The following is a 57,671-nucleotide window of genomic DNA, read 5'->3' as shown; positions in this document are numbered from 1 at the left end:
GTGGGTGGTGATAATTACGGTAGTACCTTTTTGGCGAATTTCCCTGATCAGCTCCCATAAATTACGCCTGGCCTGGGGATCCAATCCGGTGGTAGGCTCATCCAGGAAAATGATCTTAGGCTCGTTAATCAACGTGGTGGCAATGGAAAAACGTTGTTTTTGACCACCACTCAGCTCTTTAAACTTGTTTTTTGCTTTGTCGCGCAGATTTACCCTGTCCAGTAATTCCAATGGATTAATGGTACGATTGTATAATCCTGCAAATAGTGTAATCAGTTCAGTGAGGTTCAAACCCGGATAATAACCAGAGGTTTGCAGCTGAACACCTATAATTTTCTTAATGTCGTTGGGAGAATGGTCCAGGTTAAAACCATCTACAGTTACCTGGCCTCCGGTTTTAGTGCGTAGCGTTTCTATTATTTCCAGCGTGGTGCTTTTGCCGGCTCCGTTGGGGCCCAGCAAACCAAAGATTTCACCTTCATATACGTCAAAACTAATTCCCTTTACTGCCTCAAAACTACCGTATTTTTTGGTCAGTTCTTTTACCGAAATAATAACTTGCTGCATAACAGCAGCAAGTTACTGTATCAGTCGTTATTTGCGAAGGAATATCTGCGTATAAAACACAGTTCCGTCTTTTGCTTTGGAAACACCAATACCGGTGAGATTGTAATCTCCTTCGATATTTTTCTTGTGCCCGGGACTGTGCAACCAGCCATCAACCACCTCATCGGCCGTCATTTCGCCATAGGCAACGTTTTCTGCTGCACCGCTGAAATTGCCGGGTACCTGATTTTTAATGTTTTTAAAGCGGGTTTCGAAACCATCGTGGCTAAAAGCCACCTTTTTCTGCGCCATGTTACGGCTGTGAATAGCCGCCTGGGTAGAAGCTGCATCCAGCATTTGCAAAGCGGGTTTGCCTATGCTTTTACGATGTTTGTTTACCAGCACCAGAATGTCGCTTGTCATTCCATCCAGACTCACCCCATCCCTGTTGTAATTGGCAACAGAAGAAGTGGTGGTTATTTTTTTTTGCTGACAGGCAGCAGATGTAGTAATTACCAGTGCCAGCACCAGTAATTGCATAAATCCAAGATACTTTTTCATAATAAGTTGCATTATAGCGGATTAAGCAATAATAGGCAATTTATATACCATCCTATGTTAGAGGTATGAAAAATCATTACCACGGCTTCAAAACCATCCTATTTAATAAACGTTTCCAGTTCTTCCACCATATGCTTGCTTCCGGCAAAATACGGGGTACGCTCGTGCAGTTTGGTGGGCACTATTTCCAATACACGCTTCTCGCCATCTGTAACCTTGCCACCTGCCACTTCTACTATAAAAGCAAATGGGTTACACTCATATAATAAACGCAGCTTGCCTTTAGGATTGCTGGTAGTGGCCGGGTACATAAATATGCCGCCTTTAATTAAACTGCGGTGTAAATCGGCCACCATGCTGCCTATATAGCGTTCGGTATAAGGACCTCCATTTTCTTTGTTCTTTTTCTGGCAATTGGTGATATAGTTTTGTACACCCTGGCTGTATTCATAAAAGTTGCCATGGTTTACAGAGTATATTTTACCATCTGCCGGACATTTGATATTGGGATGGCTTAAACAAAACTCTCCAATAGAAGGATCGAGCGTAAAGCCATTCACTCCTCTCCTGGTAGCATATACCAGCATGGTAGAAGAACCGTATATGATATAACCGGCAGCCACCTGGCGGTTACCTGCCTGTAAAAAGTCTTTCTCTTCACAAGGCTGGCCTACCTCACTAATACGCCTGTATACACTAAAAATGGTTCCGATAGATACGTTGATGTCAATGTTGCTGCTGCCATCCAGCGGATCAAACATTACCACATACTTACTGTTGTTGCTTTTTTCATCATTGAAAATAACAAAGTCGTCCTGCTCTTCGCTGGCAATGCCTGCACAACTGATACCGTGGCGTAACACGGCCATAAACTGATCATTGGCATATACATCCAGTTTTTTTACATCTTCGCCTTGTACATTTACCGAGCCGTAATCGCCCAATATATCTACCAGGCCCGCTTTATTTACTTCAACATTTACACGTTTTGCAGCCAGTCCAATATCACGCAGCAGGGTGCTTAATTCACCGGTAGCTTTAGGGAAGTTTCTTAATTCCTGGATTGTAAACTCATCCAACGTTAACACATTCCTGTTAATAACCATATGGTACACCGTTTAGTTTTTTTATTATATAAGCACAAGCAAATGTAGCAGCTGCCTGTATGCGTACAGTACTTAGTGTACATAGAACACATGACAAATGCTATCTTTATAATATGTCGCAATATACCGATCAGCTTGGGCGAACTGTCATGCAGCTACATGCCCCGCAGCGCATTGTTTCGCTGGTGCCTTCTCTTACCGAACTTTTATATACACTACAACTGGAACAGGAAGTAGTGGGTATTACCCGTTTTTGCATACACCCCTCGCACTGGCGACAGCAAAAGGCAAACATTGGTGGAACCAAACAGGTGCATGTTCAACAGGTGCAGGCACTGCAGCCGCATCTGGTAATTGCTTCCAAAGAAGAAAACATAAAAGAACAGGTGGAAGACATTTCGTCTTTTGCTGCTGTATGGGTTAGCGACATCAACAACTACCACCAGGCACTCGATGCCATACTAAGCATTGGAGAAATGTGTAACAAACAACAGGCCGCATTACAACTAGTTACACATATTCAACAACAATTTGCGGAAATATCTACCGTAGAACAACCTATGTCAGCAGCCTATCTCATATGGAAAGATCCATATATGACGGTAGGTGGCGATACTTTTATACATGATATGATGCAAAGATGCGGGCTGCAAAATATATTTTCCCATTGCACCCGCTACCCCACCACTACTGTAGAAGAACTGCAGCAAAGTAGTTGCCAGGTAGTTATTTTATCTTCCGAGCCCTACCCTTTCCGCGAGAAACATCTGGCTGATTTACAACAACAATTGCCCGGTAAAAAAATAATACTGGCCAATGGCGAAATGTTTAGCTGGTATGGCAGCCGTATGTTGCAGGCCCCTGCTTATTTTATCGGTTTATTGCAGCGTTTGCAGCAGGGTTAGTAGTATCTTTGCCGTTGCTATGATTTCTCCGCAAACGATACAACAAATTACAAGTCGCATTGATATTTTAGATGTAGTAGGCGAATTTGTAAAACTAAAAAAACGGGGAACAAGTTACCTGGGCCTTTGTCCTTTCCATGGCGAAAAAACGCCTTCTTTCACTGTTTCTGCCGCTAAAGAGATCTATAAATGTTTTGGCTGTGGTAAAAGCGGCAATTCCATCACCTTTTTGATGGAGCATGAAAAGTATAGCTATATAGAAGCTATGCGTTGGCTGGCTAACAGGTATAACATTGAAATTGAAGAAACACAGGTTAGTCCCGAGGTAAAACAACACCTGCTGGTGGCCGACAGCCTGTTTGTGATTAACAATTTTGCCCGCAACTTTTTTACTGAACAGCTTTGGCATTCCGATGAAGGGCAAAACATTGCCTTATCCTACCTGGAAGAACGCGGTTTTGTAAAAGAAGTCATGGAAAAGTTCCAGCTGGGCTATAGCCCCCAGTCTCGCACTGCATTTACCCAGCAGGCCAAAACACAGCAGTTTACTCCCGAGCTGTTACTGAAAACAGGCCTGGTGGTAAACCGCAATGAAGAATTGCTGGACAACTATCGTGGCCGTATCATTTTTCCTATCCATAATAACACCGGCAAAATTATTGGTTTTGGCGCCCGGGTGATAGGAAAAGCGGAGAAAGCTCCCAAATACATCAATACGCCTGAGAACGAGCTGTATATAAAAAGTAAGATTTTATACGGTTCGTATTTTGCCCGCCAGAGTATTGATAAAAACGACGAATGTTTACTGGTAGAAGGTTATACCGACGTAATCAGCCTGCACCAGGCAGGGATTGAAAACGTAGTAGCCAGTGGGGGTACTTCCCTTACGGTGGACCAGCTGCGCCTGATAAAAAAATACACCAACAACCTTACCATTATCTATGATGGTGATGCCGCAGGTGTAAAGGCCGCCTTACGCGGTTTGGATATGGCGCTGGAAGAAGGCCTGGATGTAAAGCTGGTATTGATTCCTGACAAGGAAGACCCCGATAGCTATGTGCGTAAAGTAGGTGCTGCCGAATTCAGAGAATTTATAGCTGCACATAAAAAAGACTTTATCCTGTTTCAGCTGGAGGTGATGCTGAAGGAAGCCGGCACGGATGTGAGTAAGCGAAGCAATGTGGTAAACCATGTTGCCGAAACGCTGAGCAAAATCAGCAAGGCAGAAGACTTTACCAAGCAACAGGAATATATTCGCCAGTGTTCGGGTATTCTGCGCATTGATGAAACGGGCTTGACAACCCTGGTAAATAAATACAAACGTGACCGGGTAGCTAAAGAGGAGAAGAAAAACAACTCTCACAACAGCAATAATAAAAACCACCAAAACGATCACGGCTTTAACACCAGTTCGTTCAACGACCAGGCTTTTAGCGGCAGTGGACAGCCCTGGGACGATCAGATGCCCCCCATGGATTTTGAAGATGGCAATATGGGCATGCCACTGGACGATTTTGGCAACCCAACTGACAACAGTGGCGGCGGCTTTAACGATACCAAGCTACTGGTTAGCCAGCACGAGCTTCAAGAGAAAAATCTGGTGAAGATATTGCTGGAATATGGCCTGCGCGAATGGGGCGAAGATGGTGCTAAAACCATTGCACAACATATTTTTGAAGAGCTGGAAGAGTTTGAATTTGATAATCCCCAGTATGAGCAATTGTTTGATATCTATCGTACACAATATACCCAGGGATTGGAACCCACCACTAAAACCATGCTGTATCATGAAGATGAAAGCGTTCGAAACATTGTGATCAATGCTTCTATGATGCCACATGAGTTAAGCCTGAGATGGGAAGAGAAGCTGGTGAATATTAAAATTATCAACGTTGATAAAAGCCAGGAAGAAGTAGCTACCAGCTTACACTACTTTAAAGTACATAAGATTAAAAAGATGCTGGAGCAAAACCAGCGTGATATGGAGTTTGCAAAAGATCTGGACGAGCAATTACGCTTAATAAAAATTCACTCGCACCTGAAAAAGCTGGAAATGGAGCTTACCGGCCCTGTTGGCACGGTTATCTTCAAATAAAATAAGCTGCTTTTACTGTTGCAGTATCAGCAGCTTATAATATTAAGAATCTACCACTATCCAATGTAAAACCAACAACAAAGAACCAAACCTTTTACTTATCAGTAGGGTTCTTTTTACCAGCCAGTAATTTTTCCAAAGTAGCTTCCACTCTACGCGCTTTTGTATCAGCACGCTTAGCTCCCGCTATCCAGGATACATACTCTTTCTGATTGGTAAATGATAAAGAGGTGAAAAAGTCTTTCGCCTCATCATGTTTCATAAACAAAGTTTCCAGTTCCAAAGGTGGTACCACCAGTCTTTTGTCAAAATCAATTCCGTCAATATCCGGATTTTTGATTTCAGAAAAGGCTCGCGTACGATTAGGAATAGTTTCCAGCTTTTTAAACCGTGTGGCTGTCCACACATGATCAAGAGCTACCTGACGAACCGACTCGTACTCATTTTCAGCTAAAATCTGCCAGCTGCAATCCCTGTTAAGGTCACTTGCAATTTTACTGGCTTGCTTTGGATACGCTATCCATAATTTACCCTCTTCCTGCATCGCTGGAAAAACATCCTTCAAAATAGAACACATCTGGTTTTGATTCACCACAAATACCAGTGCGAAGTCTATTCTTTTCGCTTTCAACAACGGAGTAACGTTTTTAGAGAAAGAGAGCTTGCTGAATTGTTTTTCGATGGCGGAAGGAATTCCCTGTATTAACAGGTTTTTTTCGTCTTTTAATTGTAACTTTTCAAACAAACTTTGCTGTGACATCCTCAAAAAAGTTTTTAAGGTAAACAAAAAAGAGAATGCAAAAGTATTAAAAAAACCTGCATAAAATGCAGGTTTTGTCGTTTTTATAAAAATGTTTGTTAGTTTTTAACAGGAGTATAGTATTTCAATGCTTCTGGCATCAGCTTTTTGATGTCTGCAATACGCTGTTCATCGCTCGGGTGCGTGCTTAATAACACGGATGTTTTTTGTCCGCCCTGTGCTGCCATCCTTTCCCAGAAACCTACAGCAACTTCCGGGTTATATCCTGCCATAGCGGCAAAAATTAAACCATAGTGGTCTGCTTCCGATTCCTGCTTGCGGCTGTTAGGTAATAAAACACCCACCTGGGCAGTAGGCGCATACACGGCATTAAATACGCTTAATGCCTTCTGGTTGCTACCTAAGGCAACCCCACCTACGCCTTGTAATCCCTGGGCCACCATTTGCTGGCTCATTCTTTCACGGCTATGGCCCGCTACAGCGTGTGTAATTTCATGGCCCAATACAACAGCCAGGGAAGCTTCATCGCGGGTAACCGGCAATAAACCGGTATACACTACTACCTTACCACCAGGCATGCACCACGCGTTCACTTCCTTGCTGTCTACCAGGTTAAACTCCCACTGATAGCTTTTTAAAGCATCGGCCTGGCCTTTATCGGCATAATATTTATTGATAGCAGCTGCAATACGGTTACCTACACGCTTTACCATTTCAGCATCTTTGCTGGTGGTGCCGGCAACTACTTTGTTTTCTGATAAAAACTGCTTGTACTCGGTAAGCGCAGTAGCCTGCAGGTCAGATTCAGATACTAATGATAACTGGCTTCTGCCCGTAATAGCATTGCGGGTACAGGCAACAGTTACAATAGCCACTATGGCAGAGGCGGTCAAAAGAAAGCGGGTCATAATAGATTGTTTATTCAAAGTGCAAAAGTTTCAATATTTATACCAATTTAACTGATAGCGTAAAATTGCCATTTCGTCGTATAAATAATACAACCGGTAGTTACTATCCGGCAAATCTAACAATACTTACCACAAACTACCAGCGTCTTTAAAACAAAAAAGCTACCAGATAAACTGATAGCTCTTTATAATAATGTTATTACAAGCTTACTTATTCCATATCATCGCCCTTTCTGCGCTGTTTACGGCGATCTCTGTATTTTAAAATAGGCACTTTACTTTCAGTACCTTTTAACAGGCGATTAATGTTCTTTTGATGGGTTAACACCACCATTAATGCTACCGCTACTGCAAACACACGATACAGTGGTTCTTTCTCATTAAAGATAAATAGTATAAATACAGCAAAAGAAACACTTGCCAGGATAGAGCTTAATGAAACAAAGCGTGTAAGAAATAAAACCAGCAAAAATACGCCTGTACAGCAAAGCGCTACTACAGGTTGGATAGCTACTGCCATTCCAAATAAAGTAGCCACACCTTTACCTCCTTTAAAATTAGCCCATATAGGAAAAATATGTCCTAACACAGATGCCAGGCCCAGACCCAGCATAAAGTTGGTACGCCATAATTCATGTTCCATTCCTGCGTACCGGGGTAAAAATATATATAGTGAGGTAGCTACTACCCCTTTTAACATGTCTACAATCATAACAAAGGTTCCCCACTTAGAGCCAAGAACCCTGTAGGTATTCGTTGCACCGGCGTTGCCACTACCATAGTCACGAATATCAATACCAAAAAAGCGCCTGCTAACCCACACAGAGGTTGGTATAGAGCCAATCAGGTAAGCCAACACAATTAATAACAATTCTTTCATTGGTTTTTTACGGTTGATTTCACAAATAAACTTATAGGGTCGAACAACAAATATAAGGGAATCCTATTTATTTAGACACCGCAATGCATATCCACTTCGATCTTTTCACCGTTCGCAGCGGTAACATGCCTGCCCCCTTTACACTGTCTATAATATCTGTTTCATCCTCTTCCAGCAGGCCACTCAACAATAAATGACCTCCCGGTTGCAATTGCACCGCCAAATCGCTCATATATGCTAACAGTATGTGTTTGTTGATGTTAGCTAGTATTATATCAAATAACTGTTCCGTACGCGGATGATCGTTTTGCGCTATGGTAATATTACTGCAATGGTTGGCCTGTACATTTTCCAGAGCATTTTCAATGCTCCAGCTATCATTATCTATACCCAGCACCGCAGCAGCTCCCATTTTTTCGGCTAGTATGGCCAGTATACCTGTACCCGTTCCAAAATCAAACACCTTTTTACCAGTAAAATCCAGTTGGGCCATCTGCTCTATCATCATATAGGTAGTGGCATGATGCCCTGTTCCAAAACTCATTTTAGGGGTAATCACTATTTCGTGCTGCACCTGGGTAATGGGTTCATGAAAAGACGCCCGGATAGCGGCAAAATCATTCACTACCACCGGCTCAAATTGCGATTCCCATACACTATTCCAGTTTTGCTCCTTAATAGTTGATACTGAATAGGTAAAATTGTTCTCCTTTGCTAAAGTTTCAATTGCCGCTGCTTCGTAATCTGCTTCTTCCATAAAAGCCTTCAACACATCTCCCTCCTCTTCAAAACCATAACATCCCGCTTCAAATAGTGCAGCAATGGCCAGCTCACGCTTTATCACATCATCCGTTCCATTTACTTCAATTTGTATATAATCAGCCATCTGTTGTGCAATTTGCCCGCAATATAAACTACCATACACACAACATTCGTATACAAACAACCTTAATTCTGTTGTAAATTTTATTTATAACAAAAAATCATCCCCCACCCTCCCGGCTTCTTTATGCATTCTCCCGCTTGCTCCTCAAACAATTGGCCTACTTTTAAGGTTAATACAATAAAAAAATACATGTTACTTAATATAACAGATGTGGTTAGCATAGGACTGGAAGTAGCCTACGCTATCAGCATTCTTTTTGGGCTGGTGATTATTTCACAAAACCGGTCGCCCTCTAAAACCCTTGCCTATCTGCTGCTGTTTTTTGCGCTACCAATAGCAGGCATCATCATTTACTTTGTTTTTGGGGAGAATTTCCGAAAAAAGAAGTTGTATAAAAAGAAGTTTATCCGCGATAAAGCATCTTTTGAAAGATATACCAGTTACCTGGCCCGTCTGTCGGAACATATTATCCGTACCCACGCCGAACAACTGAAAGGAAGCGAACAACTCATCAGGTTGGTGTTAAGTGACACCGGACTCCCGCTTTCCCTTAATAATGAGGTGCAGCTGCTGATTAATGGAGAAGAAAAATTCCAGGAAATGTTTCAGGAACTGGAAAAAGCGAAACATCATATTCATATAGAATATTACATTTTTGCTAATGGATTGATTATTAATAAATTAATTGACCTACTGGTAAAAAAATCACAGGAAGGCGTTAGCGTTAAAATAATTTACGATGACTTTGGTACGGACCTGAAAATGAGGCATTTCCGCAATTTAAAGAAGCACGGTATTGTTATGCTTCCTTTTTACAGAATACTCTTTCCCATTGTATCTAACCGGCACAACTACCGCGACCATAGAAAAATGATCATCATAGATGGAAGAGTAGCTTTTACAGGAGGAATTAATATTTCAGACAGATATGACAATACTATCACAATCAATGATTTATACTGGAGGGATACCCATTTAAAAATTACAGGTGATGCAGTAAAGCAATTGCAGTATCTGTTTTTTATTAACTGGGGTTTCTGCGCTGATGAAGATCTTCCGGTTACACAGGACTACTTTCCTGATATTCCCGAGCTGGGAACTAACCAAATGGTGCAACTAATACATAGTGGTCCGGATAGTAACCGAGCCAGTATTATGATGAGTTATTTCGCCGCTATTACCCTGGCTCGTGACTATGTATATATTACCACCCCTTATTTTATACCCAACGAAAGCCTGTTAACGGCCCTGAAAACAGCTGCTTTGGGCAAAGTAGATGTTCGCCTGCTGGTGCCTGGAGTTTCCGATTCCAGGATTGTAAATGCGGCCGCACAAAGCTATTATGAAGAGTTATTGGAGGCTGGGGTAAAAATATACCTGTATGAAAAAGGATTTATACACGCCAAAACAATGGTGGCTGATCACTGCCTTTCTATAGTAGGTTCGGCCAATATGGATATCCGCAGTTTTGACCTCAATTTTGAACTAAATGCAACTGTGTATGATGAAAAGATACACGACCAGCTAAAAGAAGCTTTTATAAAGGATATTGGAGATAGCCGGGAAATAATACTGACCGAATGGGCACAGCGCAGCAAAGTGAAAAAAATGGGCGAATCATGCTGCAGGTTGGTATCCGCTATATTATAAAAAAAGCTGGCGAAAAGCATTACGCTTTTGCCAGCCCTATACCTAATGTACAAGAAAAACAATGTTGCTATTGTAACTAGTCTTTAATATTCAGAGCAGCTTTCACTTCAGCATAGTTATTCCAGTTGATAGAAGTACGTGCTTTAGTACCACCTGGAATCAGGATATAACGGAATTGTCTTACCGCTTCACCAGCAGAGTTGGTAGTGCTGGACAAGCCTAAGTAGTTAGCCTGTAAGCCAATAGTACCTACATAAAACTCAGGAGTGATAATGAAGGTAGTTGAATCGTTATAATATAAGTTAGACGGACACGCCTGGATATATGGGCTTGATTTAGAACCAAAGTTCCAATAAACCCTGATATCACCTTTATCTAAAACATCCTGAGTTAATTTAGGAGCGTCAATTTCTCCATAGGCATCCGTAGCGCCAAATGTAACATCAGTCCAATCAGAATAATAAACATTAGCGATAGCAGAATCTCCTTTTTCACCTTGTGGACCAGCATCACCTTTTTTACAAGAAGTAGCGGTTAATGCACCGGCAATCATTACCAGACCAAAGGCTTTCATCAAAATTTGTTTCATGATTTTTGTTTTTATAGTTATAAATAATGCGAACGAGTTGAATAATTATTGAGCAAGCTGCCAGGAGATCCAGGTTTTGGAATCAGCATAGCTTACCAGGTCGTAAGTACCGGAACTTGTTTTTACAGCATACCAGCTGGTACCATAAAGTAGCGCCCTGGTATCTATCCATGGGCCAGAGGCAGGTAAAGTGCCAAATGTGCCCAGCTCAGAAAAGGTTACACGGCCAGATGTAGCGTTAAACGTAGGCTTCTGTGGAGCAGTTCCACCCAACGCAAGGCTTCTATCCGAATAATCCGCAGTCCTGTAAAAAGGCCCGCATAAATCATAGTTAGGCCTATTGGTAGTATTGTAACCAGGATAGTAAGCTAAATACCAGAAAATTGGGTAAGCAGTAGTTCCGGTAGAATTTACCAGTCCTAACGCATCATCCACCCCATTCATATGAAAGCCTTTGTCAGAATACCAGAAAGTAGCGGCGGTAACCCCTGCCTGGTACCAGTTGGCAGGAGCATTCAGATCTACATATGCCGGAGCCGCTGCGCCTGAAATGGTAACAGAAGTGGTTCCGTTTAATTTGGCATTAATGCTGGATGTAGCGCTATTCCAGGTAAGATTGGTAAAGCTGTTAATAACTGTAGCGCCATTGACAATTGGCGTTACCAGTTCAATGCCATTCGATGTAAAGTAATAATTGGTTGTAACAACATGTGCAGTACCATCAGCATCTTTCCACGCCACTATAAAACCTTTGCTGTCGGGGCTTGCTGTTAACTGATAAGTAACACCATCTATTTTTACAATCTTCCAGTATTGCAGAATATCACCATATTGCTCATCAAACGCAAAAGATGATTTCAGTCCACCGGCAGCATAGGCATCTGCTTCTGCTTTATTGGCACGTACCAGCACCGCAGTGTTGCCATGCTTTCTACCCACCAGGTGAATGGTATCTGCTGTAGAGTTATCATCGAAGTAAAATTCAAAATCTACGTTATAACCAGAACCTGTTGCTCCACCTGCAACGGAAGGATCAGGATCGGCCAGCACATGTATGTAGTTATAGGTATCAAACAACAGGCTCACCTGTTGTAAGGCCTTTAAGCGATAGCTGCTTTCTTTAGAAACAGTAGCAAACTCGTCCGTGAAATCGGAATACATTTTCACACGGTTGAAACTGTCAAAGTTAAAATAGAAGCTATAAGCTGTTCCCCTGCCACTATCGGTAATTACAGCAGCCTTCCAACCGTAAGTGGCTGTTTCCAGCTGCTTTTGATATTTATTCAGTACCTCATTTACACGCTGATCTGGCGACTCATCAAAAGCGCGGTCATTTTTCTTGCTACAGCTGGCCACCAAAGAACCTACCAGCAGTATATATAATAATTTCCTCATAAAGCTTAATCAATTTAAATAGACACTTCCAGTTTTAATAGATGTAAGATTCTACAGAAGCACGCACTCTTCTTTGCAGACTGTAAAAATCAATACCCCAAACACTTTTGAAATAGCTCACAACAATAGCTTCTTTCTGCTTTAACCTGCTTTTAGCCACATCAGGAGTAGTGCCACGGGAGCTTGTTTCTGTAATGCCATTTAATATCCTCTCAAAGCCATCCTTACCTTCAGTAAGCATTACGGAAGTCATTTCTACGAAATCTTCATTAGGGTCCTGCATACAATATGCTGTAATAAAACCATCTGTATTAGCTTCTTTATCTGTGTAGTTTACCCAGTTGGTAGTATACATACCCACATTAATTCTTTTGAATTCGGCAGGATATAATACTGTCTGGTGTAAAATATGCGCTGCTTCGTGGTGGGTAGTATGGAATGCCGTTTTGGTTTGTACAGAATCAGCTGGTACATACCCTGCATCTTTGCTGGTTTTGAATGTATTAATTTCCAGCAGGTTAATTTTTTTACCACCTTCTGCAATACCAAGCACTTTAGTACCATTAGCTACATTGTAAATAGCACTGCCATAAAGGGCAAAGAATTTAGGAGAATACTTTTTAAAGAAAGTAGAATCTGTTTCAGCGATATAGTTATCGGCCCAAACTCTTTTAATTGATTTCATTAATGATAAAACCACTTCTTCCTTCGGAGGCACAAAGTCTCTCAGAATATACTGATCAGATACCTCATGCGGATCCCATTTATATTTTACAGAAATATTAAAAGGAGTAGTCATGCTATCGTTTAACCAGGTATCAATAGGAGTAGGATACCAGGTATCGCCGCCTAAACCTGGAATATCTTCTACCGGGTCCATCTTTTCCTTTTTACAGGAAGCCAGTGAACCGGCAGCTAAGAGTAGTATAAATATTTTAGGTATTCTCATAACGAAAATTTATAATTGAGAGTTGAATATTATCTGGGGTTAAGTGCTAAACCGGACAATACTGCCGATTGTGGAATTTGAAATACTTTTTGCTTAGAATCAGCTGCCAATGTAAGAGTAGCCCCTGTACCGTAAATGGTATGCGTTACCGGCAAATTCTTTCTCAGAATGTCAAACCACCTTTGTCCCTCATGTATAAATTCAGCCCGCTTGTAATCCAGGATCAACTGGTTAAAAGCAGCTTGTACAGCTAAGCCATAATAAGAAGTTACATCATCTGTAGTTAATGTATGTATAGAGGCATCATAGTTATAAATCCGGGTGCTTAAATATGCATTCAGCAATTCCAGCGCACCTGTATAATTACTCTTAGACACCATGGCTTCTGCACGGCTAAACAATACTTCTTCTGCTGTAAATAAAGGAACCATTACATAAGGATCACCAATATCTGCATTTACCGAAAGCCTTACAAAATACTCATTCACCTTAGGCATGTACACTACGTTATCACCACCATATGCCTGGTACCCAAATGACCAGTCTCCCTGACTTAAAGCAGGAACACCTCCAAATATCAGGGTCTGGGAATGGCCTGGATCGAATGCATAACGTCCATATAAATAAGACCTGGCATACGAAGAATAGGTTTCACACAACAACAGGTTTGCAGGCTCAGTAGCCTTCTGATAGGTAGCCATCAGTTCCAGCCTTGTCATATTTTTATAAGTGGTATTCCACTGACGTAACTTAGGCGAGATATCACTGGAAGTAAAAATTTCGGCTGAATGCACTAATACAGAATCATATTGCTGTTTAAACAGGTAGTAACGTACTGCAAAAGCATGTGCCGCCACCCTGGTAAAATGATAAGCAGGTACACTGTATTTTTCATCGCGAATTAAAGGTAAACCAGCCTGCAGGTCTTTTTCCACCATGTCATATACATACTGCACTGTTTTACGCTCATATTGCTTCACCACCACATTCTCAGGTTCGGTAACATAAGGGATACCAGCATCGCTGGCTGCCGTGGTTTTGTTATAGAACTTAGAAAAGAAGTTTACCAGCATAAAGTGCGCATAAGCTCTTGCTACCAGCGCCTCTCCTTTTTGTGCGTTGTACTTTACAGAATCCGGTGTCTGGCTGATAGCTTGTAATGCTTCGTTGGCAGCCGCAACAGCCTTATAGCATGCCCCCCAATAGCCTTCCGGAGAATCGGGCTGATTGCTTCTTACATCGCGAAACATATATGGATCCTGAATTTCATATTCCGTGGTTCCACTTCCTCTGTCACCAACGTTATCCGAACTACATTCTGCAAATGCCCAGTAGTTGGTGTTAGGGTAAGCAGTAGCTACCAGCTGTGCTACTTTTTCAGGAGAGTTTAACTGAGCCCTGTTATCCGGGTCTTTATCCAGGTATTTATTACAACCTGCGGCTCCCATCGCCAGTCCCATTGTTATATATAAACCAATTTTTTTCATATCAGTAAAATGTATGCTCATCATAATAAATTAAAATCCAGCTTTAACAGATAAGGTTACTTGCTTTTGAATAGGCTGTGCCACACCACCGGAATTGAAAAACTCGGGGTCCTGACCTTCCAGCTTCTTATCTGCATAAAGTAACCATGGATTCATGGTGGCTACTGTGAATGATAACATTTTAAAAGGTGATTTCTCTAATGATTTAGGAGTCATATTATAAGCCAATGAAACACTCTTTAACCTTACAAAGTCTCCTTTAGCCACCCTTGCTGTAGAATAGTTATAGTTATTGTAAGCATAAGTACCCGCCATTTGTGCTGCCGTTACACGATCAATAATAGCCGGAACAGCACCAGGCACCGTGTTATCTCCTATTACCACATACCTGTCGTAAAACTCTTTAGGCAATGCGTCATAATCAGTATAACTATCTTTAAATGCAGGATATAACCTGATTTTGTTACCCGCCTGGTAAGTAATAAAGATGTTTAATGAGAATTGCTTATACGAGAATGTATTGTTGAAACCACCGGTAAATTTAGGATCTACCTGGCCACTATACACCAGGAAGGAATCAGCACCTACAGCTTGCAGGTATACGGCCTGGTTCTCTTTATTATTTTCATCTTTAAAAACAGGTGTACCGTTGGTTCTGATCATTTTCACATAATCAATAGAAAACAAACCGTTCACCGGGTAACCTTCCAGGTTACCACCTTCTGGTTTCACCAGGTCAAAGATTAAAGGATCGTTCTTGATTTTGGTAATCTTGGTGGTGTTGTAACCAAAAGTTACTGTTGAATTCCACTTCCAGTCTTTGCTTTTGTAAATGGTACCACCTAAAGTAACATCCACACCATTCGACTTCATATCAGCATAGTTGGCCAGTTTTACTGACTCACCACCTATGCCCGAAGTTTTAAAGCTACCAATCAGGTCAAAGCTCTTTCTAAACCAAGGCTCTACCGTAGCAGTAAATCTGCCTTTAAACATACTTACATCCACACCAAAGTTCAGCTGGTGGTTCTTTTCCCAGGTAAGATTTGAGTTTTCCAGGTAAGTTAGCCTTATTACAGATTCTCTTTCTGTAGTATAAGGCCTGTTGGTCAAACCACTCTTTAATACTACGTTAGAGTTTGTAGCAGGACCTAACGACGCCGTTAAGCCATAGCTGGCTCTTACTTTCAGGTAATCAATTACACCCTTGGTGTGTGCCATAAACGCTTCTTCATCTACGTTCCAGGCAGCACTCACCGTTCCGGTTGGCAACCAACGTGCAGTTTTTGATTTACCAAGCTGATTAGAACCATCATAACGTCCTACTACTGAAATGCTGTAACGCCTGTCGTACATGTAATCTGCGTTAGCATAAAAACCTACGAAACGATCGTATGTTTTAGCCATTTCATAGTAAGGAAAGTTAATTTCAATAGTTTGTTTCAGAATTCTGGGATCGGTAAATGGTACACCACCATTATCATACTGATAACCATAACCCGTGTTAGAATAGTTTTGTCTTTCGGCACCTCTTACCTGCTGACCAGCCAATGCACTAACACTATGTTTGTTATTGTAGTTTTTGCTAAATGAAATCGTGTTCCTGATATCAAAGCTTAACAACTGGTTTTCGGTACGGTTATAAAAACCACCATAAGGCAATACCACCTGTGGTAAAGATTCCGGATCATCCGGATCGGTATACAGGAATTTGTTACCAGCTGCAATAGTAGAGTTACCATTAGCCCTGTAAGCGTTAGCCATGTTGGCGTTTTCGGTAATCTCATGTTCACGGGTTGATCTTACATAACGCATAGAACCAATGAAATCATACTTCAGCGACTTAGTAAACTTGTACCCTAGTTCACCTTGTAATTTCAGGTCAATAACGTTAAGCTTTAGCCTGTTCTCTTCTAATTCAGTAAGGATATTAAAAGGAGCATAGTTTCTTCTGAAATATTCCCTGTTACCATTCTCATCGTACGCAGTTAATGCACGTGCAGTATTTAAAGAATAGCTGAATGGGTTAATATCAAAATCACGGTCAAAAGAACCAGATACCGGGTTAGAAGTTCTGCTTACAGTACCCGGCGCTCTTTGTTGTCTGTAAGAACCTGTGGTAAGGAAACCAGCAGTTAATTTATCAGACAGGTTATAGTTATTACGGAAGTTTAAAGTATACCGTTTTACTTTATCTGCTCTAGTCCAGCCATTATCATCATAGAAACTGGTAGAGAAAAACGATTGTGATTTCTCTGTACCGGTAGACAGACTTAAAGAATGCTCCATCTGGAACGACTGTTTGAACAAAATATCAAACCAATCGGTGTTAGCATTCGCGTATTTTAACAGGAAAGCCTTTCTTTCTGCTGCAGTATTCTTTAAAGCAAACTGGCCATTATCATCCAATTCATACATCAAATCGTACATTTTACCGTACACACCATAGTTAGATTGGCTAAGAATGCTGGGTCCTAATTTTCCTTTACGCTCTAACTCACCCCAAACGCTCATTTGCTGGGCAGAGTTCATGATGTTGAAGTTGCTGTAATCAGGCTTGAACTGAGAGGTAAAATTGCCGGTGTAGTTAACATTGGTTTTACCCGCTTTACCTTTTTTAGTAGTAATTACCACTACCCCGTTCATGGCTCTTGCACCGTATAACGCTGTAGCCGCCGCATCTTTTAAGATGTCGAAGGTTTCAATATCGTTTACGTTAATACCTGCAACCGAGCTACCTAACAAAGTGGTAGGATCACCACTGGATAACTGGTCGTTAGAAATGTTTACCAGGTCTTCCAACACCACACCATCTACCACCCACAAAGGTTTGTTTTCACCATTGATAGAAGTTGCACCACGAATACGCAGTTTAGGTGCACTACCAAATGTACCGGATACGTTTTGTACCGATACACCAGCTGCTCTACCTTCCAGCATACGGCTTACATCAATAATACCATCCATTTTCACGTCTTCTGCTTTCAGTTTCACAGTAGAACCGGTGAATTTTTTCTTGGAAACCGTATTGTAACCAGTAACCACCACATCTGTTAAGTCGGCAGAATCTTCTGTCAGTACAACAGCAATGCTGGTTTTGTTATCAGACACTTTTACCTCATACGATTTGTGGCCTGTCATGGTAACCACCACTACATCGCCAGCGTTCACGTCTTTTATTTCAAACTCACCATCTGCATTGGTGGCTACCTTTTTATTGGTACCCTTGATAGTAACCGTTGCGCCTGCCAATGGTTGTTTTTTCTCGTTTAACACAGTACCTTTCAACACAAAAGGCGGAGCAGCTGCTGCAACGGCAGCCTGATACACCTGCTTATTTTCTGTTGCTTCTTCTTTCTTCCCCTTTTTGTTGGCATCATAACGCACCACAATGCGCTCTTCTACCACTACATAAGATAAAGGAAAGGGTTCCAGCAGGGTGTTCAATAAATCGCCCACCTTTTGGTTTTTAGCATTGACACTTACTTTATTAGATGCCAGTGTTTGATTACCTGCATAGGTAAACGAAACATTAGCGGCATTCCCAATCTGGGCTAATGCGTCCTGGAGAGATGTATTTTTTAGCTGAATGCTAATTTTTTTGTCCAGTGCTGCCTGTGCATTGGAATAAGATGCATGCAGCGTAGCTACTGTGCTACAGATAATTGTGAAAATAATTGCAGATAGTTTCATGACCCTTACAATTGCGCCATTGAAAAATAGTGGTACCTTTTTTTGCATACCTTTATAAGGTTGTTTATTTAAGTGATAGGCAAACCGCTATGGTTTTCCAGGCCTGTACTGCTGTCTGCCTTTAATAGTAAAAACTTATCTAACAATGTGTCCTCACAATGCTGAGGACACTTTTTTTATCTTTACCTGCACTACGGGGGATTGTGAGCCAACTCTCTCATCTTAATAATATTGCGTTAGTTATATGCTTTTAATTACAACCTTCTCCTGAAATAAAGTAGCCTTTTACACCTTTGTTCTCCACCGTTCCATTTAAACTCAATGCTATCAGATGTAAAGCTTTTTCAACGTCGTCTTTTGCATTAAAATCTCCATAGAAAGTACAATTAAGCATTTCTTTGGAAATGGCAATAGGCGTATTATATGCCCGCTGTAAATCCCTTATGATATCAGAAACTTTTGCGCCTTTATAAATAAACCTGCCATCGCGTCTTTGCAGGTAGTCAGCTGCTTCCGGTGCTTCTTTGGTTTCCAGTGTTTTCAAAGTGCTGTCATAGCTCACTTTATGATTAGGACGTACCACCACCTGCTGCGCATTATCATTCTGTACATCCAGGCCACCTTCTTTTACCATCACCTTACCCGTTACTACTACTACTTCAGCACTCTTGCTGTCATACGCTTCTATATTAAAAGAGGTAGCCAGCACCTTGGTAGTAAGCAATGGGGTTTGAATAATAAAAGGGTGCTCCATATCTTTTGATACATCAAAAAAAGCCTCTCCTTTTAACGAAACCATACGCTCATCGCCTCTGAACTGCTCGGGGTAGCTAAAAAAACTACCGCCTTCCAGCCATACGTGTGAACTATCTGGTAACACTATATATTTCCTGCTGCCTTTCACCGTAGCAACAGATATCGTTTTCACAGGACTCAGGAAATTGTGTATGGTGTTTTTAAATACCAGCCCGCCTAAAACAAGCACACCTACAATACTGGCAGCTACCGTATATCTTCTTCTACGGTTGCTGCCCGCAATTGCAGGCAATTCGTCTGTTATTTCAGTTGTAGTATCTTCTTCGGTAGTGTCTTCTTTCTTTATGGCGGCGTTCAATCTATCCAGCAAGCGTAATTCCATTTCTTTCACATCACCCAACTCTTCTTCGTTCCATTCTTCCTTTCCCTGAAAACTCTGATAATAATTGGCAAGCGCTTCTACTTCTTCCGGAAGCGCACGCCCCGAAAGAAATTTATCTATTAGAAATATGAATATTTGTTTATCCACTTACCTGTTTTCTAGTAAGTGTAGAAAAAACACCCTAACCCCTAAAGATTAACAAAAAAAACATACAAATTTGATAATAAAGTCATTGATCCTCAATTCGCTAATAGGGTAACAACTATCAGGGCTATTGTGTTCAATGAAGCGCGCACTCTTTTTAAAGCGATGGTTAATTGATTTTCGACTGTTTTGGTAGAAATATTTAAACGGGAAGCTATCTCTTTATGTGTAAGTTGTTCTTCCCTGCTCAATTTATATACTTCGCGGCATTTATCGGGCAAAGCAGCTACTACACGTGCTACCTGCTTGCTCATCTCCTTTTCTGCCATTATAAATTCAGTGGTGTTGGCAGCCATGCGTTCTGCCGCTTCTTCAAACAATACACTTCTTACCTTGCCGGTACGTATTTGTCTGAATACATTATAGCGAACAGCTGTGTATAAATAAGCACGAAGGGAAATATTAATCTGTATGGTAGATCTTTTCTGCCAAAGCTGTAAAAACAAATCCTGCACAATGTCTTCGCAGGCAGCTTTGTCTTTTAAAACGTTGTAGGCGCACATAAACAAATCCTGCCAGTAAAGCAGATAAATTTCGTTCAACGCATGTTCATCACCGTTGGCTAAACGGTCAAGCAGCACATTATCATTCACTTTATGAATCATCATAGCAGAAAGTTTGGCACCTGTTGAAAAGTATAGATTAATTATTTTCTTAATTATACTTTATAGCAGGTTAAATGACCTTTATTTATTACCACACTTATATAAAGCAATGTAATAATAAAAAAAAGCTGCCTGAGAATGTAACTCAGACAGCTTTTTCTGCTAAAAATAGGTATTTACCACTAATTTATCACCTAGTTAGAAGTCTCTTCCGAAGCTTCATTTTCCTGTTCAGCTCTTGGCTTTTGTTCAGGCTTAGGCATCAAAACTTTGCGGCTTAATTTAAATTTGCCGGTTTTTTGATCCAGACCAATCAACTTCACTTTCACTACATCTCCTTCTTTCAGAACGCCTTCCAGACTATCTAAACGTTTCCAGGAAATTTCGCTAATGTGTAACAGGCCTTCTTTTTTAGGTAAAAACTCAACAAACGCGCCATAAGGCTGTATGGTTTTTACTTTGGCTTCGTATACTTCACCTACCTGTGGCACGGCTACAATACCCTTCACCCAATTCACGGCTTTTACTACACTTTCTTTATTGCTGGAGAAGATGCTTACTTCACCGAAGTTGCCTACCTCTTCAATATTGATAGTAGTGCCGGTTTCTTTTTGTATTTCCTGAATCACCTTACCGCCGGGTCCGATTACTGCGCCGATAAATTCTTTGTCAATAATCAGTTTCTCCATGCGTGGTGCATGTGGTTTCACCTCAGCACGTGCTGCAGGAATACATTCATACAAACCGTCCAGGATATGTAAACGGCCTTTTAACGCCTGGTTTAATGCTTCACGCATTACATCCATGCTTAAGCCATCCACTTTAATATCCATCTGCACACCGCAAATACCTTCGCGTGTACCGGTTACCTTAAAGTCCATATCACCCAGGTGATCTTCATCGCCCAGAATGTCAGTTAAAATAGCATATTTACCATCGCCACGGGTAATCAATCCCATTGCCACACCACTCACGTGTTTTGGAATAGGCACACCCGCATCCATCAGCGCCAGAGAACCGGCACAAACAGTAGCCATGGAGCTGGAACCATTACTTTCCAGAACGTCACTTACCACGCGAACGGTGTAGGCATAATCGTTACCAGGCATCATTTGTTTCAGGCTACGCATAGCCAGATTACCATGCCCTACCTCACGACGGCCAGGACCACGCATAGGCTTAATTTCACCGGTAGAGAACGGAGGGAAATTATAGTGCAGGATAAACTTGGAGTAGTCAGATTTAGCAGCGCTTTCTACCAGCAACTCGTCCAGTGGAGTACCCAGGGTAACTGTAGTCAGTGATTGGGTTTCGCCCCTGGTAAATAAAGCCGAACCGTGTGGCGTTGGTAATGGGTCTACTTCCATTGTCAACGGACGCACCTGATCTAACTGGCGGCCATCCAAACGGATACGGTCGTCCAGAATCATATCACGAACCAGTTCCCACTGTAAATCTTCGTAATATTTTTTAGCGTGTTTTTTGGTTTTATCATCCGCTTCTTCACCCAGGCTGGCAATTAACTCATCTTTCAGCACTTTAAAGGCATCACTGCGGTCGTGCTTGGAGCTTCCCGCACGGGCAATAGCCTTAATTCTTTCAGCTGTAAAAGCAGTTACTGCCGCTTTAATAGCTTCGTTCTGCTCAGGCTTGGTATAATCTCTTTTGGTAGTAACACCTACTTTGTTGCGTAATTCCTGTTGTGCTTTAATTTGAATACGGATAGCATCATGCGCTACCTGTAAAGCTTTTACCAGGTCTTCTTCGCTACACTCCTGGCTTTCGCCTTCCACCATCATCAGGTTCTTTTCAGTAGCCGCAATTATAAAGTCCATATCTGCTTTAGCCAGCTCAGCACGGGATGGGTTTACAACAAACTGTCCATCAATACGGCCAATCCTTACTTCAGAAATGATCTCTTTAATAGGAATATCGGAAACAGCTAATGCCGCTGAAGCTGCTAAACAGGCCAGCGCATCAGGTAAAATTTCAGCATCACTGGATACCAGGGTAATTAACACCTGAACATCACAGAAATAATCTTCAGGAAACAACGGACGCAGCGCACGGTCAACCAGGCGGCTGATCAGTATTTCAGAATCGCTCAGTCTGCCTTCTCTTTTGAAGAAAGACCCCGGGATACGACCTGCTGATGCAAATTTCTCCTGGTAGTCAACAGATAGCGGGAAAAATTCCTGACCTTCTTTGGGCTCTTTATTGGCCACTACGGTAGCTAATAAAATATTATTGCCCTGCTGTACGGTAACAGCACCATTAGCCTGACGTGCAAGCTTACCGGTTCCGATGGTCACTTCGCGACCACCACCCAGGTCAAAAGACACACTAAATGGTTGTGATAACATAAATCAATCAGATTTACGATGTGTGCTATGTGTACGGTGTAGTGTATAGGTACAAATCATGCATCCACATCTGGTTTTTGCAATCTTATTTCACACAAACTGGCATAGCTATACAAAAAAGTATTCCCAACCGTCTTAAGTCAGTTGGGAATAGCTTATAACATAGCTTGAAAAGTTTATTTTCTAAGACCCAGTTTCTCGATCAACGCGCGGTAACCTTGCAGGTTATGCTTTTGCATATAAACCAACAAACGTTTACGCTGACCAACCATTTTCATCAGGCCGCGCTGGGTAGAATGGTCATGTTTATTTGCCTGTAAGTGTTTGGATATGCTAGAAATACGCTCAGTTAAAAGGGCTACCTGACCTTCGATTGAACCTGTATTAGCGGCATTACCACCGTAAGTTGCAAAAATTGTTGCTTTTTTTTCTTTTGTTAAATAAGGCATCTCACTTTTTTTTAAAAAACATCCAAGGTTTTACTTCTTCTATTTGGAACGCGAAGGTAGTAAAATTTTTTATACCACAAGGTGTGTTTCGGGAAAACTTTTTCCCTAGGCAGGTACAGCACTGTCCAACACCCTGTTCCTCTCTGTTTTCAACATGCGGGAAGGATATCGGTTTATTACAATAAAATCATGGGTGGCCATTACAATAGCAGTTCCATAATCTTTACATATCTGAAACAGCAATTGCATAATTTCATCGCTGGTTTCGGGGTCAAGGTTACCCGTAGGTTCATCCGCCAGTATCAGTTTCGGCGAATTAAGCAAAGCCCGCGCAATATCTACACGTTGCTGCTCTCCCCCACTCATTTCAAAAGGCATTTTAAACCCTTTGCTTTTTAAACCTACCTTATCCAGCACATCATTGATCTTTTCTTCAATCAGTTTTTCATCGGTCCAGCCGGTAGCTTTTAACACAAAGCGCAGGTTTTGATGCACATTACGATCGGTCAGCAACTGAAAATCCTGGAATACCACCCCCAGGTTTCTGCGTAAAAAAGGTACTTTTTTCCAGTTCATCCCTTTTAAATCAAAGCCAGCCACATTAGCTGTGCCTTCTCTCAAAGGCAATTCGCCATACAATGTTTTCAACAAGCTGCTTTTGCCGGTGCCGGTTTTGCCTACCAGGTACACAAACTCTCCCCGGTTGATGTTGAAATTCACATCCTGCAATACCAGGTTACTGCCCTGGTATATATTCACATCACGAACGGATACGACTGTTTCAGACATAAAATATTGGTATCAAGAATTAATGGGTATAGTAAATAGGCTTCAAAGTTAATGCTCTGGCCCATTCCTCACTATTTTATATGTATCAAAAAGGTTGCCTGAACCATTTTAACTAAATTTTTAGTTTACAAACTAAAAAACTAGTCATACATTCGACTAAACTTTTAGTTATGAAAACGCTTACCAAAGCAGAAGAGCAGGTAATGCAGGTTTTGTGGAAACAGGAAAAAGGGTTTTTGAAAGATCTGGTAGATGCTATGCCCGAACCTAAACCTCATTCTAACACAGTAGCCACCCTGTTGAAAATATTGGTGGAAAAACAGTTTGTAAGCACTGAAACCATAGGCCGTATGCACCTTTATACCCCCCTGGTAACCAAAGAAGCTTATTCGCAAAGCAGTTTGTCAGGATTAGTGAAAGGTTATTTTGAAGGTAGCTACAGCAAAGCCGTTTCCTTCCTGATAGAAGACAACAAACTTACGGTGGAAGACCTGGAGCTACTGCTTACTCAACTCAAGCATAAGAATAACGATAACGATTAATGCCATTTATATGCAAGCACTGTTTACTTACCTGTTAAAAGTAATAGCCTGCTCGGGACTGTTGTTGGGCTACTACTGGCTGGCTTTACGTAATAAGCAATTTCATCAGTACAACCGGTTTTATTTACTGTTTTCAGTAATAGCCAGTATAAGTTTACCACTCATACAAATGGAATGGTTCGTACAAAGTAGCAATGCTACCGCAGTAAAATGGATGCAGATAATTTACATCGGCAACATTCCTGCTCCCCCGGCGCGTACTATTAACTGGTGGTTAGTTATCCAGGTAACGCTTGCCACAATCAGCCTGTTATTGCTACTGATACAAGCCATGCGTATCCGCCAGCTTTTTCGCCTGAAAAACAGGTTCCGGCATACACTGATACAACAAAAGTTTGTGCTCATTCACACCGACCTGCCTCAAGCCCCGTTTTCCTTTTTCAACTGGCTGTTCTGGCGCAACGATCTGGATATGGATAACAATACCGGGCGGAAAATATGGCGACATGAACTCACCCATATACAGGAAAAGCACACCTGGGATAAACTGCTGATGCAACTGGTGTTATGCTTTTACTGGATGAACCCGTTTTTCTGGATTTTACAGAAAGAGCTACACATGGTGCATGAATTTATAGCCGATGCCAAAGCCATACAGGATAAAGATGCCAGTGCTTTTGCAGCCATGCTGCTACAAGCTACCTATGCCAAATTCCCTTTTGCTCCGGCACAACCGTTTTTTTACTCACCTATAAAAAGAAGATTAACTATGTTCACCACATCCAAACAACCACGCTACAGCTACATGCGTCGCTTAATGGTTTTGCCCGTTACTGGAATTGTATTACTGCTGTTTGCTTTCCGGGTAAAAGCACAGGAACAAAACTCTGCTGTAAAAAAGGAGAAAAACGTTTCTATGGTATTGGAGTCTAAAACTATTACTATAGACGAAACAAATGCAACGACCGCCTTTTTGGCTGACAGGATACGTATAAAGCAAAAGCCTAAAGAAGGCTGGGGGAGTGATGCAGACTCTACCGCCTTTAAATTTTATGGAGAAGTATATGTTGTAAAAAGATCCAAAGAGCCTATTGATACTTCCGATAAAAGCTATATAAACCATATTATCAGCGATGCGGAAGGCAAAGTAACAGGCTATGCTTCTCATGATTCCGCAAGCGTATCAGCCAACAAAGTTCACGTTAAAACAAAAGCTGTAAGCACACCACCACTTTATATGATAGACGGAGAAGAAGTTGCCTGGGAAGCTGTTAATGCTTTAGCTCCTGAGGCCATACAATCTGTAGATGTGTTTAAAGGCACTGCGGCTACCGCTAAATACGGCAGCAAAGGCGCTAACGGTGTAGTAGAAATACATACCAAAGCGGCCCAAAAGCAATAATATATTACAGCAGAAAGAAAAAAGTGGATTAGTAACTAATCCACTTTTTATTTGCGTATAACTCAAGCGATTTTTTCTCCGCCGCTTCTACCCTGCCCACTACCTGGCCTTCAATGCCCAGTTTAGCGCCGGCAGCAATCATTTTATCAGCAGAAGCCGCATCCGTAAATATTTCCAGTCTGTGCCCCATGTTAAACACCTGGTACATCTCTTTATCATCTGCACCGGAATTTTCCTGGATCAGTTGAAATATAGGTGGCGGCGTAAATAAGTTGTCTTTTACAATTTTCACCGGCTGTGGCAGGTATTTCATGCACTTGGTTTGTCCACCACCGCTGCAATGAATAGCTCCGTCAATTACATCAAAGAATTCGTCCAGCAGTACTTTCATTAAAGGAGCATAAGTGCGGGTAGGACTCAACAACAGTTTACCCACAGACAGGCTTGTGCCATTGATAGATAAAGTATCTGTCATTTTGTTCTTACCAATATATACCACCTCGTTTTTCAGCGTAGGTTCAAATGTTTCCGGATATTGCTGTGCATATATTTTATCCAGCACATCGTGTCGGGCGCTGGTTAAGCCATTGCTGCCCAGGCCACTGTTATATTCCTGTTCGTACACCGCCTGTCCAAAGCTGGCAAAACCTACAATTACATTACCAGGTTTGATATTATCGTTGGTAATCAGCTTGTTTTTAGGCCAGCGGCTGGTCATAGTGCCGTTTACAGCTATTGTTCTTACCACATCCCCCACATCAGCAGTTTCACCGCCCAGGTAGTGAATGTTAACCCCATATTTCTTTAATTCATCAAAAAACTCCTGGGTACCATTAATTACGGCTTCCAGTATAGCGCCCGGAATGAGGGTTTTGTTTCTGTCAATGGTGCTGGAAAACAGGATATTATCGGCAATGCCTACACATAACAGGTCGTCCAGGTTCATAGCCACCGCATCCTGTGCAATGCCCTTCCATACCGATACGTCCCCGGTTTCTTTCCAATACAGGTAGGCCAGAATACTTTTAGTACCTGCCCCATCGGCATGCATTACGTTTACCCAGCTGTCATCTCCGCATAAGTAATCGGGGTAAATTTTACAAAAGGCGTTTTCATAAAGTCCTTTATCCAGTTTTTGGATGGCTGCATGTACCTCTTCTTTCTGTGCGGAAACTCCACGTTGCGCGTATAACGACATTGATTTGAAACAGGTTTAATTCTTAAAATTGTTGCAAAGGTAGTCAGAAACTCAGAAAACTGCGAAGCCGGGTTTCAGATGAAACAATTAGTTTTGTAAACTATTTTATGCAGGTACATAAGGATATTACAAATTTACCGGCTTTTAAAAATGCGGTAATTACAATAGGCACATTCGACGGCGTTCATACAGGGCACCAGCAAATTATTGCTCAGCTGAAAGAAGAAGCGGCTAAGGTAAACGGCGAAACTGTAATAATTACCTTTCATCCGCACCCACGCATTGTGGTTAAACATAATGCATCGGCTGTGCAATTATTAAATTCCCTCGACGAAAAAATAGCATTACTGGAAGCTCAGGGGGTTAACCACCTGGTAGTGGTGCCGTTTAATGAAGCGTTTTCCAACCTTTCGGCAAATGATTATGTGCACGATTTTCTGTTTGCCCGCTTTCACCCGCATACCGTTATTATAGGTTACGACCATCATTTTGGTAAAAACCGCCAGGGAGATTATCATTTAATGGAAAGCATAGGCAAAGAGCTGGGCTTTACAGTAAAAGAAATTCCCGAACAGGTGCTCAATGAAGTGGCCATCAGCTCTACCCGCATACGGGAAGCAATAGCCGGAAAAGACATTATTACCGCCAATGATTGCCTGGGCTACCCCTATTTTTTCGAAGGCCGGGTAATAGAAGGCAATCGTTTAGGCCGCACTATCGGCTACCCCACTGCCAATTTGAAAATAGAGAACGAAAGCAAACTCATTCCTGGTAATGGCGTATACGCGGTAACAGTAACGATTATACATCAGATTACCCACCGTAAATCGGAAGAGTATAAAGGAATGATGAACATTGGAGTTCGCCCTACTGTAAATGGCAGCCACAAAACCATTGAAGTGAATATTTTCGATTTCAATGAAGATATATACGGCCATGTATTACAGGTATCGGTTCATCACTACCTGCGCGGAGAGCAAAAGTTCAATGGATTGGATGCGTTAAAAGAGCAACTGGCCAAAGACAGGGAACAATCTGCCCAACTGCTCTCCTGACTTAATTCATCATCATTTTTACCAACAATTCTTTCAGCAAATCAGCATCACTGGTGCCTGCATCGTCAATACCAATGCTACGCAGATTATACGCATGCAATAACAACAATACCTTTTCGGTGCCCCTGAAATCGTAGTTACGTGAAGCCGTAAGATAGTCTTTAGCAAAGAAAGGGTTCACACCTAAGCCTGCCGCCACCGATCTTTCATCTTTAGAAGGCAATGCAAACACCATAAATACCTTACTGAAAAAATTATATAAGGCTGGTAGTATCATTTGAATAGGTGCCGCCTTGGGGTTGGCTTCAAAGTATTTAATGATACGGATGGCCTTGGGTAAATCTTTTTTCACCACTGCATCCTGTAACTCAAACACGTTAAACTCTTTGCTGATACCTACAAAAGTTTCAATATCTTCTTCGGTTATTTCTTTACGGCCATTGAGGTTTACAGCTATTTTTTCCACCTCATTCTGCAAACGGCTTAAATCGTTACCAATATGATCTACCAGTAATAATAAGGCCTTTTGTGTAATGCCCAGCTGATGCCGTTGCACCATCTGGTTTACCCAATCGGGCAACTGGTTATCATACATCTTTTTGGTAGTAAGCATCTCCCCCTTCTGCTTCAGCGCTTTAGCAAATTTGGTACGCGCATCCACCTTCTTCTCTTTATAACTTACTACAAATATGGTAGTGGGCTGCGGGTTATCAATATAAGCTTCCAGCTTTTCCACATCCCGCATTTGCTGGGCTTCTTTTAACAGCACCACCTGACGTTCGGCAAACATAGGATACCGCCTGCAGGCATTTACAATGGAAGCCCAATCGGCATCACGACCGTAAAATACTGTTAAATTAAACCCCGCTTCACTCTCATTCAATATATGATGCTCTGCATAGTTCACTACCTGGTCAATAAAATAAGGTTCATCGCCTTCCAACCAATAAACCGGTTTAAATTGCCCCTTTTTCCATTCTGAAATGATCTTTTCTGCAGACATAGAAAACAAAGATAGCACATGGCAGATTTTCCTTTCACCTTTTTGGCATGGTTTTGGAATTTTTGCGCTCAGAACTTAACAATTTTAATTTATTATTGGACCCAAAATTTCATCGTATATGAGTTACACAAACGAACCTACCCCAACTCCCACGCCACGCCCAACTCCAAAGTCAAACGACAGCAGAAAGTTGATATATGGTGCTCTTGTAGTATTATTATTAGGCACATGGGGCTACATTATCTGGGATAAAAGCGAATCAAAAAGCGAGTTAACACAATTACAAACACAGTTTACCAATGTGGACTCTGCCCGTAATTCTATTCAGTTGGAATATAACGACGCATTAGCCCGTATGGATTCACTGACAGGCGACAATGCACAACTGCAAGGCGCACTGGGTGAACGCAAACAAGAAATTGACAAGCTGAAAGGTGAAATCAGAAGCATTCTGAAAGAAAAGAATGGCGATTTGTCTAAAGCCAGAACTAAAATCAATGAGCTGAACGGCAAAATCAACGATCTGTTATCAGAAGTAGAAAGACTGAAAGGCGAGAACGATCAACTTACCGCTTCTAACCAGCAGTTAACTACAGAAAGAGACACTTTAAGCTCGCAAAAGCAGCAGATCCAGCAAAATCTTACCGCTACTCAGGCTGAGAAAGATCACCTGGCAGATGTAGGTTCTACCCTGCACGTGTCTAATATCAACATCACAGCTATTGACGTAAAAGGCAGCGGCAAAGAAAAAGCTACTACCACAGCAAAAAGAGCTGATCTGTTACGTATCTCTTTCGACCTGGATGAAAACAGGGTAGCTACCAGCGGTAACAAAGAACTGTATGTATGTATGACTAATCCTGAAGGCAAGCCAGTATCTATTCCTGCTTATGGCAGTGGCACCTTCACTACCCGTGAAGATGGCGACAGAGTGTATACCAACAAAGTAAACGTTCAATATCAGCAAGGCAAACGCACTCCTGTAAGCTTTGATTGGAAGCAGGATGGCAAATACGAAACTGGTAACTATAAAATTGAAATTTACCAGAACGGTTATAAGATTGGTGAAGGCATTAAAACGCTGAAAAAAGGCGGATTATTCAGCTAGTCAGCATTCCCCTTTTCAATATATATAATACCATGGAAGTCCCGCACAGTGTTGCGGGATTTCTTTTTATATTACACACATGATTCAATCGTGGCTTAACTGGAAAACAGGGCTGGTGCTAATGGCTACAGGCATTGTAATAGCCGTGTTCTTTTACTCGCAATACCTCTCGCAAAAGCTGGAAACAGAAGAAAGAAAGAAGGTGGACTCCTGGGTAGAAGCGCAGCAAACCATTCTCAACAGCAACGATGGTAATAACCTGGCGCTTGCTTCAAAAATATCCCAGGAAAACACAGACATACCTATTATCGAAACCAACGAAAAGGACAGCGTTACCGGTAATTATTTAAATATAGACAGTGCTGCTATTGCAGCTAACCACAATTACCTGCAGCAAACTCTGCAAAAGTTCCGGAAACAACATCAGCCTATTGTAGTAGTATTGAAAGAACATCCCTACCAGGCCAATAAATACTACTATGGCCGTAGCTTTCTGCAACAACAGATCCGGTATTACCCTATTGTATTCTTATTGATTGTGGCATTATTTATAGCGTTAGGACTTTTATTTATCCAAACCAGTTACCATAGCCGGCAAAACCAGCTGTGGGCTGGTATGGCCAAAGAAACCGCCCACCAGTTAGGCACTCCAGTAAGCAGCCTGCAGGGTTGGGTAGCTGTGTTGAAAGAAACAGAAGCCTATTTGCCTTTTGCTACTGAAATAGAAAAAGACGTAAACAGGTTACAACTGGTTACCGACCGCTTTGGTAAAATAGGCAGCACCCCACAACTGGAACAAAAAAACATCACGGAGCAAATTGCACATATGGTCGATTACATGAAAAAGCGTGCGGGCAATCATGTTTCCTTTCACTTTCACCACCCTTCCCATGATGTAGTTACTACTATTTCTCCACCATTGTTTGACTGGGTAATAGAAAACCTGCTAAAAAATTCCCTGGATGCTATGGAAGGCAAGGGTAGCATAGAAGTAACCCTTCAACAGCAGGATAAAAAAATAATGATAGATGTTACAGATACCGGCAAAGGCATTCCTGCCAAAAACATCAATAAGATATTCCAACCCGGCTTTACCACCCGTAAACGCGGCTGGGGATTAGGTCTTACTTTAACCCGTCGTATTATAGAACAATACCACAAAGGTATTATCTACGTAAAATGGAGTGAGCCAGGCAAAGGCACCACCTTCCGTATTGTACTGGGTTAAAGAAAAATTTATAGAATAATAGTAAACAAAAGCATTTTCCCCTACTTTTGTCGCCCTGTTAACCACGGGAATGCGGTGGTGGCGAAATTGGTAGACGCACTACCTTGAGGTGGTAGCGCCTTTTACCGGGCGTGACAGTTCGAATCTGTTCCACCGCACTAAACGGACAAAAAGTAGTATTACTCTTTTGTCCGTTTTTCTTTTCCGCCTGTTCCTGGTGCATTCCCTTTTTTACTGCAGATATTACCATCTTAGCTTTTGTATCTACCGCAATTGTTTCATATCTGCCCATAATATTTACCACTCTAACGGAAACAAAAGCACTTCATACCATCCATCGGTTGTTACTTTTTTACACGCCACTTGCACTTACGGAAAAAATATTCGTGCTGACGGAATGCCTGTCTGATCAGACGGAACCCTTGCATGGCCTTACGGAATTTCCGTCAGATCAAACGGTGGCCCGGTATGTATATACAGCACTTCGGTTTGATCAAACAAAGACTCCGTTTGCAAGAACATTTTTTCCGTATACAAAAACCAGTCTTCTGTTTGCCCAAACGGGATACCTGTATGGTCAAACAGAAGTGCTGCTCTGCCGTACTTACATCCTGTTTGTTCAAATACTTTTTCCGTATGGCCATGCAAGGGTTCCGTTTGCCCCTCCGCTTTTTCCGTCAGCCCCAACGGAAACTCCGTCAGCACGAATATTTTTTCCGTAAGTCTTGTTTTCCTCCTGATAAGCCCCACTTTTACTTCCATTATTAACAATAGACAAACACACTTTTTATATAGCCGGTAATCATTAATTCTGCTCTTTATTCTAATTTCATCTTCTTATAAAAACTGATATATGGGACTTTTTGACAAAATCAGGAACGAGTTTATTGACATTATTGAGTGGGTGGATAACACCAACGACACTATCGTATGGAAGTTTCCGCGCTACCAGAATGAAATTAAAATGAATGCAAAGCTTACTGTGCGCGAATCGCAGCTGGCTGTATTTATGAACGAAGGGGTGATTGCAGATGTTTTTAAACCCGGCATGTACACGCTTACCACCCAAAACCTGCCTATTCTTTCTACGCTGAAAGGATGGAAATATGGTTTTGATAGTCCCTACAAAGCGGATGTGTTTTTTGTAAGCACCCGGCAGTTTACCAACCAGAAATGGGGCACCCGCAATCCGGTAATGCTGCGCGATGCAGAGTTTGGCCCGGTACGTTTGCGTGCATTTGGCTCTTTTGCTTTTCGTGTGCAAAGCGCCGAAATCTTTTTAAAAGAGATTGCAGCCACCAACCCTGAATTTTCGGTAGATGGCATTAACGAGCAATTACGCAACCTGGCCATTACCCGTGGCATAGATGCTATTGCACAAGCTAAAATTCCGGTGCTGGACCTGGCCGCGAATTACGATGAAGTATCTGCACTGATTACCGATAAAATAAAACCTGAGTTTACCGAGCTGGGGCTTGAGTTAACCAAGTTTTTAATTGAAAACATTTCTTTACCTCCTGAGGTAGAAGCTGCATTGGATAAACGCAGCAGCATGGGCATTGTAGGTAACCTGGGTGCTTATGCACAGTTTCAGGCAGCCAATGCCATGGAGCAGGCAGCTACCAACCCTAACGGTGGTGGTTTAGCCGGTGCGGGACTGGGCGCAGGTGTAGGTATGGCTATAGGTGGGCAGTTAGGCAATGTATTCCAGCAAAACCAGTTTCAGGGTAATGATGGTCCGCCTCCTATTCCACAGGCTGTACCATTTTTTGCCGCCATCAATGGCCAGCAGGCAGGCCCATATACCATGGAACAATTAAACCAACTGATAGCAGCAGGTACTGTTAACCAGCAAACACAGTTCTGGAAAAAAGGCATGGCCAGCTGGGCACCTGCCAATACTATTCCCGAACTGGCAGCCTTATTCAACAACGTTCCACCACCTTTACCAGCTGTTTAAAATTTAATAGTACACATGCCACAGGCCGAACAACCTGCTACCCTCAATACCTCGCTGCAATGCGAGAGCTGTGGCGCCACATTACATTTTGCACCTGGCACCCACCAGCTGAAATGTACCTATTGCGGCGCCACCAACGATATTCCGTACGACACAGGCGCTTTGACTATAGTATCGTACGATTATGAAGCGTTTATTGAAAGCGTACGCAACAACAACAATGCGCACGTAGAACGAGTGGTCAGCTGTAAAAACTGCGGCGCCGCTACCACTTTGCCACCAGAGGTAAACTCTGAGAATTGTACCTTCTGCGCAAGTCCCCTGGTGCTCAATGAAGCAGCTAACCAGCAAATTGTTAGCCCACACTACGTGCTCCCCTTCCAGGTAACACAAACCGATGCTGTCAAGGCTTTTCGAACTTGGTTAACCAAACTATGGTTTGCCCCGAACGATCTGGCCAAAATGGCCACCAATGAGAGTAGTAAGTTTAAAGGAATGTACCTGCCACACTGGAGCTACGATGCGGACACAACTACCGACTACGATGGCGAGCGGGGCGATTATTACTATACCACAGAAACGTATACCGAAACTGTGAACGGAAAAACGGAAACACGCACCCGCCAGGTACGACACACCCGTTGGCATTATGTAAGCGGCACAGTATATAACCAGTTTACTGATATTATTGTAGCAGCAAGCCAGTCACTACCGCCCAAAGTATCTAACAGGCTGGAGCCCTGGCACATGAACCAGCTCGTTCGTTACAACGAACAATATGTGAGTGGTTTTCGCTCTGAGCTATACCAGGTTACCGCCGAAAATGGTTTAACAGAAGCCAAAAGAAGAATGGATGGTGTTATCAGAAACACCATAGAACATGATATTGGCGGTGATGAGCAACGCATAGGCAGTTACCAGGCATTGTACGAAAATCTGGCACTCAAATACCTGTTATTACCGGTATGGATCAGCGCTTATAAATACAACAATAAACTGTATCATTTTACTGTAAATGCCAGCACAGGCGAAGTAGTGGGCGAGCGCCCTTACAGTGCTGCCAAAATAGCGCTGGCAGTGTTAGCTGCTATAGGCATTATCATTTTCATAGCATATTGCTTCAGCAATAGTAGTAATTAAGCTTTGGCTTTAAATGTCCAGGTAATAGTAAATACAGCAACCTCCTCTCCTTTATCGTTTAACCCTACCGAGGTTACTATACAGGTTTGTGGTTGCTGTGTTGTTACCGCTTTATTCACCATCTCTGCAAGTAATTCACCATCCAGGCAGGTAAACACTGTATTTCCCGTCGCTTTTTTATGAAAGGCCGCTTTCATTTCCAGCACCAGCATAGAAACAGGTTGCTCCACTCCTTTTACCTGCAACATAGCCAGCATACCAGTGCTTAACTCTGCAGCCATGGCCAGGCAGGCAAAATAAGTGCTGCGAAAAGGGTTTTGCGAAAACCACTTATAAGGCACTTTTACACTACAGGTGTTATCATGCAACGAAATAACGCTTACCCCTGAAAAAAAGGCTGCAGGCAGCTTACTTAACAGGTATAGTGAAAATTTGAACCGGTTGGTGGCTAATTGTGCAAATTTCTTCTTAGCAGTTACAGCATTCGTCATGGCATTAACATTTTCAATTGGTGGCAAACACATTAAATATACATACAATTCCACTTACTAAGTACCTTTGTACTACCCTTGATTATGTTAAGAGATTAATTGAAGTTTTATGGAGGCAGGAATCAGTGCAGAAGAAAATCCAATCCAGTTACGTTTTACATTAGCATCCTTTGCAGCCCTCACTTTTATCGGCTATTTCACTATCGGTCTGGCGCTAGCGGTGTTACCCGTGTTCATTCACCAGCAATTAGGCTTTAATGCCATGATAGCGGGCGCAGTAATAAGCATACAATATGTAACCACCTTTCTCATGCGCGGATATGCCGGTAACCTGGTAGATAAAAAAGGGCCTAAACCTGCTGTAATGCTGGGCATGGCAGGCTTTACCGTAAGCGGCCTTGTGTTAATAGCAGCCATTATGGTAAAACACATTCCCACGTTAAGTTTGTCTTTACTGGTAATTACCCGGTTAGTAACAGGTTTTGGCGAAGGCCTTATTGGCGCCAGCCCTATTAACTGGGCCATTTTAACGGTAGGTGATAAACACACCAGCCGGGCTATTTCTTTTAATGGTATAGCCAGCTACGGTGCCCTGGCTATCGGTGCTTCACTGGGTGTTGCTATCAGCAACAGCCTTGGCATGACCAACATAGGTATCTTCATTTTTGTAACCGGCCTGGGGGGCTACTTTTACAGCAAAAGTAAAAAGCCATTACAGGGCAACACCGATGCTCCACGCGAAGCATTTTTGCAGGTGCTGAAAAAAGTGTCGGTCTATGGCATTTGCCTGGCGTTGGGTGGTGTGGGCTTTGGTACTATTTCTACTTTTATCACACTCTATTACGCTTATCTTAATTGGACCAATGCTGTGCTTTGCCTTTCTGTATTCAGCACGTTGTTTATCCTGGCCCGTGTGGTGTTTGGAAGTACCATAGACAAATACGGCGGTATGCGCATAGCCCTTGCCTGCCTTTCGCTGGAAACCGTGGGGCTATTACTGATATGGCTTGCCAGTACCCCTTTTGCCGCATTGGCGGGTGCAGGCATTACCGGTTTGGGCTTTTCGCTGGTGTTTCCAGCCCTGGGCGTAGAAGCAGTAAAAAGAGTTCCGCCTGCTAACAAAGGCGCAGCATTGGGCGGCTATGGTTTGTTTATTGATATATCGCTGGGTATTACCGGCCCTATGATTGGCGCTGTGGCCAGCCACTGGGGTATGCAATACATTTTTCCCTTTAGTATGGGAGTAGTATTTACAGGATTGCTGCTGGCTATATTCGTATATAACCAGCGGCACCGCAGTATAGTATAATCAACCCAATATGCTAAAAGGTCTGCTTCTTTTCTAATTCGGGCAAAGCCTCATCTATCCGTTTAGCCAGTTCCGGCAACTTAATAGTAGGTACCGCCGGAAACAAGTGATGTTCCAGGTGATAGAACATACTAAAAATAAACATCTTCCATAAAACAGGAATGAATGTTCCAAAATAAACTTGGAACATTCATTCCACTACACTTACCTTTACGGAACAAACATTCCAAATAACAATACAACAAAACAAAATGAACACACTTAACAACAAAGTTGCCGTAGTTACAGGAGGTACCAGCGGTATTGGTTTAGCCACTGCAAAAGAGTTTTTAGTGCAAGGTGCACAGGTAGTAATTACCGGCCGTAGCAAACAGTCAGTAGAAGCAATAGCTGCAGAAATTGGTGCCACCGGCATCGCCACCGATCAAAGTAACCCGGGCGATATAGACAATCTGGCAACCCAACTACAAAAAAGCTTTGGTAAAGTAGATATCCTGTTCTTGAATGCAGGCGTGGCCGAATTCAGTTCTGTTGCCACTGCCACAGAAGAGCATTTTGACAAAGTGGTAAATGCCAATGTAAAAGGCGTATACTTTACCGTACAAAAATTGTTGCCACTGCTTAGCGATGGCGGTTCTGTCATCTTCAACACTTCTGTAAATGCTTCTATAGGTATGCCCGATTCCAGTGTATACTCTTTAAGCAAAGGCGCTATTTTATCATTTAACAGGGTGCTGGCAACAGAATTGGCTCCACGCAAAATACGTGTGAACGCTGTATCACCCGGTCCCGTTGCTACTCCTTTATACAACAAGCTGGGTTTAACGCAGGAACAAGTGAGCGGCTTTAGTGAAGCACTTGGTCAGAAATTATTATTACAACGTTTTGGACAGGCCGAAGAAATAGCCAAAACTGTACGATTCCTGGCTTCTGATGACGCTGCTTTTATCACCGGTACAGAGTTGATAGCAGATGGTGGCTTAACTGTATTACATTGATTTTTTTTGCCACAATACGGAACATTCATTCCAAATTAAATATCTTTGTGGCAGCAACTGAAATAAAAGGTTATGGCAAGATCAAAGGCGTTTGACGAAAATGAAGTGCTGGATAAAGCAGTAAACCTCTTCTGGTCCAAAGGATACAACGGAACTTCTGCCCAGGACCTGGTAGATAGCCTGGGTTTAAGCCGGTCCAGCTTATACGATACGTTCAGCGATAAAAGAACACTGTTTATAAAAGCCTTACAGCACTATCGCACTAAAATGGGCGGCGCCGCATTGCAAATGATTAAACAATCGGATAATCCGGCGCAAACCATTAAGGAGCTTTTTAAAATGGTGATCAACGATAGTTGTAATCCCGAAATTCCTAAAGGCTGTTTTATCATCAATAGCATGGTAGAACTAGCCCCTTCCGACCCGGAAGTAGCGGCCATTGTAAATGGCAATGCACAGGACATGGAAGACGCATTTTACCAGGCTGTAAAAAAAGGACAGGAATCGGGACAGTTTTCTACCAAAAGTAATCCCAGAGCAGTGGCACGCCTGCTGTTCAATACCCTGTCGGGTATGCGCGTAGCTGCCAGATCGGGCATGGACAAAAAAAGCCTGGATGATATTGTGAAAAGCCAACTGACATTGTTAAGTTAATACAAAAGGCTCCGGTGTTACCGGAGCCTTTGTTGCTTCTCTCCTTTCGCCGGAATTACCCGGATCAAGTTATAAGGGTATACTCTCAGGCACTCTCACAAACCACCCCTTCTACGAAAAGCTTTATACCTGAATACTAAAAAGAATCGTGCCGCATATTTTCTATCCTATCCATGGTGTTATAGCTGTAGAAATATGCCGCCAACCCATCCATTTTGTAGAGCAGAAACTACTGTTAACACACTGGCATAAAAACAATGCAACAACCGATTGCATTATCCGGTTTCCTGAGTATATTTATACCTGTTCGTTGCTTGTATATGAAATAGTCTGCCAGTCTTTGGGCCTTTTCTCTCTTACCTAACCTGTCATATAACATATATCGCTTTGTAAATAAAGCTGATAGATGTTTCCTGCTATAAGCAACACCATTCATCATTAATAATTTTTTGCTATTATGAAAAAACGATTACACGGCATTGGTGTATTAGCTATGCTATTTTCTCTTTTCAACAGTACACAATTACAGGCACAACTGGCTTTTCCCGGCGCATTGGGCTTTGGCGCCAACGCTACAGGCGGCCGTGCAGGCAGTGTTTACCATGTTACCACACTGGCCGATGCAGGCACCGGCTCTTTCCGAGATGCAGTTAGCCAGTCTAACCGTATTGTAGTGTTTGATGTAAGTGGATATGTAACATTGGCTTCGGCTGTTTCTGTAAAAAGCAATATCACCATTGCCGGACAAACGGCTCCCGGCGGTGGCATTGGCTTTAAAGGAGGTAAAATATCTTTTGGCAGCTCCACCAATATCATCTGCCGGTATGTACGCTTTCGCCCTGGCAGTGAAACTGCTGCCAACACAGATGTGGCACTTAGCCTGTATCGCTCTACCAATGTAATACTGGACCATTGTTCGTTTGAGTTTGCTCCCTGGAATAATATTGATGGGGTAAGTGACGACTGGCAAAATTACCCCGTTACCAACATCACTCTCCAGCACTGTCTTATTGCCAATCCTACTTACCAGCAGTTTGGTGCGCATACAGAAGGCGTGAACGGTACCTGGGCATGGTTTTATAACATCTTTGCCAACTCGCACAACCGCAACCCGCTGGCTAAAATCAATACCATATTCGTAAACAATGTATTGTATAACTGTTCTGCCGGTTACACCACGCACACCAGCACCAAGTTTAAGCACGACATAGTAAACAACTATTTCATTCATGGCCCTGCCAGCACCGGCACCGATAACACCTGGTACCAGGTAGATAAGAACCAGAGTATTTATTACAGCGGCAACCTGAAAGACAGTGATTTAAATGGCGCTTTGAACGGGGCCGCCACCACGCCTTACTGGTATCAGGGCCCCGGTACCATACTCACCTCTCCCTGGTCGCCACTGACCACTTCGGTTACCCCGTTTAATACGCAAACCGCTTTTCGCCTTACCACTTCCTGGTCCGGCGCTTTTCCGCGTGATGAAGTAGATAACCTGGTAGTAAGCCAGATAAACACGCTGGGTAGCGGTACTACAGGCACAGGTGCTGGCACCCGCGGGCCCGATGGAGCATTATACACCAGCCAGACACAAACAGGATTGGGCAATAATGGCTATGGCACCATTGCCACCGGCACTACTTTAACTGACACCGATGGAGATGGCATACCCGACTTCTGGGAAACCGCTACCGGCTCTAACATCAACAGTAATGATGCCATGACTGTAGGGGCAGACGGTTATACCCTGATTGAAAAATATATCAACTGGCTGGCCGACCCACATATGAATACGGTGACCAACACGTATGCCGACCTGGATTTATACAAGTACACCAGTGGCTTTACTTCTGTTAGCCCCACCTACGCTATCAGCAATGTTGCCAATGGCACAGCTACCCTTCAATCTAACGGACATACAGTTCGCTTTACACCTACCAGCAGTTTTAACGGGCTGGGCAGTTTTAAATACACTGTAACCGGTTCGGATGGCAGCACGTACAGCGATACGGTGAATGTGGTAGTATCTACTTTACCTGCCAGCCTGGTACTGGCCAGTCCCTCACCTGCCGAAGCAGCTACTGAAGCCAACACTGCACAACATATAGAAGTATATCCTAACCCGGGCACCACCCTGCTACAGGTGAGGTTGCGCACTATTGCCACCAGCACCGTTAACATCACCCTATCTACTACCGGGGGCAACACGATATATCAGAAAACATTTGTAGCCGGTGAAAAAAACTACCGGGTAGAACTACCTGCCAAACCTGCTCCTGGTTTGTATATACTACAGGCTTCCGGCAAAGGATGGAAAGAAAGTAGTAAAGTAATTATTGAATAAACAACAATGTAGAAAAGGCCCCTCACATTGTACCCGCAAGGCAGCACCCACACCATGGGCGCTGCCTTGCTTTTTATGCTATCAGATGGCAATGCCTACCATACCTGAAACAAAACTGGTTACCAGCTGCATATTCACTGTTCACCACAACGGCCAGCGATTCCAAACAACAATACATTCATGACTTTATCTGTTATCAGGCTCATTCAATTCATGAGAAGTAGTAACGTAGTCGTTATACTCATTTACATTTAACAGCTCTTTTTTATCTGGCGTGGGCAGCAAAGCTATATTGGCATTGATAAGCGCCTCCCGCGGGCTGGTATAGCCCTGTGCCAGCAACTGCAACAGCCAGGAATAACTGGCAGGCTCCCAGATAGTGGTCAACGGCTCAGGCCAGTTACCACCTTCCGGATCCCAGAAAGCAGTGGCCATGCGAAACGCATCCCGCTCCGCAACAAGTATTCCCAGGGTGATGGCCGATAAATAAGGCAGATCGCAAGCCACCACTAACCACGCAGCATCCGGGGTATGCCGGAAAGCGGATAAAATGCCCCCCAAAGGCCCCATATCCATAAAGCTATCTGTAATAACAGGCAATCCCTGTTCTGCCACCGCCGTTGCCTGCGCTGCATTGCACGATACAAACACCTCGTTGCACAATGGCTTCAACAATTCGTATACATACTGCCTTTGCGTTTTATGAGCATGATACCGTATCTCCCCCTTATCCATCCCCATACGCGTGCTTTGTCCACCCGACAACACCAACCCATTTAACACCGGTTTACGTTGCTGCATCCAGTTCTCTACAAAATGTACCAGGCCTTCTTTATCTTCTACCGATAACACAGGCACTGTTAACAGCTCCGGCAGCTGACTGCTTATATCTTCCGGCACCCCTGTGGCATTACCCGCCAATAACACCAGCACTACATGAGTAAGCTTACTTAACTTCTTATGTAGCGGCTTAGCATCGTCTATCACTATTATTTGGCGGGAAGCAATAAAATGGTTGCCATTTACCAGCACCAGGTCTGTATCGTTAAAACAGTGCCGCTGTTGTATGGCATTAAAAGGGCGGGCATATTCCACGCGTGTGTAAGCTATTTTATCGGAGAACAACACTTCTGCCCTGTGCGGCATTCCGTCATTGCCCGCTTCGGCTGAGTGATCGGCATCGGCATAACCAATACGATAAGCAGGCAATGCCCCCATTATCCACTGGGCCAACTTGTTGATATTGCTGCAATTTGTACCCAATATAGCCAGTTCGTTTCGTGCAAAGGTTGCCATAAAAACACATTTATTGCCTGCCGTTAATTCTATTCAAGGTACGCAAAAGGCGGTAATTTTCCGAGCGGGCTATATTGGCATAATTCCTGTCGCAATGCAGATAAAACTAGTACCTATGGATATTATCATTCAATCACTTGGCTTTAACGCTGGTGAAACATTGGAAAGCTTTATCAGGGAAAAATTACACACTCTTAAAAGCGATCAGATTATACGGGCCGATGTTACTCTGTTCAAAGGACCAGACTCCACTCCCGAAAATAACTATTGCGAAATAAGGCTGGAAGTGCCCGGTTACGATCCCTTTGTAAAAAAGACAGGTATTTACTTTGAAAACGCGGTAAGTGAATGCATTGACGTTTTAAAGCTACAGCTAAACAAAACCAAAGACAAACAAACCCAACGCCAGCATGCCGATGCCATAAAGGTACAGGACGCCATTATGGAAGCCGAAAATGATGCAGACGATTCGGATGTAGAGCTGGAGGATGTGGTGAAATAATTATTGAGTGCCGGTAATGCGATACACGGCCGATTCCTGGTGGCGGGAGGCTACTGTAATGGTAGTTTGCCCTGCACAGCTGTTAAACAAGTCCTGCACCAGCTCGGGCTTGTTGTTTTCCTGCGAAAGGTGGGCCAGCAATAAATGGCTCATATAAGCAGGACGGTGTGTGGTAAACAGTTCTAATGCCTGTTTATTACTCAGATGGCCCCTGCCACCACTAATACGCTTTTTTAAAAAGTAAGGATACCGGCTTTCGGCCAGCATGGTTTCATCGTAGTTGGCCTCCAGGAAAGCTGCATGGCATTGCTGAAAATGCTTTACCAGGTTGGGACAGGAAATGCCAATATCGGTAAAAACCCCAATGCGGGTATCGTTACACGAAATAGTAAAACTGTGTGGATCGGCAGCATCATGCTGCTTGGAAAAAGGCATCACCTCCAGGTCGCCTATCAATACGCTTTCATCAGCAGTGAAAGATAACACCGTACGCACCTGGTCTTTTAAGCCGCCATGATGTAAAGTGCCGTCTGTAATGTAAACCGGCAGATTATATTTACGGGAAAGTACAGGCAGGCCGCGGATATGATCGGAATGTTCGTGCGAAATAAAAACAGCCTTTACCTTGTTGAGAGATAACCCCAGGCGTAACATACGTCTTTCAGTCTCCCTGCACGAAATACCTGCGTCTATTAAAACAGCCTCCTGCTCATTACCAACGTAGTAGCAATTTCCATTACTTCCCGAATTCAATGAGGCAATAAATAATGACATCTTACCTGCAAAGTAAAGGATTTAGCCGCCATTATCCATATTTTCCGAAATCTCCGCTTTCCGTTGCTCCTTATGGGCTTTAGCCAGCATAGACCGGGCTATTTTGTATTGCTTCTCATATATACTTACAGATTCACGGGCAGCCGCTAGCTGAAGCATGAAACGATCGTGCGACTCTTCCAGCTCCCTGCGCATTTTTTCTGCCGGTTCCGTTTCCATCCTTTTTAAAAGCTCCTGCATTTTTTCATGAGCCGATCTACTGATAGATGTCATAGGTTCTTCCTATTAAATACTCAATTACAATATATAGATATAAAAAACCTGCTTCTTATAACATAAAAGCAGGTTAATAAATTATGAACAATGCTTTGTGAAGCAGCGATTTATCATTATCCCTACACAGATAGCAATATTGCGTAGGATATTTTAATTCAATTTTATGCTTTTATTATTTTTTTATTAATAATCAGATTTTATCTTTATGCTTTAATTTTTGAAACTTATATACGGCGGCTGTTTTTCAACAGCCGCCTTTTTTATGATTATTATTTACCCCATCCAAACTGCACACCTAAGCGCACCGTGTTTACATAAGGGTTTCTGTTTACTTTATCACCGGTTGGTACCAGGTAACTAAAATTGATAGAAGCAATATCAAACTGCAAGCCCAGGCCTGCCGTAATAAATTGCCAGCTACCACCCGTATACGATTGACTGCGATAGCCCAAACGCAGGTACAGCTTTTCCATATAGTTATATTCTGTACCTAACCCAAACTGCCAGGCCTTATTGCCTAAACCACTAAACCAACTGCTTACCACCCCTTTATTATAATAGTCTGCCACTTCTTTATCACTGTCTGGCATCTCAGGCACCAACAATTTGTTTACATCCCCTCCCAGTAAAATACCATTCTTATCATCCAGCGCTTCACGATAAGCAAAACCCAGGTTCAGGCTTGCCGGTAAAAAGCCTTTGTTGCCGGCATTGTTGCTATAGCCAATTTTCCCCCCCAGGTTAGCCAGCGTTAAACCCGCAGTCCAACCCTTGGCATTTTCTTTTAACCCGTTATAAAACAACGATACATCGGCCGCTACTGTGTTACCTCTTTTATAATCGGTACCGTTTACCGTACCGGCAACCAGACCCGAGCTGATATAGCGTAATGCCACACCCGCACTAAACAAAGGGCTAAGCTTGCGGGCATATCCCAGGTCCAGAGTGAATTCGTTAGGATGATTGGTTTGCAGCTTGTTGCCATTGTAATCAATCAGATCTACATTACCCATATTAAAATAACGAAGCGAAGCACCAATAGCCTGCTCATCGCTTAACTGGTGATAACCCGATACAGCAGACAACGACATATCATCTGCTACATCTTTCATCCAGGGTGTGTAGTTGGCACTGGCTCCCGACTTCTTTTTGGCAAACACAATTTTAGCCAGGTTATAATATACACTGCTCGCATCCGCATCTGTGGCAATAGCCACATCGCCCATGCCACCTGCCTTGGCATCCGGAGAAATTTGCAGCGAAGGCACGGCTGCATTGGTTACAGATAAAGTGGTATTCTGCGCTTTAACCGCACCGGTTGCTGCTAACAACAAAGCAGCACCGGCATATTTTATAAATAAAGGTTTCATGTTCATTTCAATTTTTTACACCCAAAAAAAATCTTAACGGATCACCGCTTTATATTTTAATAACAGATCATTACCTACTACACGTAAAGGATACACGCCAGCAGCCAGCCTGCTTACATCAACGTGATACACATTAAACCCTGCGCTTAACTGCACAGTAAGGTCTACCACTTTTTTACCTGATGCATCGTACAGTTGTATGGCTGCTCTGGTAGCGCTTTTAGACAGTACACTAATCTTTAATTGACCGGGAGCATCGCAATAGCCCACTACTTCATCGTTGGTTTTACCAGAAGCTGGATAAATAGTAAACTTGCCATTTATATACAGGAAATCGTAATTATCAGCAATACCACCCGAAACAACTACCGGATACACACCTGCCGGAGAAGAGGTAGTAGCAGAAGTAACTGCCACAGGCAAAGTTGTCAGTGAAGAAGCATTATCGCTGTATACGAAACCAGAGAACGTAAGGATAAAATCAGGATTTACAACACCCTGTGTTTTGGAGGTATCTATAGTGCTTACAGTTAACAGCGCTTTATTTACAGTTACTGTTTGTGTTACAGGGCTGGCAGCTGCATAAGTGCTATTGCCTGCCTGACTGGCAGTGATAGTAGCAGCCCCTGCCCCCACTATATGAATTTTAGTACCGGAGATTACCACAACATTGGTATTGCTGCTGGTGTAAGTAACCGCAAGGCCTGAGCTGGCAGTAGCACCCGCTTCCACATCGGCACTACCATACACCTTCATGCTCAGTGCAGGAAAGGAAATCACATTCTCTTTAAATACCGCTTCTACCGTTAAAGTGCCTGGCACTAACGTTAAGGTATAATTAGCAGCAATGCCACCATTTACAGAAATAGGATATATGCCCGCAGGTGATGTGGTTGTAACAGAAGTACTCACCTGCACCGGAGTTTGCAAAGCAGTAGCATACGTATCGCCATTCACCAAACCAATATAGGTAACCGTTAAAGCCGGGTTGGCATCCCCTTGCTTTTTGGTAATATTATCAGCTACAATAGAAAGCGCTTTCTTCTGCACGGTTAACACCTGACTGGTGCTAGCCTGCGAATAACTGCTGGTAGCAGGAAAAGTAGCCGTAATAGTAGCCGTACCAGCACCGGTAACAGTAACCTGGTTGTTTACAATTTGTGCAACAGAAGGATTGTCTGTAGTATAAATAACAGTAGCGCCCGAACTGGCTGTAGCCGTTACATCAAAAGGCACATCCCCGTATATTTTAGTAGAAAATGGCAGAAAACTGGTAGTAGGCACCGGCTTATCTACCACAGTAAGTGTTTTAGTAGCCGTGGCTTCTGTATAAGTCGCATCGCTTTCCTGCGAAGCAGTGATTACCGTAGTGCCCAGCCCTACAATATGTATCAGGCCATTGGCGTCAATGGTAGCCGCAGCTGCATTGCTGCTGGTATAAGTAATGGCTACAGGAGAATTACTGGTAACACCCGCATTAAAATCTGCCGCACTTACAATTACCGTTGCAGGAAAAGCATCCGGAAACACCAGCGTTGGCACTGTTTTAGGCACAGTTACCAGCAAAGACACCTCAGCAGAATCTGCCGCATAGGTCGCATCTTCTGCCTGTACCGCCTTAATTGTTACCGAACCTGCACCCACAATATGTATTAAACCGGCAGCATCAATGGTAGCCACCGTTTCGTTACTGCTGCTGTAAGCAATAGTAACAAGAGACTTACTGGTAACACCCGCACTAAAATCTGTCGCAGTAGTATACACCTCAGCAGGGAAGGTTGCAGGGAATGCCAGTTCGGCTTTGGTTTTAACAGGCGCATCCAGTGTAACCTGGTCGCCATCCAGCACTATCACATCAGTGATACCACCCGTTGCATTTACAGTAGAAACAGTAGTGGTAGCAGAAGCTGGCCAGCTACCGGTAGCAGAAGTATTAAAGCCTGCCTGTGAGCCATCAAAATTATAACGGATAATTTTTCTGATGCCGTTGGCCAGGTTGTTAGGAATTAGAGTGCCCCACGCTTTATCTTTTGCATCAACATCTGTTTTATAAAAAGAAGCAAATGCACTGGCTAATGTTTGTGTGGAGATATCAAGGCCATCACTTTCTATTACAGCACTACTGATAGGACGCACATTGACTGTAGCCGTGTCCGTATCATATAACATTACAAAGTTCTTAGCAACACCTGCCTTGGCTACACTTCTGATGGCAGTACCATTGTTGGCAGCAGAGCTTCCCCAGTTAATCACTTTAACTGTATTAGAGCTATACAATCGTTTGGTGATAGACTGCCCCCCACCAGCTGCCCCCAGGTTCACCTGCATTAACACCTCATTGCCGGCGGTAAACTTAACACCATAAGGTTCCAGTATAAACCATCCGGTATACTCCCCATTAGCGTCACTTACAAAAGTTCCGGTATTGCTTCCGGTTAATGCCGCTGTGGTTACATTACGGTTAAAATTGGCCGTTTCCTTTGCTACCTGCGAATAGCCGGTGCCCGTTTTAGTCTGGTCATCCGCCACCAACACGGCCAGATTGTTATAGCGGTAGGTAGAACTAGCCGTAAGGCCGCTTATTTTAGCCCTGAAAGCAAAAGTAATAATACTTCCGCCCGTTGTGCCATTGCCATACATATACTGAGGCAAAATAACTTCAGTAAGCGTTTGCGATTTACCCGCAATAAAAAATAACCCTAAAAAACAAAACTGTAAAATCAACTTTTTCATCAGCTATTAGTTTATCAGCACACCTGATTATTAATATAAATAGTTAATACAACTGGGTAAATAAATAATTGTTATTGGCATCCTTTTCTATCGTATGAATATTCAATCCCATAGAAGTATGCACTCTCGCTATCGGGTAGGTTCGTTTAGAAGCTACCAGCACATTGGTAACCGCATTATACACTTCGTACTGAAGCACCCCTTTGGTTATTAATGAAATGTTTACCCAATTGGAGTATACATTCCTTCGAACGATACAGCTATCAACGGGTGATGTATTATTAGAGTAATAAAATTTCAGATGAATGCTATCTGGCATGGAAGCTGTACCATAAATAAACTGTAGCTTACCATATCCCACTTCAGGAAGTGCGGCCGTATCTGCCGGCAATACCAGATAGGGAGTAGTACCACTTGCCAGCTGGAAAAGTGAAAAATACAAAGAATCATTTTTTCCCAGGCGGGGGCTATAATTCACATCCGCCAATACATTTTTAGCAGGCAGATCCACTATTTTCACCTGTATGCTCTTAGCATCTGCACTTAATGTAAGCGTTTTACCAATAGGACTTCCGTTTGTTACATAAGGATCCTGCACCTCTCCGTTCAATAAAAACTGGCAATTAACAGGGTCAATTGTTTTGCTTTTTAAACTCACAAAAACCAACGACTCCCCCTCCATTTCTACACCTTTGCTGCAACCATGCAGCCACACAGTAATCACCACTAACATTATACAACTAAAAAACCTGTGATTCATATTCATGTTTTGAGCTTATAGAAAGGCACACTAATTACATAGTGTGCCTTGAAAAACAAAAGGATGATAAGAACATGTTGTTCTTACAATAGATTAGTAAATGAATGCGAAATTAGTCCAGCCGAAAGTCCAGTCCTGATCAGCATAAGGATCGAAAGCACCTTTATAAGGATTGCTGTCAGCATTAGAACCAATAACAGGAACAAAGCTAGCTGCATCGAAAGGAGAAATCAGTTCGATATTGGTGTTTGCATTTGAGGTGTTACCAACAAATGAAGTGTTACCAGTACCCACTGAATAACCTGTAGGCAGAATGTAATCAGCAGTAAAGCCTTGTACCAGGTTGTTTTTGAAGTTAACTGCATTTGCACCGGTGGTGTCAGACTCAAATCTGATACCTGTAGGGAAACCGATGAAAATAGAGTTAGTTACCTGTAACTTAGTTCTTCTGCGGAAATGAGCACCATTGAATAAAGCTTTAGCAGTAGCGATAGTGCTGTTTTCAACACCAACGATAGTCAGGTGATCATATTTAGGGAAAGAATATGGAGTAGCTGTAGAACCAGTACCATCGTTATCAGCTTCCAGACCGTTAGGGTTAGAAGAATAGCTAGGTTTGTTAGGATCTAATACAGATACTGCATAAGAGATAGAACCACTGAAACCGAAGTCGGTATCAAATGCGTCGTCATCAGAAGCAACTGCAACCAGGTGATCTGCGTTTACAGTACCGCCAAACCACTCAAATGAGTCATCTCTTCCATAATAAGCTTCAATGTAGCTTAAAGTAGTTCCGTTACCAACACCACCACAAGTAAGGCTGTTTAACTCGTTGTTGGCTGCGATAGAAGCACCGGCATACTCAATTCTTACATACTTCAGGATACCAGAATTGTCGTTTGCTACATTACCACCATATCTTACTGAATCCAGAGTAAGGTTACCTGGCAGGTGAATATTATTGTCAATGCCTTCAATTAAAGTATCAGGCTTGTTGATAGGTGCTTTACCTAACAGTACAACACCACCCCAGTCACCAGGAGCAGGAGCAGCTTCGTTAGATGTGAAGATGATTGGCGCATCAGCAGTACCCTGAGCATCAATTTTAGCACCTCTTGTAACAACCAAAGCAGAAGCATCAAGAGCACTGGCTTTACTAACACCTTTCAGCAGTGTACCTGGCTGAATGGTTAAAGTAGCACCACCGGCAACAAATACTTTACCATCAATCAGGTAAGTAGTGTCTTGTGATAATGTACGGTTTGCAGTAATAGCACCTGAAAGTGTAACAGGGCCCAAACCGCCATAAGGAGTAGCTTGTAATGACTTGTTGTCAGCGCTTTCCAAATTTTTCTTACATGAAACGGCACTTAAGGCAATGATACCTACTAAGCCCATAGTGATTTTGTTCATAGTGTCTAACGTGTTTAATTTTTGAAACTTATATATGTCTTATCATCCTTTTAAAACTTGTAGGTAATTACAAAGCTGTAGTTAGCTCCTTTTTTCACTTTGTAATTAATAAAATCGTATTCCGGGTTATAAGCAAGCCCCTTAGGATCGGCGTTCAGAGAATTAAGCCCACCAGATTCCACATTTCTTTGAGCATTACAATAAATAATATAAGACTGGTTTAAAATATCAGAAGCATTTAAACGTAATTCCAGCTTCTGCCTTATCAACTGAAAGCTCAACTGTAAATCAAGTACATCCCGGGGCACTTCATACTGCACCAACGCTTCATCCGTTCCGCCATATACAATCCTTCTTCCAAAACGATTATAAGAGATATTGAAGCCTACATTTTTGGAAACATAGTTCAGGCCCAGGTTAACTACATAAGGCGACAATCCCTGTACAGGTCTGTTACTCACCACTTTCACTTTTTTTATCTCGCCGGTAACTGAATCTTTTACATCAGAAGAAGCTTCTATCTTTCCGCTCAGATAGCTGTAATTGCCTGTTATATATAAATTTTTCCAGAAAGCATTGTCCCCGATAAAATATAGCCCCTTTCTAAAATCAAGTTCTATACCCTTTACTGTGGCAGCATCCAGGTTATTATAAGCTACTGCACTGGAAGGAACACCTATATAAAAAAAACGCTCTACCGGGTTCAAAAACTTTTTATAGAAAAAAGAAACAGAGGCCACTTCATTTCCTGTGGCGTAATATTCAAAACGCACATCATAGTTTTTCACCGAAGTGGTTTTCAACCCCTGGCTTCCATTTACATACAACTGCTCCGTAAAATCATAGTACACAAATGGTGAACGTTCTACAAAATCAGGTCTGGCCAACGTTTCACCATAAGAAGCCCGTATATTCATTTTGGGCGAAACGTTGTAAATAAGATTTACAGAAGGCAGCCATTTTTTCTCAGAAGGCAAAGCGCCACCACTGGCTGAATCTTTGGCAGAGACTAATTGATACAGGGTATTTACTGTTACATCATTTTTTTCATAGCGCATACCACCTGTTACACGCAACTGCTGCATTAACCTGAAATCTCCCATCAGGTAATAAGCATTTAAGTTTTGCTTACCGGTATAACCATCACCCGTACTGGAACCGGAAGTAACATAAGTGGATTTATAATATAAAAAACCATTAGCAAAACCTTCCTGCGTAGCTATCTTATTATACGCCAATCCCCTATACCGTTCAACTCCACCATCTACCGCATCTAATACGCGAAAAGCAGAGCCGTTATATACTGCATCCCTCGCAGAGTAAGCAAAACCTGCTTTTATTTGCTGAGCATTATGTGCAATGGTAAAAGGCACCGCAACATTCACTCCCGTATTCTTGCGCGTTTCCTTCAAAGCGGAGGCATACAATGCTCCCCATGGAATCGTTATCTCGCTGAAATTATATAGATAATAAGGTGTACCAAAACCATCTTTCGACAATACCCCACGTATATACCTGGTATCTGGCTGATCGCGGTGCAAAACATTTCTATCAGCAAACCAATCTATCCTTATTGCATTTTTCCCGATCACATGTTCTCCTTCTACCCTGTTCTGCACTATATCTGTAATAAGAATGTTAGAAACGGTATTACGAAGCTCTTGCCCACCATCATAATTGTGCCCCTCATCATAATCAAACTGGCTATTAAACTTCCGGTTGTATAAATTTTTAAAAGCTATTTTATGATGCTGGGTTTTAAAAGCTGTATTAAATAATGCCCCCACAGTAGTAGTAAAACGATAACGCTCTGTCTGGAAGGCATAGTTTGCCACATTAGCCTTTTCTCCTGTTTCAACAGACTGTTCGTTACGGTAGGTAGCTCCCCCTGTAAACCCCAGCGAATTACTGTTTTTAAACTTAAACAGCATGCCACCGCCAATCTGATAGTTTTGAACCGGGGTGTAAGGATATTGATAATAACCCCATCTGTTAGCAATTTTACTCCCCACCTCCGCCATATAACTTTTATCACCGGCAACCACTGCTTCTGCATACTTGTTTCTATCCAACACGGTACCAAACCAGTTGCGTTCACTTCCTTTTAAAGTAAGATAGTCTCCCCCATAGCGCTTATGATCTTTCATCTGGCGGCCAACGCTGGCTCCATTAAACCCCGATCCCACGGTAATGCTTAAAAAGTTTTTAGCCGGAACATCCTTCGTATTAATCTGCACAAAACCACCCGAAAACTCACTCGGCATATCCGGAGTAGCAGTTTTGTTAATCACAATATTGTCAATCATGGAACTGGGTACAATATCAAAGCTGAAGTTGCGTCGGTTAGGCTCTGTACTGGGTAACATAGCACCATTGATCAGTACGTTATTATAACGCTCACTTACGCCGCGTATAGTTACAAACTTATCATTCTGTACCACCACACCACTCACACGCTTCAACACCTGTCCCGCATTATTATCGGACGTAGCCCTTATCTGCTCGGCACTGATACCATCGCTGATGGCTACGTTATTTTTCTGTTTTACATACAGGGCCGCTACGGTTTCCCTGCGCATGCCCGCTGATACCATTACCCCGGATAAAGTACCGGTTTCAGGTACCAGTATCACATCCATACTGGCAATTTCTTCCTGTCCCACCACTATATCAGTGATCTTTTTGCCCTGGTATCCAACAAAAGAAACCTCAGCAGTGTAAGTACCTGGTGTAAGCAATATAGAATACTTACCTTCCACATCGCTGGTCTGATGTACCTTACCTATCACCACAGTGGCCCCTACAACAGGCAAACCAGATTTCTGATCTATAATCTGCCCGGTAATTCTGATTTCTTTCAGCGGCGCCTTTCCTTTCTGAACACCTATGTTTTTATTAGGCATTACCGAAAACTGCAACCCCGCCTTATCATGCAACTGCTTTAACACACTACCCAGCGTGCCTGTTTTCACATGCACCGAATCAATATGCACACTTTGCATAGCGGTATTATCAAAAGAAAATGTATAACTGGTTTGCTGCTGCAATGATTGCAACACAATAGCAGCATTCGCATTTTTAATACTGATAGAGACCTTGTCTTTTAATGATGACAAAGTTTCCTGAGCCCATCCTTTTTTTACACCCGTAAGCATACAAACCCCTAAGCACAACAACACAAATGCTCTTGCACTGGAAAACCCTCTTTGAAAAGCAGCCATACCTTAAGCTTTAGTTTCTGTTCTTTTTAATTAGAAAATGGTAAAAACATTTTTATGTTTCCTGAAATGAAGGTTATGAATAAACAACAGGTTCTGCAGTACCTGCTCGGCATTCCCGCTTTTAAACACAGCGGTAACGCGCATATTACTCATATCTATATGGTCTGGTGCCTCAATGGTTATATCATATTTTTTTCGCAATCGCGTTAAAGCATCTTTCAGTGGAATATCATTAAATACAATGTTTCCCTGCTTCCACACTGCTTCGTCTTTTATCACCAATGGCTTCACACGGTAGCTATTGTCTTTTTTCCGGTAACTCAGTAACTGTCCGGCACTCAGCGTTTTTAAACCGGCAGCTTCTAACGAATCCCCCGTTCGCTTCACCATCACTTTACCACTCACCAGCGCAATGCGAATAGCGCCTTCATTATCGTAAGCTTCAATGTTAAAGGAGGTACCTAACACCTGGGTGGATATTACACCATGCCGTACAATAAACGGGTGCTGTGCATCGGTAGCTACATCAAAAAATGCTTCCCCTTCCAGCTTTATTTCACGCAAATGCTTGCCATACAAATGCGGCTGATATTGTATGCTGCTATGCGCCATCAGCCATATTTGCGTACCATCCGGCATGGTGGCTTTCTGGTTTTCGTTGCCTTTGTTCAACAGCACCTTCCAGCCTTCATCCAGATGTGTGTTTGCTTTTACTTTCGCCAGGTTTTTAAAATCGGCCTTTTTAGAAAACAGGTGCCATGCAAATAATACGGGCAATAAAACAGCCGCCGCAGCTACCGTTTGCCACAATCTGCGCACCAGCACGCCATTGATAAATATATATCTGTATACTCCCTTATGCAGCTCTTTTTCAAGGGTAACAGGCAACACTTCTTCTTGTGCGTGTGCCGCTTCCTCTTCCAGCAACTCGTGCAAAGCAGCTAAATCTGATTGCTCGTTTGCCAGAAAATTTACCACCCTGCTATGCTCTTCTGCATCACATAAACCGGAAAAGTATTTTTGTAAAATATATTTATTTATCATGACACTACTATCACGTGGACAGTTAAAAAAAGGGAACCTGCTTTTTGCGAGTTAACATTAAGTTAATGTAGATGGGATAGTACCACTACCGGCAACACTTTCGCAGCTGCCTCTGCCGATTGAAAACGCTTTTGCACAAAAAGTGTGTTTTTGCGCAACCCGACGCTTTCCACCACATTAGTGCCATAAATCAGTTGCAAGGCCCGATTTATTAACACATCACTTGCCGCCCCAAAATCTGCCAGCGGCAGTGCCGATAATTCATCTTCTGCATAGTCAGGCGCAATACCGGTATGGTACCCCCCTTTATAGTTTGCATTTTGCAGTTTATATATAATAGGTTGTATTACCCATTGCACCTGCCGGGGCACCCTGCCATCCACAATCTGGATACTGGCTTCATCCTTTCCCAGGGTAGTATCGCCAATTTGTACCACCGGCAGGTATGGTTTCAGGTTGTTGATTAATAATTCGGCGGCCGAAATGGTAGCGCGCGTGGTAAGTACATACACCCGTGAAAGTGAAAGCCGGTTAGCTTCCAGCGCAGCAATAGTATTGCCATTGGCATTGGTAGAAGTTTTTAATACCCGGTTCATCGTATACACCTGGGTGCCTTCGCTGGCATTGCCCTGAAAAACCCCAAACACACTATTATCTGCTACAGGCGCCAGCATGCCCGTTAATTTGGCGCAGGTAGCCACACTGCCGCCAGGGTTATACCGCAGGTCGATAATGCACTCTGTAACGTCGGCGTTTTTCAGTTTAGCAAAAGCAGCTAGCAATACTTCATCATAATCGGCTGAAAATCCATTATATAAGAGATACCCTGTTTTTTTGCCGTTATAGGAAAAATAACGGGTTTGCACTACCACGTTTTCCACAGCATTGGTTTTACCTACTTTCACCGTTTTACCCTCTACCCATTGCCCATCGGTATAGGAACATAAGGTAAGCGCTATCACCTCACCCGACAACAAAGCTGCCTGAACTGTAGCTAAAGTACTGCCACTAATACCCACCCCATTCACCCTGGAAAAGCAGGTCCCCCTTCTAAAACCGGAATTATAAGCAACACTACCTTTTACTACATATGTAATTACCCCTACCATCGTATCCGTAGCTGCCTGCGCTACTATGCTGTAATGAAAATTATATAATTGAAACGTAGTTCTTTGAGGGCCAACATCTACCTGGTTGCTGATATAAGAAAACCGATCCTGGTTACTCACCAGGGAATGAAAAAAATTGCCCGATGGCAATGTATAGTCCGGCGTAGCGGTAATATCACCACTCCAGTAGTAATAACGCTGCATACTATCATATATCCATTTATTGATTTTTCCAATAGAATCCGTGATAACAGGCCCTGAAGCCACATCTTTATTATGGCAGGAAAGTATTCCTGTAAGCAGTAACAGCAATAATGTAACAACGGCTGAACGAGTTGGCATAAAACATAAGGTTTGAAAGGTTTAAAATTCTTTATTAGGAATTTTATATTTATTTTTATTCCATGAACTAATTGTTATGTTTAATGATAAGCGAATGTTTTAACGATTTGTTTAGGAAATTTACCAACACAAGACACCTTGCATATGACCTCAAGGGAAAAATTATTCGATCGCATTTACACCAGCACCCGTGAAAGACTTTTCGCTTATGTAAAAAAATTTGTTCCTGATGAAAGTGGCATCAAGGACATTATGCAGCAGTGTTATATCAAACTATGGATTAACATAGATACCATTGACACCGACGAACAAATGTTGCCCCTTTTATTCAGCTATGCCAAAAACCTGATGATCGATAACATCCGGAAAACGGCTACGGAAAAGAAACATTTCCTGAACCTGAAATTGACGCAGGAAACGGTAACTTCTACCGAGCCGCAGATATGGACCGCAGAAAGTGTGCAGCAGATTAATAAAGCAATAGTGCAAATGCCTTCGCGCCGCAGGAAAATATTCCTGATGCGTAAAGAAGAAGGCTTAACTGTAACAGAAATTGCAACGAAACTGAACATTACGCCCAGAGCCGTTCGCAAACATTTGTCGGAAGCGGTGGACTATCTGAGAAACAATCTGGCAGGTATGGATGTGGTAGCAATCCTGTTTTTATACCAGCTGCCCTATACCTTGCCGCTTTTGATGGATTAACAAGCTTATGAATACCTTTACCCGTTGCCTGCTTACCATTGCAATGGCGGCAAGCATTCTGTCCTGCGAAAAAAATGTAAATGCCGATCGTTTATTACGGCCGGGCGGCGCCTTTGCAGGCACCGCTACCCTCTCAGGCATTATTACGGGTAACCGCACACTCAGTAACGATACCCTGTACCTGCTTAGCGGAAAAGTGTTTGTAACCGCCGGCAGCCTGCTTACCATTGAAGCAGGCGCCCGTATAGAAGGCATTAAATCAACCGATAGCAGCCAGGTAGCCACACTTATAGTATTAAAAGGCGCTCAGATTGATTGCAATGGCACACCCGCCGAGCCGGTGGTATTCACCTCACACGAATCTGTTCCCGCCATGGGCGACTGGGGTGGCATTGTATTATTAGGTAAAGCTTCCCCTGTTACTAAAAACACTTCTCTCAAAAATATTATTACAGACACCAGCCACCACATTGCCCCTGCCCTGTTAAAATACGGCGGCAACCTGCCTGCCGATAATTCCGGCTCTATCAGCTATACCCGCATTGAATATGCAGGCGTTCCCTATAAAATAAGCCCGCTCACCCTTTGCGGCACCGGAAGCGGTACTACGCTGGAATACATAGAAGTAGCCTGTAGCAAAAACAACGCATTTGATTTTAAAGGCGGCAATACCTCTGCCCATCATCTGGTGGCACTTGCCCCTTTGCGGGAAGCCTTTGCCACCAGTGAAGACTATAACGGTAGCATTTCCTATTCATTAGTAGCCGCCAACAATCGCCCGGCTTTTCTGGCCACTATAGATAGTAGTGTAAAAAGCAGTTTTCGTTCCATAACATCAGTACCCCATGCCAGGCCCCTGTTCAGCAACCTTACCGTAGTAGGCTTGCAAAACAAAACCACGCTCACCGGCAACTGGCTGTATGCAGGCATCTTTACCCGCACATTGGGCTACCGTTTGTCTAACTCCCTTTTCCTGGGATACTTTACCAGCATCACTACATCCGATTCGGACTATAATATTATATCAGTACCCCCTTCCACCAAAACCGATGTGAACGACCAGGTGCAACTAATATCCCCCTGGGACTATGCCGACTTTCGCCCGGCTACTTTTTCTCCCGCTGCCACAGGTGGCAAACCTGGTATTACTACTTATAGAGGCGCTTTTGATCCCGAACAGTTTCCCTGGACAGGTATTTGGGCAAGATTTGACTATTAAACAGCCTTTTTACAACTTTTTTCAAAGTATTTTTTGTGTTGGTCATCATATCCAATTCACGCACAACATATTAAAAATCAGCTACTTACATTACTCACAAACCAGTTTGCCTATAATAAAAACAAGCAAAATGTGGTTTGCATGGCCCTTACTGTCGATATACATTTGTATCATCAAAAGAAGCACAAAGCACTAACCCTGCAGAGCTTCAAAAATCAAGATTTATGAAAACAGTTTATTGTGCAGTCATCGCCCTTTTAGTTTCCTTAGTTGCGGTTCCAAACAGCAGCAAAGCAAACACCAACAAAGAAAAAGAAACAACAACCGTATCTGAAAAGCAAGTAACTATTCAGTACACAGGATATAACGAAAACAGCGTGGTATTCCGCGTATCTTTCGATAACCCAACCGCTCAGAAGTTCAGCCTGATTATTAAAAACGAAGCTGGCGACATTCTGTACCAAGGTCAATACAACGAAGCAAACTTCACCAAAGCAGTTCACCTGCTGAAAGA

The 57,671-nt window shown here is 42.7% G+C and carries 50 protein-coding genes and 1 tRNA gene (2 of these 51 cut by a window edge); 19 read left to right on the top strand and 32 right to left on the bottom strand.

The genetic code is table 11. The features are described 5' to 3' along the window. The 3 genes from FLA_RS08365 to fbp form a co-directional block, all read right to left on the bottom strand. Positions 1 to 567, bottom strand: partial view of an ABC transporter ATP-binding protein gene (locus FLA_RS08365; RefSeq protein WP_076381178.1) — the 5' portion only. The gene continues 195 nt to the left of window position 1, outside the view; the window shows 567 of its 762 coding nt (coding positions 1-567); it begins with the start codon at positions 565 to 567; the stop codon falls past the left edge of the window. A gap of 27 nt (positions 568 to 594) precedes the next feature. Further along, positions 595 to 1,107 (bottom strand): CAP domain-containing protein, encoded by a 513-nt coding sequence (locus tag FLA_RS08360; RefSeq protein WP_076381179.1) that lies wholly within the window; start codon positions 1,105 to 1,107, stop codon positions 595 to 597. Between the two features lie 98 nt (positions 1,108 to 1,205). After that, positions 1,206 to 2,213 carry a class 1 fructose-bisphosphatase gene (gene fbp / locus FLA_RS08355; protein WP_076381180.1) on the bottom strand — a complete coding sequence of 336 codons (1,008 nt, stop codon included), beginning with the start codon at positions 2,211 to 2,213 and terminating at the stop codon, positions 1,206 to 1,208. 113 nt (positions 2,214 to 2,326) lie between these two features. Here fbp and FLA_RS08350 point away from each other — a divergent pair, with 113 nt between their 5' ends. Both FLA_RS08350 and dnaG read left to right on the top strand, forming a co-directional pair. Continuing rightward, positions 2,327 to 3,118, top strand: a complete 792-nt coding sequence (locus FLA_RS08350) for an ABC transporter substrate-binding protein (RefSeq protein ID WP_076381181.1) — start codon at positions 2,327 to 2,329, stop codon at positions 3,116 to 3,118. Between the two features lie 19 nt (positions 3,119 to 3,137). Beyond that, entirely contained in the window at positions 3,138 to 5,213 is a 2,076-nt protein-coding gene (gene dnaG, locus FLA_RS08345; RefSeq protein WP_076381182.1) for a DNA primase, read from the top strand. Between the two features lie 94 nt (positions 5,214 to 5,307). Here dnaG and FLA_RS08340 read toward each other — a convergent pair whose 3' ends face one another. The 4 genes from FLA_RS08340 to prmA form a co-directional block, all read right to left on the bottom strand. Further along, on the bottom strand, positions 5,308 to 5,973 hold the full coding sequence (locus FLA_RS08340; RefSeq protein WP_076381183.1) for a YdeI/OmpD-associated family protein: 666 nt from the start codon (positions 5,971 to 5,973) through the stop codon (positions 5,308 to 5,310). 98 nt (positions 5,974 to 6,071) lie between these two features. Then, positions 6,072 to 6,881 carry a M48 family metallopeptidase gene (locus FLA_RS08335; protein WP_076381184.1) on the bottom strand — a complete coding sequence of 270 codons (810 nt, stop codon included), beginning with the start codon at positions 6,879 to 6,881 and terminating at the stop codon, positions 6,072 to 6,074. A 211-nt stretch (positions 6,882 to 7,092) separates the two neighbouring features. After that, positions 7,093 to 7,761: a glycerol-3-phosphate 1-O-acyltransferase PlsY gene (plsY, locus tag FLA_RS08330; RefSeq protein WP_076381185.1), complete on the bottom strand. Its 669-nt coding sequence runs from the start codon at positions 7,759 to 7,761 to the stop codon at positions 7,093 to 7,095. 67 nt (positions 7,762 to 7,828) lie between these two features. Beyond that, complete coding sequence (gene prmA, locus FLA_RS08325; RefSeq protein WP_076381186.1) at positions 7,829 to 8,647, bottom strand: 50S ribosomal protein L11 methyltransferase; 819 nt, start codon at positions 8,645 to 8,647, stop codon at positions 7,829 to 7,831. Between the two features lie 189 nt (positions 8,648 to 8,836). Between prmA and cls the strand changes: the two genes are divergently transcribed. Then, on the top strand, positions 8,837 to 10,297 hold the full coding sequence (gene cls, locus FLA_RS08320) for a cardiolipin synthase (RefSeq protein WP_076381187.1): 1,461 nt from the start codon (positions 8,837 to 8,839) through the stop codon (positions 10,295 to 10,297). A gap of 76 nt (positions 10,298 to 10,373) precedes the next feature. On the opposite strand, the gene FLA_RS08315 is transcribed toward cls, so the two are convergent. From FLA_RS08315 to FLA_RS08270, 10 genes are all read right to left on the bottom strand, one after another. Further along, positions 10,374 to 10,886: a hypothetical protein gene (locus FLA_RS08315; protein ID WP_076381188.1), complete on the bottom strand. Its 513-nt coding sequence runs from the start codon at positions 10,884 to 10,886 to the stop codon at positions 10,374 to 10,376. A 45-nt stretch (positions 10,887 to 10,931) separates the two neighbouring features. Then, a complete protein-coding gene (locus tag FLA_RS08310) occupies positions 10,932 to 12,281 on the bottom strand; it encodes a DUF4302 domain-containing protein (protein ID WP_076381189.1) in 1,350 nt (449 codons plus the stop codon). Positions 12,282 to 12,315: 34 nt separating this feature from the next. Next, positions 12,316 to 13,230, bottom strand: a complete 915-nt coding sequence (locus tag FLA_RS08305; RefSeq protein ID WP_076381190.1) for a putative zinc-binding metallopeptidase — start codon at positions 13,228 to 13,230, stop codon at positions 12,316 to 12,318. Between the two features lie 29 nt (positions 13,231 to 13,259). Then, positions 13,260 to 14,717, bottom strand: coding sequence for a RagB/SusD family nutrient uptake outer membrane protein (locus tag FLA_RS08300; protein ID WP_076381329.1), 1,458 nt, complete (start codon positions 14,715 to 14,717; stop codon positions 13,260 to 13,262). 30 nt (positions 14,718 to 14,747) lie between these two features. Then, entirely contained in the window at positions 14,748 to 18,410 is a 3,663-nt protein-coding gene (locus tag FLA_RS08295) for a SusC/RagA family TonB-linked outer membrane protein (RefSeq protein ID WP_076381328.1), read from the bottom strand. Positions 18,411 to 18,660: 250 nt separating this feature from the next. Next, the gene (locus tag FLA_RS08290; protein WP_076381191.1) at positions 18,661 to 19,695 is read right to left on the bottom strand and encodes a FecR family protein; all 1,035 of its coding nucleotides are present in this window, start codon (positions 19,693 to 19,695) and stop codon (positions 18,661 to 18,663) included. Positions 19,696 to 19,787: 92 nt separating this feature from the next. Next, positions 19,788 to 20,360, bottom strand: coding sequence for an RNA polymerase sigma-70 factor (locus FLA_RS08285; RefSeq protein WP_076381192.1), 573 nt, complete (start codon positions 20,358 to 20,360; stop codon positions 19,788 to 19,790). 191 nt (positions 20,361 to 20,551) lie between these two features. Beyond that, positions 20,552 to 22,720 (bottom strand): polyribonucleotide nucleotidyltransferase, encoded by a 2,169-nt coding sequence (gene pnp / locus FLA_RS08280; RefSeq protein WP_076381193.1) that lies wholly within the window; start codon positions 22,718 to 22,720, stop codon positions 20,552 to 20,554. Positions 22,721 to 22,896: 176 nt separating this feature from the next. Then, the gene (gene rpsO / locus FLA_RS08275) at positions 22,897 to 23,169 is read right to left on the bottom strand and encodes a 30S ribosomal protein S15 (RefSeq protein ID WP_076381194.1); all 273 of its coding nucleotides are present in this window, start codon (positions 23,167 to 23,169) and stop codon (positions 22,897 to 22,899) included. A 105-nt stretch (positions 23,170 to 23,274) separates the two neighbouring features. Further along, positions 23,275 to 23,958, bottom strand: a complete 684-nt coding sequence (locus FLA_RS08270; protein WP_076381195.1) for a cell division ATP-binding protein FtsE — start codon at positions 23,956 to 23,958, stop codon at positions 23,275 to 23,277. A 170-nt stretch (positions 23,959 to 24,128) separates the two neighbouring features. On the opposite strand from FLA_RS08270, the gene FLA_RS08265 reads away from it, so the two are divergent. Together FLA_RS08265 and FLA_RS08260 are read left to right on the top strand one after the other, a co-directional pair. Continuing rightward, the gene (locus FLA_RS08265; protein WP_076381196.1) at positions 24,129 to 24,500 is read left to right on the top strand and encodes a BlaI/MecI/CopY family transcriptional regulator; all 372 of its coding nucleotides are present in this window, start codon (positions 24,129 to 24,131) and stop codon (positions 24,498 to 24,500) included. A gap of 10 nt (positions 24,501 to 24,510) precedes the next feature. After that, positions 24,511 to 25,902 (top strand): M56 family metallopeptidase, encoded by a 1,392-nt coding sequence (locus tag FLA_RS08260; RefSeq protein ID WP_076381197.1) that lies wholly within the window; start codon positions 24,511 to 24,513, stop codon positions 25,900 to 25,902. 28 nt (positions 25,903 to 25,930) lie between these two features. Here FLA_RS08260 and FLA_RS08255 read toward each other — a convergent pair whose 3' ends face one another. Continuing rightward, positions 25,931 to 27,100 (bottom strand): AIR synthase related protein, encoded by a 1,170-nt coding sequence (locus FLA_RS08255; RefSeq protein WP_076381198.1) that lies wholly within the window; start codon positions 27,098 to 27,100, stop codon positions 25,931 to 25,933. Positions 27,101 to 27,207: 107 nt separating this feature from the next. On the opposite strand from FLA_RS08255, the gene FLA_RS08250 reads away from it, so the two are divergent. After that, positions 27,208 to 28,155, top strand: coding sequence for a bifunctional riboflavin kinase/FAD synthetase (locus FLA_RS08250; RefSeq protein ID WP_076381199.1), 948 nt, complete (start codon positions 27,208 to 27,210; stop codon positions 28,153 to 28,155). A 1-nt stretch (position 28,156) separates the two neighbouring features. On the opposite strand, the gene holA is transcribed toward FLA_RS08250, so the two are convergent. After that, entirely contained in the window at positions 28,157 to 29,158 is a 1,002-nt protein-coding gene (holA, locus tag FLA_RS08245; protein ID WP_076381200.1) for a DNA polymerase III subunit delta, read from the bottom strand. 118 nt (positions 29,159 to 29,276) lie between these two features. On the opposite strand from holA, the gene FLA_RS08240 reads away from it, so the two are divergent. The 3 genes from FLA_RS08240 (at position 29,277) to FLA_RS08230 (ending at position 31,652) form a co-directional block, all read left to right on the top strand. After that, positions 29,277 to 30,266, top strand: coding sequence for a hypothetical protein (locus FLA_RS08240; protein ID WP_076381201.1), 990 nt, complete (start codon positions 29,277 to 29,279; stop codon positions 30,264 to 30,266). A 79-nt stretch (positions 30,267 to 30,345) separates the two neighbouring features. After that, positions 30,346 to 31,494 carry a sensor histidine kinase gene (locus FLA_RS08235; RefSeq protein WP_076381202.1) on the top strand — a complete coding sequence of 383 codons (1,149 nt, stop codon included), beginning with the start codon at positions 30,346 to 30,348 and terminating at the stop codon, positions 31,492 to 31,494. 72 nt (positions 31,495 to 31,566) lie between these two features. Continuing rightward, a tRNA-Leu gene (locus FLA_RS08230) sits at positions 31,567 to 31,652 on the top strand. Positions 31,653 to 31,926: 274 nt separating this feature from the next. On the opposite strand, the gene FLA_RS08225 is transcribed toward FLA_RS08230, so the two are convergent. Further along, entirely contained in the window at positions 31,927 to 32,256 is a 330-nt protein-coding gene (locus FLA_RS08225) for a hypothetical protein (protein WP_076381203.1), read from the bottom strand. Positions 32,257 to 32,347: 91 nt separating this feature from the next. Between FLA_RS08225 and FLA_RS08220 the strand changes: the two genes are divergently transcribed. Both FLA_RS08220 and FLA_RS08215 read left to right on the top strand, forming a co-directional pair. Then, positions 32,348 to 33,454, top strand: a complete 1,107-nt coding sequence (locus tag FLA_RS08220) for an SPFH domain-containing protein (protein ID WP_076381204.1) — start codon at positions 32,348 to 32,350, stop codon at positions 33,452 to 33,454. A gap of 15 nt (positions 33,455 to 33,469) precedes the next feature. Next, positions 33,470 to 34,594, top strand: a complete 1,125-nt coding sequence (locus tag FLA_RS08215) for a zinc finger domain-containing protein (RefSeq protein ID WP_076381205.1) — start codon at positions 33,470 to 33,472, stop codon at positions 34,592 to 34,594. Here FLA_RS08215 and FLA_RS08210 read toward each other — a convergent pair. Continuing rightward, a complete protein-coding gene (locus tag FLA_RS08210; RefSeq protein ID WP_076381206.1) occupies positions 34,591 to 35,085 on the bottom strand; it encodes a DUF4442 domain-containing protein in 495 nt (164 codons plus the stop codon). The two genes, FLA_RS08215 and FLA_RS08210, sit on opposite strands and share 4 nt — an antisense overlap. Before the next feature lie 109 nt (positions 35,086 to 35,194). On the opposite strand from FLA_RS08210, the gene FLA_RS08205 reads away from it, so the two are divergent. Further along, on the top strand, positions 35,195 to 36,394 hold the full coding sequence (locus tag FLA_RS08205; protein ID WP_084206417.1) for an MFS transporter: 1,200 nt from the start codon (positions 35,195 to 35,197) through the stop codon (positions 36,392 to 36,394). A 13-nt stretch (positions 36,395 to 36,407) separates the two neighbouring features. Here the strand turns inward: FLA_RS08205 and FLA_RS08200 are convergent, their stop codons facing one another. After that, on the bottom strand, positions 36,408 to 36,524 hold the full coding sequence (locus FLA_RS08200; RefSeq protein WP_231940456.1) for a fatty acid desaturase: 117 nt from the start codon (positions 36,522 to 36,524) through the stop codon (positions 36,408 to 36,410). 121 nt (positions 36,525 to 36,645) lie between these two features. Between FLA_RS08200 and FLA_RS08195 the strand changes: the two genes are divergently transcribed. The 3 genes from FLA_RS08195 (at position 36,646) to FLA_RS08180 (ending at position 40,393) form a co-directional block, all read left to right on the top strand. Further along, positions 36,646 to 37,392 (top strand): SDR family oxidoreductase, encoded by a 747-nt coding sequence (locus FLA_RS08195; RefSeq protein WP_076381207.1) that lies wholly within the window; start codon positions 36,646 to 36,648, stop codon positions 37,390 to 37,392. Positions 37,393 to 37,464: 72 nt separating this feature from the next. Beyond that, positions 37,465 to 38,046 carry a TetR/AcrR family transcriptional regulator gene (locus FLA_RS08190; RefSeq protein ID WP_076381208.1) on the top strand — a complete coding sequence of 194 codons (582 nt, stop codon included), beginning with the start codon at positions 37,465 to 37,467 and terminating at the stop codon, positions 38,044 to 38,046. A 457-nt stretch (positions 38,047 to 38,503) separates the two neighbouring features. Then, positions 38,504 to 40,393: a T9SS type A sorting domain-containing protein gene (locus tag FLA_RS08180; RefSeq protein WP_076381210.1), complete on the top strand. Its 1,890-nt coding sequence runs from the start codon at positions 38,504 to 38,506 to the stop codon at positions 40,391 to 40,393. A gap of 186 nt (positions 40,394 to 40,579) precedes the next feature. Here the strand turns inward: FLA_RS08180 and FLA_RS31650 are convergent, their stop codons facing one another. Continuing rightward, on the bottom strand, positions 40,580 to 41,689 hold the full coding sequence (locus tag FLA_RS31650; RefSeq protein WP_197705874.1) for an NTP transferase domain-containing protein: 1,110 nt from the start codon (positions 41,687 to 41,689) through the stop codon (positions 40,580 to 40,582). A 115-nt stretch (positions 41,690 to 41,804) separates the two neighbouring features. Here FLA_RS31650 and FLA_RS08170 point away from each other — a divergent pair, with 115 nt between their 5' ends. Continuing rightward, the gene (locus FLA_RS08170) at positions 41,805 to 42,191 is read left to right on the top strand and encodes an HPF/RaiA family ribosome-associated protein (RefSeq protein ID WP_159445156.1); all 387 of its coding nucleotides are present in this window, start codon (positions 41,805 to 41,807) and stop codon (positions 42,189 to 42,191) included. On the opposite strand, the gene FLA_RS08165 is transcribed toward FLA_RS08170, so the two are convergent. The 9 genes from FLA_RS08165 to FLA_RS08125 form a co-directional block, all read right to left on the bottom strand. Beyond that, positions 42,192 to 42,965: an MBL fold metallo-hydrolase gene (locus tag FLA_RS08165; RefSeq protein WP_076381212.1), complete on the bottom strand. Its 774-nt coding sequence runs from the start codon at positions 42,963 to 42,965 to the stop codon at positions 42,192 to 42,194. 21 nt (positions 42,966 to 42,986) lie between these two features. Beyond that, positions 42,987 to 43,238 (bottom strand): hypothetical protein, encoded by a 252-nt coding sequence (locus FLA_RS08160; RefSeq protein WP_096510830.1) that lies wholly within the window; start codon positions 43,236 to 43,238, stop codon positions 42,987 to 42,989. Between the two features lie 272 nt (positions 43,239 to 43,510). Next, positions 43,511 to 44,611, bottom strand: coding sequence for a type IX secretion system outer membrane channel protein PorV (porV, locus tag FLA_RS08155; RefSeq protein WP_076381332.1), 1,101 nt, complete (start codon positions 44,609 to 44,611; stop codon positions 43,511 to 43,513). Between the two features lie 33 nt (positions 44,612 to 44,644). Continuing rightward, positions 44,645 to 47,344, bottom strand: a complete 2,700-nt coding sequence (locus FLA_RS08150; RefSeq protein WP_076381214.1) for an MBG domain-containing protein — start codon at positions 47,342 to 47,344, stop codon at positions 44,645 to 44,647. Between the two features lie 43 nt (positions 47,345 to 47,387). Further along, positions 47,388 to 48,104, bottom strand: a complete 717-nt coding sequence (locus tag FLA_RS08145; RefSeq protein WP_144264115.1) for a hypothetical protein — start codon at positions 48,102 to 48,104, stop codon at positions 47,388 to 47,390. A gap of 93 nt (positions 48,105 to 48,197) precedes the next feature. Then, positions 48,198 to 49,517, bottom strand: a complete 1,320-nt coding sequence (locus FLA_RS08140) for a hypothetical protein (protein WP_084206419.1) — start codon at positions 49,515 to 49,517, stop codon at positions 48,198 to 48,200. 50 nt (positions 49,518 to 49,567) lie between these two features. Further along, complete coding sequence (locus tag FLA_RS08135; RefSeq protein WP_076381216.1) at positions 49,568 to 52,738, bottom strand: TonB-dependent receptor domain-containing protein; 3,171 nt, start codon at positions 52,736 to 52,738, stop codon at positions 49,568 to 49,570. 30 nt (positions 52,739 to 52,768) lie between these two features. Then, positions 52,769 to 53,782 (bottom strand): FecR family protein, encoded by a 1,014-nt coding sequence (locus FLA_RS08130; RefSeq protein WP_076381217.1) that lies wholly within the window; start codon positions 53,780 to 53,782, stop codon positions 52,769 to 52,771. A 62-nt stretch (positions 53,783 to 53,844) separates the two neighbouring features. Beyond that, the gene (locus FLA_RS08125; protein ID WP_076381218.1) at positions 53,845 to 55,233 is read right to left on the bottom strand and encodes a S41 family peptidase; all 1,389 of its coding nucleotides are present in this window, start codon (positions 55,231 to 55,233) and stop codon (positions 53,845 to 53,847) included. A gap of 144 nt (positions 55,234 to 55,377) precedes the next feature. On the opposite strand from FLA_RS08125, the gene FLA_RS08120 reads away from it, so the two are divergent. The 3 genes from FLA_RS08120 to FLA_RS08110 all read left to right on the top strand — a co-directional run. Further along, positions 55,378 to 55,938 (top strand): sigma-70 family RNA polymerase sigma factor, encoded by a 561-nt coding sequence (locus FLA_RS08120; protein WP_076381219.1) that lies wholly within the window; start codon positions 55,378 to 55,380, stop codon positions 55,936 to 55,938. Positions 55,939 to 55,945: 7 nt separating this feature from the next. Beyond that, on the top strand, positions 55,946 to 57,157 hold the full coding sequence (locus FLA_RS08115) for a bactofilin family protein (RefSeq protein ID WP_076381220.1): 1,212 nt from the start codon (positions 55,946 to 55,948) through the stop codon (positions 57,155 to 57,157). A 224-nt stretch (positions 57,158 to 57,381) separates the two neighbouring features. Beyond that, positions 57,382 to 57,671 carry the 5' portion of a hypothetical protein gene (locus FLA_RS08110; protein ID WP_076381221.1) on the top strand. 118 nt of this gene lie beyond the right edge of the window, so only the first 290 of its 408 coding nucleotides appear in the window; its start codon is at positions 57,382 to 57,384; the stop codon falls past the right edge of the window.

The sequence above is a fragment of the Filimonas lacunae genome (assembly GCF_002355595.1).
GTDB lineage: Bacteria > Bacteroidota > Bacteroidia > Chitinophagales > Chitinophagaceae > Filimonas > Filimonas lacunae.
This window is presented reverse-complemented; position numbering and strand designations above follow the sequence as displayed.

Excerpts from the sequence above, each read along its gene's own strand:
- FLA_RS08360 (WP_076381179.1), bottom strand. The coding sequence starts at position 1,107 with ATGAAAAAGTATCTTGGATTTATGCAATTACTGGTGCTGGCACTGGTA.
- fbp (WP_076381180.1), bottom strand. The coding sequence starts at position 2,213 with ATGGTTATTAACAGGAATGTGTTAACGTTGGATGAGTTTACAATCCAG.
- FLA_RS08350 (WP_076381181.1), top strand. The coding sequence starts at position 2,327 with ATGTCGCAATATACCGATCAGCTTGGGCGAACTGTCATGCAGCTACAT.
- dnaG (WP_076381182.1), top strand. The coding sequence starts at position 3,138 with ATGATTTCTCCGCAAACGATACAACAAATTACAAGTCGCATTGATATT.
- FLA_RS08340 (WP_076381183.1), bottom strand. The coding sequence starts at position 5,973 with ATGTCACAGCAAAGTTTGTTTGAAAAGTTACAATTAAAAGACGAAAAA.
- FLA_RS08335 (WP_076381184.1), bottom strand. The coding sequence starts at position 6,881 with ATGACCCGCTTTCTTTTGACCGCCTCTGCCATAGTGGCTATTGTAACT.
- plsY (WP_076381185.1), bottom strand. The coding sequence starts at position 7,761 with ATGAAAGAATTGTTATTAATTGTGTTGGCTTACCTGATTGGCTCTATA.
- prmA (WP_076381186.1), bottom strand. The coding sequence starts at position 8,647 with ATGGCTGATTATATACAAATTGAAGTAAATGGAACGGATGATGTGATA.
- cls (WP_076381187.1), top strand. The coding sequence starts at position 8,837 with ATGTTACTTAATATAACAGATGTGGTTAGCATAGGACTGGAAGTAGCC.
- FLA_RS08315 (WP_076381188.1), bottom strand. The coding sequence starts at position 10,886 with ATGAAACAAATTTTGATGAAAGCCTTTGGTCTGGTAATGATTGCCGGT.
- FLA_RS08310 (WP_076381189.1), bottom strand. The coding sequence starts at position 12,281 with ATGAGGAAATTATTATATATACTGCTGGTAGGTTCTTTGGTGGCCAGC.
- FLA_RS08305 (WP_076381190.1), bottom strand. The coding sequence starts at position 13,230 with ATGAGAATACCTAAAATATTTATACTACTCTTAGCTGCCGGTTCACTG.
- FLA_RS08300 (WP_076381329.1), bottom strand. The coding sequence starts at position 14,717 with ATGAAAAAAATTGGTTTATATATAACAATGGGACTGGCGATGGGAGCC.
- FLA_RS08295 (WP_076381328.1), bottom strand. The coding sequence starts at position 18,410 with ATGAAACTATCTGCAATTATTTTCACAATTATCTGTAGCACAGTAGCT.
- FLA_RS08285 (WP_076381192.1), bottom strand. The coding sequence starts at position 20,360 with ATGATGATTCATAAAGTGAATGATAATGTGCTGCTTGACCGTTTAGCC.
- pnp (WP_076381193.1), bottom strand. The coding sequence starts at position 22,720 with ATGTTATCACAACCATTTAGTGTGTCTTTTGACCTGGGTGGTGGTCGC.
- rpsO (WP_076381194.1), bottom strand. The coding sequence starts at position 23,169 with ATGCCTTATTTAACAAAAGAAAAAAAAGCAACAATTTTTGCAACTTAC.
- FLA_RS08270 (WP_076381195.1), bottom strand. The coding sequence starts at position 23,958 with ATGTCTGAAACAGTCGTATCCGTTCGTGATGTGAATATATACCAGGGC.
- FLA_RS08265 (WP_076381196.1), top strand. The coding sequence starts at position 24,129 with ATGAAAACGCTTACCAAAGCAGAAGAGCAGGTAATGCAGGTTTTGTGG.
- FLA_RS08260 (WP_076381197.1), top strand. The coding sequence starts at position 24,511 with ATGCAAGCACTGTTTACTTACCTGTTAAAAGTAATAGCCTGCTCGGGA.
- FLA_RS08255 (WP_076381198.1), bottom strand. The coding sequence starts at position 27,100 with ATGTCGTTATACGCGCAACGTGGAGTTTCCGCACAGAAAGAAGAGGTA.
- FLA_RS08250 (WP_076381199.1), top strand. The coding sequence starts at position 27,208 with ATGCAGGTACATAAGGATATTACAAATTTACCGGCTTTTAAAAATGCG.
- holA (WP_076381200.1), bottom strand. The coding sequence starts at position 29,158 with ATGTCTGCAGAAAAGATCATTTCAGAATGGAAAAAGGGGCAATTTAAA.
- FLA_RS08240 (WP_076381201.1), top strand. The coding sequence starts at position 29,277 with ATGAGTTACACAAACGAACCTACCCCAACTCCCACGCCACGCCCAACT.
- FLA_RS08235 (WP_076381202.1), top strand. The coding sequence starts at position 30,346 with ATGATTCAATCGTGGCTTAACTGGAAAACAGGGCTGGTGCTAATGGCT.
- FLA_RS08225 (WP_076381203.1), bottom strand. The coding sequence starts at position 32,256 with ATGGAAGTAAAAGTGGGGCTTATCAGGAGGAAAACAAGACTTACGGAA.
- FLA_RS08220 (WP_076381204.1), top strand. The coding sequence starts at position 32,348 with ATGGGACTTTTTGACAAAATCAGGAACGAGTTTATTGACATTATTGAG.
- FLA_RS08215 (WP_076381205.1), top strand. The coding sequence starts at position 33,470 with ATGCCACAGGCCGAACAACCTGCTACCCTCAATACCTCGCTGCAATGC.
- FLA_RS08210 (WP_076381206.1), bottom strand. The coding sequence starts at position 35,085 with ATGACGAATGCTGTAACTGCTAAGAAGAAATTTGCACAATTAGCCACC.
- FLA_RS08205 (WP_084206417.1), top strand. The coding sequence starts at position 35,195 with ATGGAGGCAGGAATCAGTGCAGAAGAAAATCCAATCCAGTTACGTTTT.
- FLA_RS08200 (WP_231940456.1), bottom strand. The coding sequence starts at position 36,524 with ATGTTCTATCACCTGGAACATCACTTGTTTCCGGCGGTACCTACTATT.
- FLA_RS08195 (WP_076381207.1), top strand. The coding sequence starts at position 36,646 with ATGAACACACTTAACAACAAAGTTGCCGTAGTTACAGGAGGTACCAGC.
- FLA_RS08190 (WP_076381208.1), top strand. The coding sequence starts at position 37,465 with ATGGCAAGATCAAAGGCGTTTGACGAAAATGAAGTGCTGGATAAAGCA.
- FLA_RS08180 (WP_076381210.1), top strand. The coding sequence starts at position 38,504 with ATGAAAAAACGATTACACGGCATTGGTGTATTAGCTATGCTATTTTCT.
- FLA_RS31650 (WP_197705874.1), bottom strand. The coding sequence starts at position 41,689 with ATGGCAACCTTTGCACGAAACGAACTGGCTATATTGGGTACAAATTGC.
- FLA_RS08170 (WP_159445156.1), top strand. The coding sequence starts at position 41,805 with ATGGATATTATCATTCAATCACTTGGCTTTAACGCTGGTGAAACATTG.
- FLA_RS08165 (WP_076381212.1), bottom strand. The coding sequence starts at position 42,965 with ATGTCATTATTTATTGCCTCATTGAATTCGGGAAGTAATGGAAATTGC.
- FLA_RS08160 (WP_096510830.1), bottom strand. The coding sequence starts at position 43,238 with ATGACATCTATCAGTAGATCGGCTCATGAAAAAATGCAGGAGCTTTTA.
- porV (WP_076381332.1), bottom strand. The coding sequence starts at position 44,611 with ATGAAACCTTTATTTATAAAATATGCCGGTGCTGCTTTGTTGTTAGCA.
- FLA_RS08150 (WP_076381214.1), bottom strand. The coding sequence starts at position 47,344 with ATGAAAAAGTTGATTTTACAGTTTTGTTTTTTAGGGTTATTTTTTATT.
- FLA_RS08145 (WP_144264115.1), bottom strand. The coding sequence starts at position 48,104 with ATGAATCACAGGTTTTTTAGTTGTATAATGTTAGTGGTGATTACTGTG.
- FLA_RS08140 (WP_084206419.1), bottom strand. The coding sequence starts at position 49,517 with ATGAACAAAATCACTATGGGCTTAGTAGGTATCATTGCCTTAAGTGCC.
- FLA_RS08135 (WP_076381216.1), bottom strand. The coding sequence starts at position 52,738 with ATGGCTGCTTTTCAAAGAGGGTTTTCCAGTGCAAGAGCATTTGTGTTG.
- FLA_RS08130 (WP_076381217.1), bottom strand. The coding sequence starts at position 53,782 with ATGATAAATAAATATATTTTACAAAAATACTTTTCCGGTTTATGTGAT.
- FLA_RS08125 (WP_076381218.1), bottom strand. The coding sequence starts at position 55,233 with ATGCCAACTCGTTCAGCCGTTGTTACATTATTGCTGTTACTGCTTACA.
- FLA_RS08120 (WP_076381219.1), top strand. The coding sequence starts at position 55,378 with ATGACCTCAAGGGAAAAATTATTCGATCGCATTTACACCAGCACCCGT.
- FLA_RS08115 (WP_076381220.1), top strand. The coding sequence starts at position 55,946 with ATGAATACCTTTACCCGTTGCCTGCTTACCATTGCAATGGCGGCAAGC.